This is a genomic window from Modicisalibacter xianhensis, from assembly GCF_900113605.1.
Classification (GTDB): Bacteria; Pseudomonadota; Gammaproteobacteria; order Pseudomonadales; family Halomonadaceae; genus Modicisalibacter; species Modicisalibacter xianhensis.
The window spans coordinates 1-55,889 of the sequence record NZ_FOPY01000015.1 but is presented as its reverse complement, the minus strand read 5'-3'; the positions used below and the strand labels follow the sequence as shown (position 1 = coordinate 55,889).

At 63.8% G+C, this 55,889-nt stretch carries 53 protein-coding genes and 1 riboswitch (1 of these 54 running past the window's edge); of the genes, 36 read left to right on the top strand and 17 right to left on the bottom strand.

Annotated elements, in window-relative coordinates; genetic code table 11:
- A protein-coding gene (tkt, locus tag BM194_RS16665; RefSeq protein ID WP_092849093.1) for a transketolase crosses the window boundary here: on the bottom strand, window positions 1–813 show its 5' portion. The gene continues 1,182 nt to the left of window position 1, outside the view; 813 of the gene's 1,995 nt are visible here — the first part of the coding sequence; it begins with the start codon at window positions 811–813; the stop codon falls past the left edge of the window.
- Window positions 814–1,235: 422 nt separating this feature from the next.
- Here tkt and metK point away from each other — a divergent pair, with 422 nt between their 5' ends.
- The 13 genes from metK (at window position 1,236) to BM194_RS16605 (ending at window position 14,656) form a co-directional block, all read left to right on the top strand.
- Entirely contained in the window at window positions 1,236–2,456 is a 1,221-nt protein-coding gene (gene metK / locus BM194_RS16660) for a methionine adenosyltransferase (RefSeq protein ID WP_092849091.1), read from the top strand.
- Window positions 2,457–2,626: 170 nt separating this feature from the next.
- On the top strand, window positions 2,627–2,764 hold the full coding sequence (locus tag BM194_RS20700) for a hypothetical protein (protein WP_177223448.1): 138 nt from the start codon (window positions 2,627–2,629) through the stop codon (window positions 2,762–2,764).
- Window positions 2,765–2,916: 152 nt separating this feature from the next.
- Window positions 2,917–3,246: a hypothetical protein gene (locus BM194_RS16655; RefSeq protein ID WP_092849088.1), complete on the top strand. Its 330-nt coding sequence runs from the start codon at window positions 2,917–2,919 to the stop codon at window positions 3,244–3,246.
- Between the two features lie 185 nt (window positions 3,247–3,431).
- Window positions 3,432–3,875 (top strand): hypothetical protein, encoded by a 444-nt coding sequence (locus tag BM194_RS16650; RefSeq protein ID WP_092849085.1) that lies wholly within the window; start codon window positions 3,432–3,434, stop codon window positions 3,873–3,875.
- Window positions 3,876–4,041: 166 nt separating this feature from the next.
- Window positions 4,042–4,124: riboswitch (S-adenosyl-L-homocysteine riboswitch) on the top strand.
- Between the two features lie 17 nt (window positions 4,125–4,141).
- On the top strand, window positions 4,142–5,554 hold the full coding sequence (gene ahcY / locus BM194_RS16645; RefSeq protein ID WP_092849082.1) for an adenosylhomocysteinase: 1,413 nt from the start codon (window positions 4,142–4,144) through the stop codon (window positions 5,552–5,554).
- A 148-nt stretch (window positions 5,555–5,702) separates the two neighbouring features.
- Window positions 5,703–6,125, top strand: coding sequence for a hypothetical protein (locus BM194_RS16640; RefSeq protein WP_143097615.1), 423 nt, complete (start codon window positions 5,703–5,705; stop codon window positions 6,123–6,125).
- 144 nt (window positions 6,126–6,269) lie between these two features.
- Window positions 6,270–7,526, top strand: a complete 1,257-nt coding sequence (locus BM194_RS16635; protein ID WP_092849078.1) for a cation:proton antiporter — start codon at window positions 6,270–6,272, stop codon at window positions 7,524–7,526.
- Window positions 7,527–7,611: 85 nt separating this feature from the next.
- Window positions 7,612–9,111, top strand: coding sequence for a phospholipase D family protein (locus tag BM194_RS16630; RefSeq protein WP_177223447.1), 1,500 nt, complete (start codon window positions 7,612–7,614; stop codon window positions 9,109–9,111).
- A 69-nt stretch (window positions 9,112–9,180) separates the two neighbouring features.
- Window positions 9,181–11,058, top strand: a complete 1,878-nt coding sequence (locus tag BM194_RS16625) for a copper resistance system multicopper oxidase (protein WP_092849073.1) — start codon at window positions 9,181–9,183, stop codon at window positions 11,056–11,058.
- Window positions 11,059–11,070: 12 nt separating this feature from the next.
- Window positions 11,071–11,832 (top strand): copper resistance protein B, encoded by a 762-nt coding sequence (locus BM194_RS16620; protein ID WP_092849070.1) that lies wholly within the window; start codon window positions 11,071–11,073, stop codon window positions 11,830–11,832.
- A gap of 54 nt (window positions 11,833–11,886) precedes the next feature.
- Window positions 11,887–12,645, top strand: coding sequence for a c-type cytochrome (locus BM194_RS16615; RefSeq protein ID WP_092849068.1), 759 nt, complete (start codon window positions 11,887–11,889; stop codon window positions 12,643–12,645).
- Window positions 12,646–12,663: 18 nt separating this feature from the next.
- Window positions 12,664–13,332: a response regulator transcription factor gene (locus BM194_RS16610; RefSeq protein WP_092849065.1), complete on the top strand. Its 669-nt coding sequence runs from the start codon at window positions 12,664–12,666 to the stop codon at window positions 13,330–13,332.
- The gene (locus BM194_RS16605) at window positions 13,319–14,656 is read left to right on the top strand and encodes an ATP-binding protein (RefSeq protein ID WP_244890994.1); all 1,338 of its coding nucleotides are present in this window, start codon (window positions 13,319–13,321) and stop codon (window positions 14,654–14,656) included. The genes BM194_RS16610 and BM194_RS16605 overlap by 14 nt, the downstream gene beginning before the upstream one ends.
- 21 nt (window positions 14,657–14,677) lie before the next feature.
- On the opposite strand, the gene adhP is transcribed toward BM194_RS16605, so the two are convergent.
- On the bottom strand, window positions 14,678–15,706 hold the full coding sequence (gene adhP / locus BM194_RS16600) for an alcohol dehydrogenase AdhP (RefSeq protein ID WP_092849060.1): 1,029 nt from the start codon (window positions 15,704–15,706) through the stop codon (window positions 14,678–14,680).
- Window positions 15,707–15,966: 260 nt separating this feature from the next.
- Between adhP and BM194_RS16595 the strand changes: the two genes are divergently transcribed.
- The 9 genes from BM194_RS16595 (at window position 15,967) to BM194_RS16555 (ending at window position 24,611) form a co-directional block, all read left to right on the top strand.
- Window positions 15,967–16,299, top strand: a complete 333-nt coding sequence (locus BM194_RS16595; protein ID WP_092849056.1) for a four-helix bundle copper-binding protein — start codon at window positions 15,967–15,969, stop codon at window positions 16,297–16,299.
- A 91-nt stretch (window positions 16,300–16,390) separates the two neighbouring features.
- Window positions 16,391–16,738 (top strand): NADH-quinone oxidoreductase subunit A, encoded by a 348-nt coding sequence (locus BM194_RS16590; protein ID WP_092849054.1) that lies wholly within the window; start codon window positions 16,391–16,393, stop codon window positions 16,736–16,738.
- Window positions 16,729–17,997, top strand: a complete 1,269-nt coding sequence (locus BM194_RS16585; RefSeq protein ID WP_092849051.1) for an NADH-quinone oxidoreductase subunit D-related protein — start codon at window positions 16,729–16,731, stop codon at window positions 17,995–17,997. Before BM194_RS16590 ends, BM194_RS16585 begins: the two co-directional genes overlap by 10 nt.
- Entirely contained in the window at window positions 17,994–18,914 is a 921-nt protein-coding gene (locus tag BM194_RS16580; RefSeq protein WP_092849049.1) for a complex I subunit 1 family protein, read from the top strand. The genes BM194_RS16585 and BM194_RS16580 overlap by 4 nt, the downstream gene beginning before the upstream one ends.
- Before the next feature lie 11 nt (window positions 18,915–18,925).
- Window positions 18,926–19,546, top strand: a complete 621-nt coding sequence (locus tag BM194_RS16575; protein ID WP_092849046.1) for an NADH-quinone oxidoreductase subunit J family protein — start codon at window positions 18,926–18,928, stop codon at window positions 19,544–19,546.
- Window positions 19,547–19,568: 22 nt separating this feature from the next.
- Window positions 19,569–19,874, top strand: coding sequence for an NADH-quinone oxidoreductase subunit NuoK (gene nuoK, locus BM194_RS16570; protein WP_092849044.1), 306 nt, complete (start codon window positions 19,569–19,571; stop codon window positions 19,872–19,874).
- Complete coding sequence (locus tag BM194_RS16565; protein WP_218155416.1) at window positions 19,871–21,715, top strand: NADH-quinone oxidoreductase subunit 5 family protein; 1,845 nt, start codon at window positions 19,871–19,873, stop codon at window positions 21,713–21,715. Before nuoK ends, BM194_RS16565 begins: the two co-directional genes overlap by 4 nt.
- Window positions 21,712–23,199 (top strand): complex I subunit 4 family protein, encoded by a 1,488-nt coding sequence (locus tag BM194_RS16560; RefSeq protein WP_092849041.1) that lies wholly within the window; start codon window positions 21,712–21,714, stop codon window positions 23,197–23,199. Before BM194_RS16565 ends, BM194_RS16560 begins: the two co-directional genes overlap by 4 nt.
- Entirely contained in the window at window positions 23,199–24,611 is a 1,413-nt protein-coding gene (locus BM194_RS16555) for an NADH-quinone oxidoreductase subunit N (protein WP_092849039.1), read from the top strand. Before BM194_RS16560 ends, BM194_RS16555 begins: the two co-directional genes overlap by 1 nt.
- Before the next feature lie 204 nt (window positions 24,612–24,815).
- On the opposite strand, the gene BM194_RS16550 is transcribed toward BM194_RS16555, so the two are convergent.
- From BM194_RS16550 to BM194_RS16535, 4 genes are read right to left on the bottom strand one after another with little or no spacing between them, the layout of a single operon-like run.
- A complete protein-coding gene (locus tag BM194_RS16550) occupies window positions 24,816–26,546 on the bottom strand; it encodes an ArnT family glycosyltransferase (RefSeq protein WP_092849037.1) in 1,731 nt (576 codons plus the stop codon).
- Window positions 26,539–26,835 (bottom strand): lipid-A-disaccharide synthase N-terminal domain-containing protein, encoded by a 297-nt coding sequence (locus BM194_RS16545; RefSeq protein WP_092849035.1) that lies wholly within the window; start codon window positions 26,833–26,835, stop codon window positions 26,539–26,541. Before BM194_RS16545 ends, BM194_RS16550 begins: the two co-directional genes overlap by 8 nt.
- Complete coding sequence (locus BM194_RS16540) at window positions 26,832–27,605, bottom strand: glycosyltransferase family 2 protein (RefSeq protein WP_092849032.1); 774 nt, start codon at window positions 27,603–27,605, stop codon at window positions 26,832–26,834. The genes BM194_RS16545 and BM194_RS16540 overlap by 4 nt, the downstream gene beginning before the upstream one ends.
- A 39-nt stretch (window positions 27,606–27,644) precedes the next feature.
- A complete protein-coding gene (locus BM194_RS16535) occupies window positions 27,645–28,667 on the bottom strand; it encodes an NAD-dependent epimerase/dehydratase family protein (RefSeq protein WP_092849030.1) in 1,023 nt (340 codons plus the stop codon).
- 170 nt (window positions 28,668–28,837) lie between these two features.
- Here BM194_RS16535 and BM194_RS16530 point away from each other — a divergent pair, with 170 nt between their 5' ends.
- Together BM194_RS16530 and BM194_RS16525 are read left to right on the top strand one after the other, a co-directional pair.
- On the top strand, window positions 28,838–29,503 hold the full coding sequence (locus tag BM194_RS16530; protein WP_092849028.1) for a response regulator: 666 nt from the start codon (window positions 28,838–28,840) through the stop codon (window positions 29,501–29,503).
- Entirely contained in the window at window positions 29,500–30,966 is a 1,467-nt protein-coding gene (locus tag BM194_RS16525; RefSeq protein ID WP_092849025.1) for an ATP-binding protein, read from the top strand. Before BM194_RS16530 ends, BM194_RS16525 begins: the two co-directional genes overlap by 4 nt.
- Here BM194_RS16525 and BM194_RS16520 read toward each other — a convergent pair.
- A complete protein-coding gene (locus tag BM194_RS16520; RefSeq protein WP_092849020.1) occupies window positions 30,926–31,648 on the bottom strand; it encodes a cytochrome c biogenesis CcdA family protein in 723 nt (240 codons plus the stop codon). The genes BM194_RS16525 and BM194_RS16520 overlap by 41 nt on opposite strands.
- A gap of 25 nt (window positions 31,649–31,673) precedes the next feature.
- Window positions 31,674–32,120, bottom strand: a complete 447-nt coding sequence (locus BM194_RS16515; RefSeq protein WP_092849017.1) for a DUF411 domain-containing protein — start codon at window positions 32,118–32,120, stop codon at window positions 31,674–31,676.
- A gap of 166 nt (window positions 32,121–32,286) precedes the next feature.
- Between BM194_RS16515 and BM194_RS16510 the strand changes: the two genes are divergently transcribed.
- Window positions 32,287–32,943, top strand: coding sequence for a glutathione S-transferase family protein (locus BM194_RS16510; RefSeq protein WP_092849015.1), 657 nt, complete (start codon window positions 32,287–32,289; stop codon window positions 32,941–32,943).
- Window positions 32,944–32,951: 8 nt separating this feature from the next.
- The gene (locus BM194_RS16505) at window positions 32,952–33,701 is read left to right on the top strand and encodes an AraC family transcriptional regulator (RefSeq protein ID WP_092849013.1); all 750 of its coding nucleotides are present in this window, start codon (window positions 32,952–32,954) and stop codon (window positions 33,699–33,701) included.
- On the opposite strand, the gene BM194_RS16500 is transcribed toward BM194_RS16505, so the two are convergent.
- Complete coding sequence (locus BM194_RS16500) at window positions 33,662–34,591, bottom strand: AEC family transporter (protein ID WP_092849011.1); 930 nt, start codon at window positions 34,589–34,591, stop codon at window positions 33,662–33,664. The two genes, BM194_RS16505 and BM194_RS16500, sit on opposite strands and share 40 nt — an antisense overlap.
- A gap of 166 nt (window positions 34,592–34,757) precedes the next feature.
- Between BM194_RS16500 and yddG the strand changes: the two genes are divergently transcribed.
- From yddG to sodC, 4 genes are all read left to right on the top strand, one after another.
- Window positions 34,758–35,627, top strand: a complete 870-nt coding sequence (gene yddG, locus BM194_RS16495) for an aromatic amino acid exporter YddG (RefSeq protein ID WP_092849008.1) — start codon at window positions 34,758–34,760, stop codon at window positions 35,625–35,627.
- A gap of 56 nt (window positions 35,628–35,683) precedes the next feature.
- Complete coding sequence (locus BM194_RS16490) at window positions 35,684–36,652, top strand: cation diffusion facilitator family transporter (protein WP_092849006.1); 969 nt, start codon at window positions 35,684–35,686, stop codon at window positions 36,650–36,652.
- A 104-nt stretch (window positions 36,653–36,756) separates the two neighbouring features.
- The gene (gene metF / locus BM194_RS16485; RefSeq protein WP_092849004.1) at window positions 36,757–37,596 is read left to right on the top strand and encodes a methylenetetrahydrofolate reductase [NAD(P)H]; all 840 of its coding nucleotides are present in this window, start codon (window positions 36,757–36,759) and stop codon (window positions 37,594–37,596) included.
- Window positions 37,597–37,692: 96 nt separating this feature from the next.
- Window positions 37,693–38,214: a superoxide dismutase family protein gene (gene sodC, locus BM194_RS16480; RefSeq protein ID WP_092849001.1), complete on the top strand. Its 522-nt coding sequence runs from the start codon at window positions 37,693–37,695 to the stop codon at window positions 38,212–38,214.
- 94 nt (window positions 38,215–38,308) lie between these two features.
- Here sodC and BM194_RS16475 read toward each other — a convergent pair whose 3' ends face one another.
- The 5 genes from BM194_RS16475 to prlC all read right to left on the bottom strand — a co-directional run bounded on the left by BM194_RS16475 (window position 38,309) and on the right by prlC (window position 44,955).
- A complete protein-coding gene (locus tag BM194_RS16475; RefSeq protein ID WP_092848999.1) occupies window positions 38,309–38,917 on the bottom strand; it encodes a superoxide dismutase in 609 nt (202 codons plus the stop codon).
- A gap of 201 nt (window positions 38,918–39,118) precedes the next feature.
- Entirely contained in the window at window positions 39,119–41,308 is a 2,190-nt protein-coding gene (locus BM194_RS16470; protein ID WP_092848997.1) for a TRAP transporter permease, read from the bottom strand.
- 83 nt (window positions 41,309–41,391) lie between these two features.
- Window positions 41,392–42,396 (bottom strand): TAXI family TRAP transporter solute-binding subunit, encoded by a 1,005-nt coding sequence (locus BM194_RS16465; RefSeq protein WP_092848995.1) that lies wholly within the window; start codon window positions 42,394–42,396, stop codon window positions 41,392–41,394.
- A gap of 253 nt (window positions 42,397–42,649) precedes the next feature.
- Window positions 42,650–42,892, bottom strand: a complete 243-nt coding sequence (locus BM194_RS16460; RefSeq protein ID WP_092848992.1) for a YheV family putative zinc ribbon protein — start codon at window positions 42,890–42,892, stop codon at window positions 42,650–42,652.
- 11 nt (window positions 42,893–42,903) lie between these two features.
- On the bottom strand, window positions 42,904–44,955 hold the full coding sequence (gene prlC / locus BM194_RS16455) for an oligopeptidase A (RefSeq protein WP_092848990.1): 2,052 nt from the start codon (window positions 44,953–44,955) through the stop codon (window positions 42,904–42,906).
- A gap of 213 nt (window positions 44,956–45,168) precedes the next feature.
- Between prlC and BM194_RS16450 the strand changes: the two genes are divergently transcribed.
- From BM194_RS16450 to BM194_RS16440, 3 genes are all read left to right on the top strand, one after another.
- The gene (locus BM194_RS16450; RefSeq protein WP_092848988.1) at window positions 45,169–46,509 is read left to right on the top strand and encodes a sodium-dependent transporter; all 1,341 of its coding nucleotides are present in this window, start codon (window positions 45,169–45,171) and stop codon (window positions 46,507–46,509) included.
- 41 nt (window positions 46,510–46,550) lie between these two features.
- On the top strand, window positions 46,551–47,093 hold the full coding sequence (locus BM194_RS16445; RefSeq protein ID WP_092848985.1) for a gamma carbonic anhydrase family protein: 543 nt from the start codon (window positions 46,551–46,553) through the stop codon (window positions 47,091–47,093).
- A gap of 93 nt (window positions 47,094–47,186) precedes the next feature.
- Window positions 47,187–47,858: a metal-dependent hydrolase gene (locus BM194_RS16440; RefSeq protein WP_092848982.1), complete on the top strand. Its 672-nt coding sequence runs from the start codon at window positions 47,187–47,189 to the stop codon at window positions 47,856–47,858.
- Here the strand turns inward: BM194_RS16440 and BM194_RS16435 are convergent.
- From BM194_RS16435 to BM194_RS16425, 3 genes are read right to left on the bottom strand one after another with little or no spacing between them, the layout of a single operon-like run.
- The gene (locus BM194_RS16435) at window positions 47,834–49,216 is read right to left on the bottom strand and encodes a sigma-54-dependent transcriptional regulator (protein ID WP_092848980.1); all 1,383 of its coding nucleotides are present in this window, start codon (window positions 49,214–49,216) and stop codon (window positions 47,834–47,836) included. The genes BM194_RS16440 and BM194_RS16435 overlap by 25 nt on opposite strands.
- The gene (locus BM194_RS16430) at window positions 49,209–51,503 is read right to left on the bottom strand and encodes an ATP-binding protein (protein WP_092848976.1); all 2,295 of its coding nucleotides are present in this window, start codon (window positions 51,501–51,503) and stop codon (window positions 49,209–49,211) included. Before BM194_RS16430 ends, BM194_RS16435 begins: the two co-directional genes overlap by 8 nt.
- Before the next feature lie 11 nt (window positions 51,504–51,514).
- The gene (locus BM194_RS16425) at window positions 51,515–52,300 is read right to left on the bottom strand and encodes a GntR family transcriptional regulator (protein WP_092848972.1); all 786 of its coding nucleotides are present in this window, start codon (window positions 52,298–52,300) and stop codon (window positions 51,515–51,517) included.
- Window positions 52,301–52,685: 385 nt separating this feature from the next.
- Between BM194_RS16425 and BM194_RS16420 the strand changes: the two genes are divergently transcribed.
- From BM194_RS16420 to BM194_RS16410, 3 genes are read left to right on the top strand one after another with little or no spacing between them, the layout of a single operon-like run.
- On the top strand, window positions 52,686–53,456 hold the full coding sequence (locus BM194_RS16420) for a (Fe-S)-binding protein (RefSeq protein WP_092848970.1): 771 nt from the start codon (window positions 52,686–52,688) through the stop codon (window positions 53,454–53,456).
- Window positions 53,453–54,904: a LutB/LldF family L-lactate oxidation iron-sulfur protein gene (locus BM194_RS16415; protein WP_092848968.1), complete on the top strand. Its 1,452-nt coding sequence runs from the start codon at window positions 53,453–53,455 to the stop codon at window positions 54,902–54,904. The genes BM194_RS16420 and BM194_RS16415 overlap by 4 nt, the downstream gene beginning before the upstream one ends.
- Entirely contained in the window at window positions 54,901–55,554 is a 654-nt protein-coding gene (locus BM194_RS16410; RefSeq protein WP_092848965.1) for a LutC/YkgG family protein, read from the top strand. Before BM194_RS16415 ends, BM194_RS16410 begins: the two co-directional genes overlap by 4 nt.
- Window positions 55,555–55,889 lie beyond the last annotated feature (335 nt).

The window sequence follows — 55,889 nt, the reverse complement described above, 5'->3', positions numbered from 1 at the left end:
AGCGACTTCCTCGTCGCCCAGCGGGGCGCCGTGGCTCTCCTCGCTGCCCTGCTTGTTGGGCGCGCCGAAGCCGATGATGGTCTTGCAGATGATCAGGCTGGGGCGGTCGTCGTGGTTGCGCGCCAGCTCGATGGCAGCCTTGATCTCGTCCGGGTTGTGGCCGTCGACGTTGGGCACCACATGCCAGCCGTAGGCCTCGAAACGCTTGGCGGTGTCGTCGGTGAACCAGCCTTCGACCTCGCCGTCGATGGAAATGCCGTTATCGTCGTAGAAAGCGGTCAGTTTGCCCAGGCCCTGCGTACCTGCCAGCGAGCAGGCCTCATGGGAGATACCTTCCATCATGCAGCCATCGCCCAGGAACACATAGGTGTTGTGGTCGATAATCTCGTGACCCGGCTGGTTGAACTGGGCTGCCAGGGTGCGCTCGGCGATGGCCATGCCCACGGCGTTGGCCAGGCCCTGACCCAGCGGGCCAGTGGTGGTTTCCACGCCCGGTGTGTAGCCCAGCTCCGGGTGGCCCGGCGTCTTGGAGTGCAACTGGCGGAAGTGCTGCAGGTCTTCCAGAGTCAGCTCGTAGCCGGTCAGGTGGAGCAGCGAGTAGAGCAGCATGGAACCGTGGCCGTTGGACAGCACGAAACGGTCGCGGTCGGCCCAGTGCGGGTTGGCCGGGTTGTGCTTGAGGTAGTCGTTCCATACCACCTCGGCGATATCGGCCATGCCCATGGGGGCACCGGGGTGACCGGATTTGGCCTTCTGCACGGCATCCATGGACAGCGCGCGGATGGCGTTCGCCAGCTCGAAACGGGACGGCATCGTATAGCTCCTCGCCTACGGCAATCAGCAATGGCAGCGCCATGGGTCTGGCACTGCCCGTTCGACTATAAATGCGCCCGAAGGGTGCGGGCGCCGGGTCAGGGCGCTTATTGTCGCCGAGTTACCGGCATCCATCAAATGACGAGGCGGGCGAAGCGTTGCGTTATCTTCTATCGTTGCGAGGAGGAAACGCCCGCGGCGGCATCGAATGGCGGTGACAGGGAGCGTGCCGCGTTGAGAACCTATCTCGCTTCGCTAGGCACTGATGGGGCTTGCGTGTAGACTTCTGCCCCCGGGCCAGCGTCTTTTCTACGCCGGTCGTGCCTCGCCCCTGCCTGCCACTGGCCTGCGGCGCCGGTTTTCCCCCTTTCGTTTCACTTATCCCGCCCAAGACGGGTAAACGCCAAGAGGGTCAAGGACGCATGAGCGAATACTCCCTGTTCACTTCCGAATCCGTCTCCGAAGGACATCCGGACAAGATCGCCGATCAGATTTCCGACGCGGTACTCGATGCCATCATCGCTCGCGACAAGCAGGCACGCGTGGCCTGCGAGACGATGGTCAAGACCGGTGTGGCGATCGTTGCCGGCGAGATCACCACCAGCGCCTGGGTCGATCTGGAGGAACTGGTGCGCAAGGTGATCCTGGATATCGGCTACGACTCCTCGGAAGTCGGCTTCGATGGCGAAACCTGCGGCGTGCTCAACCTGATTGGCAAGCAGAGCGTGGACATTGCCCAGGGTGTGGACCGCAGCAAGCCGGAAGATCAGGGGGCCGGGGACCAGGGGCTGATGTTCGGCTACGCGACCAATGAGACCGAGTCGTACATGCCGGCGCCGATCCACTATTCGCATCGCCTGGTCGAGCGCCAGGCCGAGCTGCGCAAGAAGGGCATGCTGCCGTGGTTGCGGCCCGACGCCAAGAGCCAGGTGACCTTCCGCTATGGCGAGGACGGCAAGCCCGTGGCGGTCGAGGCGGTGGTGCTGTCGACCCAGCACGATCCAGAGATCGATCAGGATGACCTGCGCAAGATGGTCAAGCGCGAGATCATCGAGCAGGTGCTGCCGGCCGAGTGGCTGACCGATCGCACCCGCTACCACATCAACCCGACCGGCAAGTTCGTGATCGGCGGGCCGGTAGGCGACTGCGGCCTGACCGGGCGCAAGATCATCGTCGACACCTATGGCGGCATGGCGCGCCACGGTGGCGGGGCGTTCTCCGGCAAGGACCCCTCCAAGGTCGATCGCAGCGCTGCCTATGCCGGGCGCTACGTGGCCAAGAATGTCGTTGCTGCAGGCCTGGCCGACCGGTGCGAGATCCAGGTGTCCTATGCCATCGGTGTCGCCGAGCCGACCTCGGTATCGGTCAATACCTTCGGCACCGGCCGGATCGATGACGACAAGATCGTCGAGCTGGTCCGCGAGCACTTCGACCTGCGCCCCTACGCGATCACCAACATGCTCGACCTGCAGCACCCCATGTATCAGTTGACGGCGGCCTACGGTCACTTCGGGCGTGAGCCGTTCGAGCATAGCTATACCTGGACCGATGTCAGCGGTGAGCAACATACCGAGACCTTCCTGGCCTTCCCATGGGAAAAGGTCGACAGGGCCGAGGCCCTGCGTGCCGCAGCCGGCCTGTAGACGCACCGCCGGGCTCAGTGCCAGCGATACCCCGCCTTGTGCGGGGTATCGTCGTTTTGGTGGGTTCTCGCGTAACCGGGCTGCGTCCATCACGTGGGCAAACTACGCTGGGTAGGCAGGCAATCAGGACTTGCCGAAGCGACTCAAGACGACGGCGGTGAGGAGGAAACATGCTGAAGCGCAAGACGATTCTGAGTGCAGTACTGCTGGTATTGGTGGGGCTGTTGGGCGGGTGTGGCGACGATGACGCCCCGCCCGGGGAAGAGACCATGGACAGGGAGCCCGGCACCAGCGTGGAAGAGGGGTAAGTCGGCCGAGCGGCAGCGGACCCTGCAATAGGCATAACACCGGACAAGGGGCTGCGTTCAGGCTGTCAGTAAACTACCCTGATTTGGGCCAAGGCACATGAAAAACAATGCGTAGGGGACTTGCTCACCCAATGGAAAGGAGGAAGTAAGTCATGGAAACACGCAAGACACTGCTGTTCGCTACGCTGACGTTGTCGGGGGCGCTTCTGGCCGGTTGTGGCGAGGATGAGCCGGCACCGGAAGAGTCCACCCAGGTTCAGCCGGAGACTGCCTCCGAGGCGGATGTACAGACGCTGGATGGCAACGACACGGCGATGCCCGAGAACCCCGCCGCCGACAACGAGCACAACAAGGATGCGCCTAACCCGCCGGATATCGAAAGCGGCACCAACATCAACACCGGAACGGGTAATGACAACATGCCCGAGCCGGCCAGCGATGACACGATGAACGCCACGCAGAATCAGCAGTCCAGCCAGTAAACGCCAGCACGATGATGACGCGCCTTTGATGAAGGCGCCATGACTAGTTAAGGGGACACAACTGTTCCGCTTTCGCAGGTGCGGCGTTTACGACCATCGGATACATGCTATTGTTACGAAAGTCACCATCCCGCTACGCTGGGTAAACTGGTAGACACACCAAGACATGGATAGGAGGAGTCCGCATGGAAAAGCGCAAACTTACATTGTTCGCCACATTGATTCTCTCTGGGGCCTTGCTGGCCGGCTGCGGGGATGACGAGGAAGCGATCGATACCGAACAAACGTCTGGCGATGTGAGTCAAGAGCTCGAGCAGGCAGGCGACGATCTGGAACAGGCCGGCGATGCCGCCGTTAACCAGACCGAGGAAGCCATGGGCGACGCTGCCGAGGCAACGGAGCAGGCGGGTGACGAGCTTGCCCAGGAAACCGAGCAGGCTGGCGATGCCATCGTCGAGAATACCGAGCAGGCGGGTGACGAGATTGCCCAGGAAACCGAGCAGGCTGGCGATGCCGTCGTCGAGGGAACCGAGGAAGCCGGTGACGAGATCGCTCAGGAAACCGAGCAGGCGGGTGACGAACTGGAGCAAGCCACGGACGAGATGACCGAAGAGAATAGTAGCTCGTAATCTCGACGTCGGCTTCATACCTGCCGAGACAAGGGGAGGTGGCCTTGGCCATTTCCCCTTTTGTGTTTGTGAGCGAGTCGCGGTGAACGAACCGCGTCGATTGAAAAACGCGATTCTCTGTAGTGAACTCTTTTTGTCGGCCATCACGGTCGACGCCCTGTTGCTGCTGCCCGAGGGGCGCTGCAGTGCATGGCTTGCCATGTACGAGGCTCGGGCAGACGGTCGCAATCGCAACGGCGCCCATTCCCCTGGAATGGAGTAAGACGATGACAGCAGTGGCCAATGCCCAATCCGCCACCCAGAACGATTACAAGGTCGCCGATATCGGTCTGGCCGACTGGGGGCGTCGCGAGATTCGCATTGCCGAGACCGAAATGCCGGCGCTGATGAAGATCCGCGCAAAGTATCGTGATCAGCAGCCGCTTGCCGGTGCCCGTATTGCCGGTTGCATCCACATGACCATCCAGACTGCGGTACTGATCGAGACCCTGATCGAGCTGGGCGCCTCGGTGCGCTGGTCCTCGTGCAATATCTTCTCGACCCAGGACCATGCCGCCGCCGCCATCGCTGCCGCCGATATCCCGGTATTCGCCTGGAAGGGCGAGACTGAGGAAGAGTTCTGGTGGTGCATCGAGCAGACGGTTGAGGGCCCCGACGGCTGGACGCCGAACATGGTGCTCGATGATGGCGGCGACCTGACCGCGCTGCTGCATGACAAGCGCCCCGAACTGCTGGCCAGCATCCATGGCATCTCCGAGGAGACCACCACCGGCGTGCATCGCCTGCAGGAGATGCTGCGCGACAGCACGCTCAAGGTCCCGGCGATCAACGTCAACGATGCGGTTACCAAGTCCAAGAACGACAACAAGTACGGCTGCCGTCACAGCCTCAACGACGCCATCAAGCGCGGCCTCGATCATCTGATGGCCGGCAAGCAGGCGCTGGTGGTCGGCTATGGCGACGTGGGCAAGGGCTCAGCTGCCTCGCTGCGCCAGGAAGGCATGATCGTCAAGGTCAGCGAGATCGACCCGATCTGTGCCATGCAGGCCTGCATGGACGGCTACGAAGTCGTCTCCCCCTACGTCGACGGCATCAACCGGGGCGTCGACAGCATCGACCACGACCTGCTCGGCAGGATCGACCTGGTGGTGACCTGTACCGGCAACATCAACGCGTGCGACGCGCCGATGCTCAAGGCACTCAAGAAGGGGGCCGTGGTGTGCAACATTGGCCATTTCGACAGCGAGATCGACACGGCCTACATGCGCCGCCAGTGGCACTGGGAAGAGGTCAAGCCGCAGGTCCACAAGATCTATCGCGACAGCGATCCCGATGACTTCGATCCCACCAGCGACGATTACCTGATCCTGCTTTCCGAGGGCCGCCTGGTGAATCTGGGCAATGCCACTGGTCACCCATCGCGGATCATGGATGGCTCGTTCGCCAACCAGGTGCTTGCCCAGATCCACCTTTTCGAGCGCAAGTTTGCTGATCTCACCGACGACGAGAAGTCCACCGGCCTGAGTGTCACCGTGTTGCCCAAGCAACTTGACGAGGAGGTGGCCCGCTACATGGTGGAGGGCTTCGGTGGCGTAGTCACGCGCTTGACCGAGGACCAGGCCAGGTATACCGGCACGCCGGTGGATGGCCCCTTCAAGCCGGACGAGTACCGCTACTGAACGTGTCAGGTTAGACTTTCACTGCACGCCGCCTTCGGGCGGCGTTCTTGTTTGTATATATTGATGATGAGTCCATGGCTAAATTAGCGTAAGCGAGCGTTGGACGGTGTGATGTTCGCGTGCCGGGAAGCTACGCTGGGAATGTGGCATGCCAATTCAAGGAGACAAGGAGCGCATCATGGAGCGAGGCAAGACACTGCTGTTGGCGACGCTGGCATTGAGCGGAGTGCTATTGGTTGGGTGCGGCGACGATGAAACAACCGGCACGGACACGTCGGTGGAAAGTACCGTGGATGCGCAGGAAGTCGGCAATGATGCTGCTGTATCTACGGGTACCACCGGGACAACCAGCGGCATCACCGGGTCGGACATGGTCGAGCCCGACGAGAGTACTGGCGAAGGCCTGTCTCCCAACGATCAGATGCCGGTCAGCGATCCTTCTGCACAACCCTCGCAGCCCAGCCAGCAGACCCCGGAGCGGCAGTCGACAGGCACTCCCGCCGGGGGCGGCCAGAGCGGCGTTTCCCAGGCCAGCTCGACGAGCAACTCGCAGTCAGCCAGCGAACAGTAACCCCCGTCGCAGTAAGCGGGTACAGCGTTACGACGCGCGTCTGTCGTATCAACGCAACGAAACACCGGGGCTGTCATGAGACAGCCGCCAGGTTCCGTCTGGCTATAGGGATAGGGCAAAGTAAGCCATGGCAAAGGAAGGCTCATGCTGGAATTGATCGCGATTATCGTATCGCTGACGGCGATTTTCGCCTGGTTCAATCATCAATACATCCATCTGCCGACCACCATTGGCGTGATGGCCATTGCCCTGGCACTGTCCGGTGGGCTACACGGTCTGGCATGGCTGGGCTTCACGGCCATTGAGGATCAGGCCGAGGCCCTGTTGTCGCGCATCGACTTCAATCAATTGCTGATGGACGGCATGCTCTCGCTGCTGCTGTTCGCGGGTGCCCTGCACATTGACCTTGACCGGTTGCGGCGCTATCGCTGGTCGATCGGTTTTCTGGCCACGCTAGGGGTAGTGATATCCACCTTGGCCATCGGCAGCGCCGCCTACTACTTGTTCGGTGCGCTCGGCCTGTCCGTGCCCTGGATGTATTGCCTGGTCTTCGGTGCCCTGATCTCGCCCACCGACCCCATCGCGGTATTGGGCATCCTGCGCAAGGCCAATGCGCCGGCCGATCTCGAGCTGCGTATCGTCGGTGAATCGCTGTTCAACGACGGGGTGGCCGTCGTGGTGTTCACGCTGTTGCTGGGTGCGGCCATGGGTGACGAGGCCCTGACCTTCACGCATGCCGGCAAGCTGTTCCTGCAGGAAGCCGGGGGCGGCATCCTGCTCGGCCTGGCGATAGGTACGCTGGCCTATTGGCTGATGCGCAGCATCGACGAGTACCGTATCGAGGTGCTGATCTCGCTGGCGGTGGTGCTGGGCGGCTACTCGCTGGCGCTGCACCTGCATATTTCCGGCCCCATCGCGATGGTCGTCGCCGGGCTGCTGATAGGCAACAAGGCCCGCCAGAGCGCCATGTCCGACACGACGCGTGAGCACCTCGATGCCTTCTGGGAACTCATCGACGAGATTCTCAACACACTGCTGTTCGTGCTCATCGGCCTGGAAGTGCTGCTGATCCCCTTCGAACTTGCCCATCTATGGGCCTGCGCGGGCCTGATCGTGGTTATTCTGGCGGTGCGTTTCACCACCATCGGTGTACCGGTCATGCTGTTGCGCGATCAGTTGGGCTTTCGCCACGGCTCGGCACGCATCCTGACCTGGGGCGGCCTGCGGGGCGGAATCTCTGTAGCGCTGGCCCTGGCGCTGCCGGATGGGGAAACGCGTGACACCTTGCTTACGGTGACCTATCTGATCGTACTGTTTTCGATTCTGGTGCAGGGCCTGTCCATCGGGCGGGTCGTTGTCTGGTTACTGGGTCAGTCTCCGCAGTCGGCGGCGCAGCGATGACACAACGACAATGACTTGCCCTTTTCCCATGCCGGATCATCGCCCTCTGATACGTGGGCGTCGATGGTGCTGGAGTCTGGCCTGCATGGTGCTGCTGGGCGGCTGTACCTCGATGGACGTCGTCAGCTCCCCTTCGCAGGCCCTGACACGTGACGCGGCCCAGCATACCTATCTGGGGGCCTGGGCCCATCAGGCGGAGCAGCGTCATGACGCAGTCAGTGGCATGACGCTGGTATCTGACGGGCCGACGGCCTTCGCCCTGCGTGCCTCGCTGGCCGCGCATGCGCAGAAGACGCTGGACGTACAGACCTACATCCTCGAGGGCGACCGTACCGGACGCGCCCTGCTGCGACAGATGCTGCAGGCCGCCCAGCGGGGCGTGCGCGTACGCCTGTTGCTGGATGACCTGACCAGTCGCAACAAGCAGGCCATGCTGGCCGCGTTCGACAGCCATCCCAATATCGAAGTGCGTGTCTTCAACCCGGTCACGGCGGGGCGTGGCTTTCGTTTGACCTATTACCTGGCACTGGTGGCCAATTTCGACCGCAAGCATCGGCGCATGCACAATAAGCTGTGGGTGACGGATAACGCGGTGGCCATCACCGGCGGACGCAACCTGGGCGACGAATATTTCGAGGTCGACGATGAGCTCAACTTCAACGATCTCGATGTGATGGCAGTCGGGCCGGTCGTCGCCACCCTATCGGGCAGCTTCGACAGTTATTGGAACCATCCGTTGGCGGTGCCGCTGCGTCAATTCGCTTCTGCACGGAATGACGCCTGGCACGACCTGCTGGTAGCGCTCGGCGAGGATGCCGCGCAGGGCAATGCGTTGTCGACTCAGCCCGCCTTTCGGCGCATGGTGGGTGAATCGGGGCGTCGGCTGCTCGATTCGCTGGTCTGGGCGCCGGCCATCGCCTTGTGGGATTCACCGCACAAGTTGGCCGTGACCGGCTATCCGCCGTTCGGGCTCACTGTGATGGATCAGCTCGAAGGCGCCTTTCGTCGTCTCGACGACGAGATGCTGATCATCTCCCCCTACGTGATTCCGACTCAGGCGGGCATCGACTACCTGAAGCATCTGGCGCAGCGAGGCGTGAGATTGACCGTGCTGACCAATTCGCTGGAAGCCACCGATGTGCCGTCGCTGCATGGTGCCTACGCCCCGTGGCGGCCAGCCATGCTCAAGCAGGGTGCCCGGCTCCACGAACTGCGAGGCAATCCTGCCGCTGCCCCCGAGCGGGCAGTGGGCGAGATCTCGAGTCTGCACACCAAGGCCGTGGCCTTCGACCAGGACCGTGTGTTCATCGGCTCGCTCAATGCCGACCCGCGCTCGCTGTGGTGGAACAGTGAGCTGGGTCTGCTTATCGATAGTCGTGAGCTTGGGCAGCAGCTCTGGGACCTGGCCCGGCAGGGCATGAGCCCGACCCGCAGCTACCAGGTCACCTTGGAGGAGGACAGCAGCCTGCGCTGGGAAACCCGCCGCGACGGAGAGTGGATCACCACGAACCAGGAGCCTGGCGGGCTGTGGCGACACCTGAAGGCCAAGGCCCTTCGCCTGCTGCCGATCGAGCACTTGCTTTAGTCATTTTCAGCATGCTTTCAGGTTATTGACGCAGAATCCGGCATGTCTTTGACTGCGCAGGATGTTGCCATGCCCTCTGCTCCCCTGCTGTCCCGGCGACAGCTTCTTCAAGCCGCCTCCCTGCTGGGGCTGTCCACCGCTGCCTTGGGTGTGCGTCCGACCTGGGCGGCCCCTGCCGGCCTGGCCAACGTTTATCCCCAGGGGCTCGAGGACGGCCCGCAGGTATCCTTGGCGGTGCGTCGCGAGGCCCGGCAGATCGCCGGCAAGACGGCCTATCCGATCACACTCAACGGCACCAGCCCGGGGCCGCTGATTCGCTTGCGAGAAGGCCAGGACGCCTCGTTAAAGATCACCAACCTGCTTGATGAAAAAACGTCCGTTCACTGGCATGGGATCATTTTGCCATCGAACATGGATGGCGTGCCCGGGCTGAGCTATGCAGGCATTGCGCCTGGCGAGGTTTTCACGGCCCGCTTTCCCGTCAACCAGAATGGGACCTACTGGTATCACAGCCACTCGGGGTTGCAGGAGCAACTGGGCCATGCCGGGCCGATGCTCATCGAGCCGGCCGAACCCGAGCCGTTCCATTACGATCGCGAGCATGTCCTGCTGCTGACCGACTGGACTTTCGAGGATCCGCGCGACGTGTTCCGCCACCTCAAGGTCGCCGAAGGCTACTACAACCGCCAGGAGCGCACCCTCGTCGACTTCTTCGACGATGTCGCCAAGCACGGCCTGGCGGAGACCTGGAAGCAGCGCAGCATGTGGCAGCAGATGCGCATGAGTTCCCGCGATATCGCCGACGTCACTGGCAGCACCTACACCTATCTCGTCAACGGCCATACTGCGCAGGACAACTGGACGGCACTGTTCCGGCCGGGTGAGAAGCTCCGACTGCGGGTCATCAACGGCTCGGCGATGAGCTACTTCGACGTACGCATTCCCGGTGTGAAGATGACAGTCGTTGCTGCCGACGGGCAGCCGGTACAGCTGGTACCCGTTGATGAATTCCGGATCGCCGTGGCCGAGACCTATGACGTCGTCGTCGAGCCCGAGGCGGACCGGGCCTACACCATCTTTGCCGAAGCCATGGATCGTAGCGGGTATGTGCGTGCCACGCTGGCGCCGCGCCTGGGCATGGTGGCACCGATTCCCGAGCGCCGCCGAATCGCTGACAGAGGCATGGAAGCCATGGCAGCCCATGGCGGCGGTATGGATCACGCGTCGATGAGTACCGGCAGCAGCGATCATTCAGCGAAAGCAGCGATGGACCATTCGTCGATGGCCGGGATGGACCATTCGTCGATGGCTGGGACGGATCATTCGTCGATGGCTGGGACGGATCATTCGTCAATGGCTGGCATGGATCATGGCGCGCATGGCACGGCCCATGCGCCGATGGCAGAGATGAACCATACGCCTGCGGACCAGACTGCCTCGGCTGCGCATGGCAGTGGGCTGTTGGCCGCTGGGGTCGCGCAGCCGGAGTCCCGCTATGATCAGGCGGGTATCGGCATCGACCCGGCAGAGCGCCGCGTTCTGGTCTACGGCGACCTCAAGGCACGCACACCCTGGCCGGACCGACGCCCGCCGGGGCGAGAGCTAGAACTGCACCTGACCGGCAACATGGAACGCTACATGTGGTCGTTCGACGGCAAGAAGTTTAGCGAGGTCGATGGCCCCATCCATTTCGCGCATGGCGAGCGCCTGCGCCTGATTTTCGTCAACACGACCATGATGGAGCATCCCATTCACCTGCATGGCATGTGGATGGAACTGGAGAACGGCGCCGGCGAGCTGATTCCACGCAAGCATACCTTGAACGTCAAGCCGGGCGAACGGGTCTCCGCGCTCGTCACCGCCGATGCTCCGGGGCATTGGGCGTTCCACTGCCATCTGCTTTATCACATGGATGCCGGCATGTTCCGGGTCGTCAAGGTCGCTTGAGGGAATACTACGATGAATGTTTGTGCACGCGCAGTCGCCGGCATCGGCGCACTTTCCCTGGCCTCGGCGGCCCTGGCCCAGGTCGAGGACATTCCGCCGGGGTGGGGAGTGGCCATGCAGGAGCATCACTTCGGGACATTGCTCGTCGATCGCTTCGAGTACGCCTGGAGCGATGACAATGAAGAGGCCCTGGTGTGGGATTTCCAGGGCTGGTACGGCGGGGATCGCCAGCGGGTCTACCTCAAGGGCGAGGGCGAGAATACCCAGGGCGACGGCGAAGATGCCGAGTTCGAGTCGCTGGACCTGCTCTACAGTCATTTGATCGCGGACTTCTGGGAGTTGCAGGGCGGCCTGGGTTATCAAGGAGGCCTGGGTAGCGGTGATCATCCCGAGCGTGGCTTCGCGGTCGTCGGGCTGATGGGCACGCTGCCCTACGGCATCGAGGTCGATACTTCCTTGCGGGTCAGTGAGGATGGTGATGTCTCCGCCTCGCTGGAAGGCGAATACGACCTGCGGGTCACTCAGCGTGTCATCCTGCAGCCTCGTGCCGAAATCGAGCTGGCAGGCAGCGATGTCGAGGAGTTCGGGGTCGGCGAGGGGCTGAACTCCACCCGCCTGGGGCTGCGCTTGCGCTACCAGATTACGCCCAAGATCGCTCCTTATGTCGGTGGGTACTGGGAGAAGCAGTACGGCCAGACCGCAGATTTTACCCGCGACGAGTTTGGTGAGGTCGAAGGGAGTGGTGTCGTCGCCGGGATTCGCCTGTGGTTCTAGGTTTAGCGACATGGCAGCCTGAGCCTGACAAAGGACACAATGACGGAGGCTTGAATGAGGATTCTATTGGGAGCGGTACTGGCGCTGCTGCTGTTGGCGCTGGGTGGCATCGCTTATATCTATAGCGGAGCCTATAACGTGGCAGCCAGTGATGCCCACACGGCTTGGGTGGAATGGACCTTCCACAAGACCATGCACAACTCCGTCGAGGAACATGCCGAGGGTATCGATGTGCCCGACCTCGATGACGAGCGGATGGTGACCCAGGGAGCCCGCGCCTATCAGCAGATGTGCGTGAGCTGTCATTTGCGTCCTGGGCTGGAAAGTACGGTGCTTCGCCAAGGGCTCAACCCCCAGCCGCCGGTTCTGGCCGAGGGTGGGCACTGGGCGCCCGCCGAGCAGTTCTGGATCGTCAAGCACGGCATCAAGATGTCGGGCATGCCCGCCTGGGGGGAAACACACGCCGATCAGGAACTCTGGGAAATGGTAGCCTTCTTGCAGCGGCTGCCCGAGCTCTCCGAGTCGCAGTATTTTGCGCTCATGGAGACCCAGGATGGCAATGCGCCCCAGGACGATGGGCACGATCACAACCACGGTGACATGAGTGCCATGATGCAGGACTCCTCCCAGGGGCATCATGCCCAAGGCGAGGAAGCGCATGGCGATACTGCCCAGCCGGGCCATCATGACGACAATGGCGAGGCAAAGGCGGCCTCGGCATCGTCTGCCCCGGAGTCGTCATCGCCGAGCGCGCAGTCAACGGTGGCGTCAGCGCAGGAAGACGATCATTATGCCGATGGGCATACGCACTGAGCATGACGTGGGGTGCCTATGCGCCTGTTACTCGTGGAAGACGATGACCTGCTGGCGGAAAGCCTCGCCGAAGCGCTGGAAGACGAGGGCTACCGGGTCGATGTGGCGGGCCGGGCCATTGACGCCGATGCCCTGATCGGCAGCGAAGCCTATGCGCTGGCGGTACTCGATCTGGGGCTGCCCGATGGCTCGGGGCTCGATCTGCTGCAACACTGGCGCCAGGCGGGGTATCGCCTGCCGATTCTTGTCCTCACGGCGCGGGACAGTTGGGAAGACAAGGTCGTCGGTCTGCGCCGGGGCGCGGACGATTACCTGACCAAGCCCTACCATGAGGCCGAGCTGCTGGCTCGGCTGCATGCCCTGCTTCGGCGTGGCACCGGTAGCCCGACAGCCATGCTGAGCGTTGCCGATGTCGTACTCGACGAGCAGACCCATCAGGTCAGGCGTGGTAGCGAGGGCGACTGGCAAGTGCTGACGGCGACGGAATTCTGCCTGCTGCGCTATCTGATGCATCATCCCGACCGGGTATTGTCCAAGGCCCAGTTGCTCGAGCAGCTCTACACCCTCGACCAGGATGCGGCGGCGCCCAACCTGGTCGAGGTATACGTCGGCAGGTTGCGCCGTTTGGTCGGCAAGGCGCGTATCCAGACACGTCGAGGACAAGGATACCTCTTTGCTTCGCATTGATTCGCGCAGCCTGCGGGTACGGTTGCTGACACGCCTGGGCCTGGTAGCGCTGGTCGGTGTCGGCGTGACCTGGCTGCTGCACGGTGTCCTGCTGGGCAGCCTGGCCCGTGACTTCCTGGGTGACCGGCTGCGCCAGGAGGCGCATTACACCATCGACAGGCTACAGCAATCCGGTGGCCCATCCGGGCAATGGCTCGAGCCGGGCGAACTGACTGCCAATGTCTTTCACCACCTGTATGTCCTACGGATCGGCGATGAAGTGTTCGCTTCCAGCCCCAACTGGCTGACAACCCTCGAGCCTTTTCTCGAGACATCGGAGCCCGGCGTCTTCGAGGTGCATTCGCAGGGGCGGCATTTGCTGGTTTATCGGCAAGCGCTGATGTTAGAGGGACGCCCCGGTGTGTTGCTGATCGGTGAGGACTTTGCCCAGGTCGAGGCCGGGCTGCATGCCCTGCACTGGTGGGTAGGAGGGATAGCCGGCCTCGTGCTGCTGTTGCTGATTCTAATGAACCTGCTAGCGGTCAATCGTAGCCTGCGGCCACTGGCGCGCCTGCGTCGGCAACTGGCGGAGCTTCAGGCAGGGCAACGCGAGCGGCTCGACCTCGATGCCCCCTCCGAACTGGATGGCCTGCTGACCCAGCTCAACCACTTTCTCGAGGAGATGCAGCGGCGCCTGCAGCGCTCCCGCGAAGGCGCAGCCAACCTGTCGCATACCCTGCAGACACCATTGGCGGCTGTCACGCAGGTCCTGCGCGGTCGCCGACCGATCGACGACCAGCGTCGTCAACGCATGCTGGAACGCCTGGAAACCATGCAGGGACAGCTTGCCTCGGAGCTGAGGCGGGCGCGTTTCGCTGGGCCACTGGGAGGCCAGTGTTCGGAGGTCCTGCCTGCTGCGAAGACCCTCTGCGATCTGGTCCAGACGCTGTATCCCGAGAAACGGTTCACCCTGGCATCGGCGCTGGCCGAGGATACCCAGGTAGCGGTGGAGCGTCAGGACCTGAACGAGATGCTGGGGATTGTGCTCGACAATGCCGGCAAATGGGCCGGCAGTCAGGTGACCTGCCGGCTCTCGGATGAGGAGGGGTTACTGGTCGAGGTCAGCGACGATGGGCCAGGCGTGGACGAACACGCCCTGGTTCTGCTTGGCCAGCGCGGGCGCCGCCTGGATGAAAGCACGCCTGGTCATGGCCTGGGTCTGGCCATTCTTCTGCAGCTCGTCGAGCAGTATCACGGCAATGTGACGTTCTCGCGAGCCCCAGAGGGTGGGCTGAAGGTACGCATTCATCTGCCCCGGCTAATCGGAAATGCAGCGAGCGCCTGACCGGCAGGCCAGGCGCCCCGGCTAGCCTGCCATGTCGAGTACGACACGCCCCTCGATCTGGCCCTGATGCAGGCGTTCGAAAATACTGTTGATGTTTTCCAGCGGCTCGCTCGATACGGTGGCCTTGACCTTGCCTTCACCGGCGAAGTCCAGGGCCTCCTGCAGGTCCAGCCGGGTGCCGACGATGGAGCCGCGTACCGTGATGCCGTTGAGTACCATGTCGAAGATCGGTAACGGGAAATCGCCGGGCGGCAGGCCGTTGAGCGACACGGTGCCGCCACGACGCACCATGCCCAGTGACTGCTCGAACGCCTTGGGCGAGACGGCGGTCACCAGTACGCCGTGCGCCCCGCCGATGGCTTCCTTGATATAGGCTGCCGGATCGGTCTGCCGTGCGTTGACGGTCAGGCTCGCACCGAGTTGCCTGGCCAGGGCCAGCTTGCTGTCGTCAATGTCCACTGCCGCCACGTTCAGGCCCATGGCCTTGGCATACTGCACGGCCATGTGGCCCAGCCCGCCGATGCCGGAAATTACCACCCATTGGCCGGGGCGGGTGTCCGTCACCTTCAGGCCCTTGTAGACGGTGACGCCGGCGCACAGCACCGGCGCGATGTCGATGAAACCGACATTGTCCGGCAGGCGGCCGACATAATCGGCCTTGGCCAGGGTGTATTCGGCGAAGCCGCCATTGACCGAGTAGCCGGTATTCTGCTGCGATTCGCACAGGGTTTCCCAGCCGCCCAGACAGTGTTCGCAATGGCCACATGCGGAGTACAGCCAGGGAATGCCGACCCGGTCGCCTTCCTTGACGTGCGTGACACCGGCGCCCAGCGCCACCACATGGCCGACACCTTCATGACCGGGGATGAAGGGCGGTTGCGGCTTCACCGGCCAGTCGCCATGCGCCGCGTGCAGGTCGGTATGACAGACCCCGGAGGCGGCAATCTTGACCAGCACCTCGCCCGGGCCGGGCCGTGGTACCGTCACCTCCTCGATGGCCAATGGCTCCTTGAAGGCACGCACCACAGCCGCTTTCATCGTCTTGTCCATTGCTTGACTCCCGAGCTGCCAGCTCACACTACCGATTGCCGATATCCTGCGTTGGCTCCTGAGCTTATCGGTTACGCAAAAGCGGGCATTGATCCGCATCAAGGATATTGGCAACTCGGCAGGCACCCAACCTGGGTCCCGGACATAGCTTGCCTCGCCCAACTATCGTGACTACACCTTGATAGGGCGGCCTGCCGCGCTCCGGTGGCTGGTGGCTCGCAATTACCGATGACCCAGGACGAAGGAAGGAGGAAGGCGAGATGGATCTCGAGAAGTTCAAGTCTTGTATCGATGCCTGCAACGAATGCGCGACCTACTGCGATTACTGTGCGGTGTCCTGCCTTCAGGAAGACGACGTCAAGATGATGGCCGAGTGCGTGCGGCTTGATATGCAATGCGCCCAGATCTGCCGCCTTGCCGCGTCGTTCATGGCTCAGAACAGCGACTATGTGAAGGAAGTCTGCCGGCTGTGTGCCGAACTCTGCCGCAAGTGCGAGGCCGAGTGCCGCCAGCACGAGATGGCGCATTGTCAGCAGTGCGCCGAGGCCTGCAAGCGCAGCGCCGAGGAATGCGAGGCGATTGCCAACGCATGAATGGTGAACAGGACTGGCAGCAATACGTCGCTGCCGGTCCGTGTCGTGACGTGAAACGCGAATTCGACGGACCTGGCCAACGAGAGGCGCAATGGAGCTGCTGACCCTCGTCATCATCCTGTCACTGGCCCTGGGCGCTGGATTGCTGATCCAGTGGCTGCCCCAGCGCCATCAGCCTATTCCACCCTATTCCCAGCGTGCCCCGTTTCTGGGCGGCGGCACGCCCGATACGCATGCCTGGAACCGCTACCACATTCGCTACTACCCCATGACGCTGCTGCTCATCGCTTTCGAGATGGAGATGATGTTCATGTATCCGTGGGCGGTGGTTTTCGTCGAGAAGGGCATGATGGCGGTGATGGAGATGGGCATGTTCCTAGCCATCCTGTCGGTGGGCATCGTCTACGCCTGGCGTGAAGGGGTGTTCCGATGGCAGTGAGCTGGCTACGGCAGTTGGCGGCGCGCTCGCGTGTGCCGGTGTTTCCCGTCTGGGGATGGCACGACGATGCCCTGTTGGCGAGGCTTGCGCTGTCGTCGCAGGTCGAACTGGTCGACTCGCCACGCCATGCCAGCGTGCTGCTGGTGATCGGCGAGATTCCGGCTGCGCTACGTGACGGCCTGCGACGGCTGCATGACCAGTTGCCTGCCCCGTTTGCCGCCGTGTGGTTGCGTGGCGCGCCCATCGTGGCACTGGGCGCGCCGGTCCAGATCGCGCGAGATGACCAACTGATCGAGACATTGGTGCGCACCCACCGTGAACTGATGCTGGGTCAGCGCGAGAGCGCCCCGCGCCTGCTGCCGGACGAGCCGCCCAATCCCTGGAAGGGATTAGGTGACGATGGTCATGGTGGCGAGGGCATGATGGGCGGCAATCCCTATGGCCGGCCCATGGCCATGAACATGCAGAACGATCTGCGCGACGGCCTGACGCTGGACTCGCTGACCTTTCGGCTTGGCCCGTTTTTTCCGCTGCTGCCCGCCGGGCTATGCGCAGAAGTCACCCTGCAGGGCGATGTCATCCAATCGTGGGAGACCCGGCACGCGGCGTTGCCACAGCGGCTCGATCCGATCTTCCATGCCGCGCGGCAGCATCCGGTGTCGATTGCCGACCTCGAGTTGGCCCGCGCACGGCACCATCTGGTGCAGCTCTATCGGGCGCTGCACCTGGCCGGACTCGAGCATGTCGCCCATCAGGCAGTGAGCCTGTCCCAGCGACTCACGTCATCTTCACGGCTGGACGGGCTGCGTCGCCAGCTGATGCGCAGCGGCATCTTTCGCTTGGCTGCGATGGACGGTGTTCAGCTCGATGGCGAGCTGGCATCGCATCTCGGCGGGCCGGCGGCGCGGGCTGCGGGGCTGGAGGTGGACTTGCGAACCAACGACGCCAGCTATCAGTCGCTGGGCTTCCGGCCGCAATATCGCACTGCCGGTACGACACGCGCCCGCTGGGAGCAGTGGCTGGGGGAGATCAAACAGTCCTTGCAACTGGCCCGCCAGGCCGAGCGCGACAACCTGCACACTGCCAACACCGGCGCAGTCGAGACGCCACGTGGCCCGTGGGCCGATGAACGGCCCGCGGATGGCAGCGCCCTGCTCGACGAGGTACTGCCCGGCCTGGAGTGGGATGAAGCGATGACGCTGATTGCCAGCCTGGATCTCCGCGCAGTCGCTGATGCGCCAAGGGAGGCAAGCGCATGATCGAATCCCTTGCCTCACTGCTCATGGTGACAGTCGTGCTGGTGCTGGGGCCGTACGTGGTCGCCGTGCTGGATCGGCTCGTTGCCACGCCCACTGGCGCAATGGCCGGAGACGTCTGGCTGGGGCCCCTGTCACGGGCCGCCTGGTTGTTGACACAGCAGGCCAATGCCACCGAAGCGCCCGACTGGCAGGCTTGGCGACTGTCTCCGGCGCTTTACCTGGCGCTGGCGGCGGTCGGCCTGGCAGTGGTGCCTTGGTCGCCGACACTGATTGCCACTGACTTGGTCACCAGCGTGGTGCTGTGGGGCAGCGTCGAGGCGCTGGCCACGGTGGTCATCTTCCTGCAGGGCTGGTCGGCCAATGCCGTGCTGCCGTTGATCGGCGCCTACCGCTACGTGGCACTGGGCCTATCCTACATCCTGATCAGCATGTTCGTGCTGATCGGCGTGGCCCTGCCGGCCGAGTCGCTGCAGTGGACCCAGGTCGTGACGGCGCAGGAGTCGCTGTGGAACGTGATCCGCCAGCCGCTGGGCCTGCCGCTGTTTCTGGTCGTCGGCCTGGGCCTGACCTTCTGGGGGCCACTCAACCTGGCCGATTCGACGGACCTGGCCGGGGGCACGTCCGCCGAGGTGTCGGGCCCGTCGCGGCTGGCCTGGGAGCTTGCCCGCGCGGTCATGCTGGTGGCGTTCAGCGCGATTGCCGCCACCGCCTTTCTCGGCGGCTGGCTGGGCCCTTGGTTGCCCGGGCCGGTCTGGGTGCTGCTCAAGACCTTGGCCGTGCTGGCGCTGCTGCTGTGGCTGGGGCACCGGCTGCCCCGAGTGGCGCCGGAGCGCTGCGTCACGCTGATGTGGGTGGTGCTGCTGCCGCTGTCGTTCGTCGATCTGATATGGGCTGGCGTGCTGGCCCTGTGGGCATGAAGGAGACGGGCATGGAGCATTCAATCGCTGTGGATATCGCTTTCCTGCTGCTCGCCGTGCTGGCGGTCGTGGCAGGGTGGCGGGTATTTCGTACCGATTCGATGGTGCGGGCCTCGTTTTTCCTGCTGGTGTCGTTCATTGCCGTCGGCGCGATCATGATCCTGCTGGCCGCCGAATACCTGGGCGTGGCGATGTTCTTCATGATGGCGGTGGAAATGATGGTCATGGCGCTGTTCATGGTCATGTTCATGATGAACCCGGCTGGGCTCAACCCGATGATGATGGTGCACCAGCATCGCCTGTCGATCGTCGCTGGCGGCGTGGCCTTCGTGATCCTGGCGGCCATGGCGCTATTTTCGAGCTTTCCGGCCGACCCGCTGCCAGCCGGGCTCGATCCGGTGCACTCATTGGGTGAGGAGATGCTCGGCGATTCGATGCTGATCTTCGAGTCGGCGGGGATCGTGCTGCTCGCCACCATGATCGGTGTGGTCGTGCTTTCCAGCCACCGAGGACGCTACGGCGCCGCCGAGGAGGGCTCGATGCCGCCGGGGCTGGAGCCGGGCGGTGACCCCGCGGGCCAGCCCGAGGACGACGAGTCCGGTGGCGGTCACGCGCATCACCACCATCACTAACCATGTCAGCAGGGAGGCTGAAATGACACTGGTCACGCTATTGTTGCTTGCCGCCGCGCTGATCGGCATCGGCCTTTACGGGGCGCTGTCGCAGCAATCCTTCGTCATGCTGATGATGGGACTCGAGCTGATACTCAACGGTGTCATGCTCGCCGCCGTGGCGTTCTGGGCCTATAGCGGTGCCGGCGCACCCGAGGGGCAACTGCTGACGATCATCGTCATGGCAGTCATGGCCATCGAGATGGCCATGGGCTTTGCCCTGGTGGTGGCGGTGTTCCGCGGCAAGCAGGCCGATACCACCGAAGCACTGAGCGAGCTCAAGCAATGATGCTTTGGCTGGTTCCCCTCGTTCCGCTGCTGCTGGCGCCTGCGCTATATCTGTCTGGCCGACGCCTGGGCCAGGCAGGCCTGGTGGCCCTGGCAGCCTCGGGGCTGCTGGTGACGCTGGCCATGGCCGGGCTGGCCGAGGCGGCCGGCGGGGCGAGTCGTTATGCCTGGAGCGAGACGTTGACCCTGGGCTTGGCAATGTCGCCGGCCGGGCGTGTCGCGGCGCTGCTGGTGCCCCTGATTGCGCTGCCTGTGGTCATCTACGCCGGTGCCGGCAGCGGGGCCCGCTTGCTGGCGCTGCTGGTGGCCTTCGTCGGCGCCATGCAACTGCTGATTCTCGCCGACGATCTGTTGACCCTGTTGATCGCCTGGGAGCTGATCGGGGCCTGTTCTTGGGCATTGATCTCGCATCGCTGGGAAAAACCGCATGTGCCGCGCGATGCGGCGACGGCGTTTCTGGTCACGCGCTTCGGCGATCTGGGCCTGTATATTGCCGCCGGTGCAGTCTTCGCCGGCAGTGGCGGCTTCGGCTACGACGATCTGGCCCAACTGCAGGGCGGCCTCAAGCACGTCGCCGTGGCTGGCCTGTTACTCGCCGCCGCGGCCAAGTCCGCCCAGGTGCCGTTCTCGGCCTGGCTGTTTGCGGCGATGTCCGGGCCGGTGCCGGTATCGGCCCTGCTGCACGCCGCGACCCTGGTGAGCGCCGGGCTCTACCTGATCGCGCGTCTGGAACCGGCGCTCTCGGATGTGGCCTGGTTTGCGCCCGTCACGGTTGTCATCGGCCTGGCCACGGCATTGGCCGGCGGCATCGTGGCTACGTGCCAGGACCACGCGAAGAAGTTGCTGGCCGCCTCGACCTCGGCCCAGTACGGGCTGATGTGGGTGGCGGTAGGGGCCGGGTTCCCGGGCGTGGCCCTGCTGTACTTCGTGGCCCACGCCTTCATGAAGGCCGGACTGTTCCTGTCGGCCGGCGAGGCCGAGCGCCAGGCCGGCACCTTCGACCTGACTCACATGCGTCTGGGCCGGCGGCTGCCGGGCGTGGCGGTCATGGCACTGATACTCAGTTTGGCCTTGGCAGGTGTCGCACCGCTGGGTGCGGCCTGGGCCAAGGAACAGGTCGTGGCGGCGGCCTACCACCAGGCGGTAGTCCTGGCCCTGTTGGTGTCGCTGGCCGGTGGCCTGAGCGCCCTGTACGCGACCCGCTTTCAGCGCCTGGCCTTTGGGCGGCCGCCACATTCGTTAACGCCGGGCTTGCCCGAGGCGCCGGGGCCTTCCGTGCCTGCAACCTTGTCATTGGGCGCGCTGGTGGTGGGCACCTTGATATTGTCAGTCCTGTGGTGGCCCGAACTGCACCGATCGATTGTCGAGTCGCTGACATTTAGCCTGCCACCCGGTCACCTCTGGCTGCTGATCGTGTCGCTGCTTCTGGTCGCGGCAGGCATTGCCATCGGTATCTGGATGACGCGCCCCGGGCAGACACTCCCAGCGCAGCTGGAAGCAAAACGGCCCATGGCGGCGCAGTGGTTCGGGCTGTCGGCGGCGACTGCCGCGCTGGCTGGTTGGACAAGCGTGCTCGGTCACAGACTGGCACGTTTCGACGATGAGGTGGTCGATGCCGGCCTGCGGGCCACGGCGCGCGCCGGGGAGTGGCTCGCGCGGCTTGGCGCCGGGCGCGGAGAGTGGCTCGGTGAGTCGCTGCCCGGCTCGCTGACCCGCTTGAGCGAGTGGGGTGGGCGTTGGGCCCGTCAGGCCCAGAGCGGCCAGACTCATCATTACTACACCGGCATCGCGGTCGGCTGTGGCGTCATTCTCGTGTTGCTGTGGATAGGAGCCTTGCTGTGATTCTAACCTTCGCGCTGTTCATTCCCTGGCTTGGTGCGCTGGCGCTGGCCGTATTGAACGGATGGACGCAGGGGCAGGCTCGTCGGGTCGCTGCGGCCAGTGCCGGCCTGTCGCTGCTGGCGCTGGTCTTCGCCTGGCTCGGCTTCAATCCGGACGGGCCGCTGTTCCAGCATATCGACGAAGTCAGTTGGGTGCCGTCGCTGGGCGTGGCCTACCGTGTGGGAGCCGATGGCATCGCCTTGGCGGTGGCGACCATGAGTGCTGTGCTGTTCGTCGCGGCCATCTTCTATCCGGTAGAGACGCGTGGCCAGCCCCGCCAGTATTACGCCTGGCTGCTGTTCCTGCAGGGTGCCGCGCTGGGCGTGTTCCTGACCTTGGATCTGCTGCTGTTCTACGTGTTCTTCGACCTGACCCTGGTCGGCATGTTCTTCCTGATCGGACGCTGGGGCCATGGCGAGGCACAGACCGCCGCGCTCAAGTTCTTCCTGTATACCTTTGCCGGCTCATTGCTGCTGCTGCTGGGGATCATCGGCCTCTATCTGTCGCTGGAGACGCCGACCTTCGACATGCGGGTGCTGATTGCCGAGCAGCCTCTGGCCGGGACGGGCACTTATGCCGGACTGGTGTTCCTGGCGCTGATGCTGGGACTGGCGATCAAGACGCCCCTGGTGCCGCTGCATACCTGGCTGCCCCAGGCCCACGTCGATGCCCCGGGACCGGCCTCGGCGATCCTCGCCGGGGTGCTGCTCAAGCTGGGCACCTTCGGCATGATCCGCCTGCCGCTGGCGATGATGGCGGAAACCTTCGCGACCTATGCGCTCCCGGTGGCCATCCTCGCGCTGGTGGCGATCCTGTATGGTGCCCTGGTGGCACTGGGCCAGGCCAACCTCAAGCGACGTATCGCCTATACCTCGATCAATCACATGGGCTACACGGTACTGGGCATCGCCGTGGCTGCCTCGCTGCTCACCGACAACCCGGCGGCACGCCAACTGGCCCTGACCGGGGCAACGGTGGAAATGGTGGCGCACGGCCTGATCACTGGGGCGCTGTTTTTGATCTCCGGTTCGTTCTGGCAGCGCACCGGCGATTATGCGTTGGATCACTACGGCGGCCTGGCCTATCAGGCACCGCTGTTGACCGGCTTCACGGTACTGGCGGCCTTTGCCAGCCTGGGCATGCCGGGGCTGGCCGGGTTTGTCGCCGAGTTTCAGGTGTTCACCGGCACGTTCGCCATCTATCCGTGGCTGGCCGTGCTCGGGGTGCTCGGCATCCTAGTCACCGCCGCGCTGTTTCTCGACATGCTTCGTCGGCTGTTCTTTGGCCGCCTGCCCACGAATCTGGGGCATTTTCCCGAGTTGTCCCGGCGTGAGTGGAGCGTGCTTGGCGTACTGTCGCTGGGCATCGTGGTCATCGGTGTCTATCCACGCTTTCTGCTCACGCTGATCGATGCGTCGTCGGCGATTCTGGTGGGAGGTCGCTGATGCCCATCGGTGACCTGCTGCCCGAGATCGCCCTGCTGCTGGGTGCCGTGGCCATCGTGTTGCTGGCGGCTTTCCTGCCTCACGGGCGCCAGCATTGGTGTGCCTGGCTGGCGTTAGCGGTGCTGACGATTGCCTTCGGTCTGACGTGGGGACAGTGGTCGTCCGTACCCCGCACCACGTTTTCCGGTGTCTGGGCGCTGGATGGCCCGGCACTGGCCGCCAAAGGGCTGATACTGATCGGTGGCGCGATTGGCGTGCTGCTGTCACCGGCATGGATGCGTACGGATCGTCGGCATGGTGAATATTACGCACTGGTGCTGTTCGCCTTGCTCGGCGCCATCATGATGGCCTCGGCCAACGATGCCATGGAACTGATCGTCGGCGTGCTGCTGTCGTCGGTGGCGAGTTACCCGTTGGTGGCCTATCACCGGGGCTGGTCGCCGGGACTGGAAGCGGCGATGAAGTATTTCCTGATCGGGGCGCTCACCAATACGCTCCTGGCCACGGGTGTCGTGATCCTGTTCGGCCTGGCGGGGGATACCGACTATGCACGGCTGGCCGAGCGCTTTGCGACGCAGGACAGCGGTACGCTGGCGCTAGGTATCGCCACGGCGGGCATCGTGATCGGGCTGAGCTTCAAGCTGGCGGCGTTTCCCGGCCATGCCTGGATGCCGGACGTCGCCCAGGGCGCGCCGGCCCCGGCGGCGGCCCTACTGAGTGTGGTGCCCAAGGTGGGCGCTGCCGTGGCGCTGGCTCGCTTCGTGTCGATCCTGCCCGACAGCATGGCCTGGTCATCCATCGTCGCGCTGCTTGCCGTGATCACCATGACCCTGGGCAACCTGGCGGCGCTGCGACAGACCGACGTGCGCCGCCTGCTGGGCTGGTCCTCGGTCTCGCAGTCGGGGTATGCGCTGATGGCCGTCGTGGTCATCGATGCTGCGGACGGCGCAATGACGGCGCTGCTGGGCTTTCTGCTGGCTTACCTGCTTGCCACCCTGGCAGCGTTTGCGGTGGTTACCCACCTGCGTGGGCGCACCGACCTGGCCGATTACCATGGCCTGGCAAGAACCCGGCCGATCATTGCAGCGGTGTTGATCCTGGCGTTGCTGTCGCTGGTGGGGATTCCGCCGCTGGTCGGCTTTTTCGGCAAGTTCCTGCTGTTCGAGGCGACCATGGCCGCCGGATACACCTGGCTGGCCGTGGTCGCCGTCGCCAACACCGTGCTGTCGCTGTTCTACTACCTGCGCGTCATTGCCGTGACGATGTTCCAGCCCGGGCGGGGTGACTTTCCCACCCTGGGCCGGTCGTCAGAGGTGGCGCTGCTGGCCAGTGCGGTGCTGCTGCTGGCGGCGAGCCTGGGGATACAGGGCGGGCTGGCCCTGTCGCCAATGCTGGAACTTGTCACTCCGTGACAGGGTGACGAGATAGCGAACGGCGCTGCGCGGGAGTTCGCTACCGATCACTACCAGGGCCTCGTAACAAAGCAGAAGCGTTCTTCTCATGACGTTGCGGTCCTGTTCGACATGTCCATTGCATGGGAATGCTGTATCGGTGCCGACAGTGTGACCGCACAATCTTAAGATTTGCTTACTGTTCGCTGTAACGAAGCGTAGTCATTATTCCACGGTGGTCGGTGCCACGAACAGCGGTGCCGCTCCGGTGTCGCCCTGGCAGCCGCTGACTGCGCTGCCCGTTACCAGCCACCACTCGTCGCTGTTCTGCTGACCCATGTCATGCGCCTGGGCCATATCGACACAGCCGTAGTCCTCCAGGTGGCTCTCCTCGGCGAGCATCCAGCGTGTTGCCGGGGCCTGCTGCATCCAGCCAAAGGCGCGGCTGAACTGAGCGGGCAACGGCGTGTTGTCGCCGAAGTGCACGGTGGGCTGGCGCGACTGCAGCAGGAACTCCTCATCGAAGCTGGGCAGGGCCAGCCAGGCCTGGTCCCCGGTCAACTGGGCAACGCGGGTCATCATGTCGCGTGGCGAACGCACCGGGTCCTGCAGCAGATAGCCCCACGTCGACCACGAGGCCCAGAACGCGACCAGCCACAGGGCCAGGGCCGCTATACCCCGCCGCGGGCGCAGCCAGGCGAGCAGGCCGGCGGCAACCAGGCCGAGCAGCACCCACCAGGTCCATGGTTCGATACCGTAGCGTAGCGACAGTTCGGTGAGCGCCGGCAGGCCCAGCCAGCCGCTGAGTCCGGCCACCAAGAATACCCCGCCGAGGAAGACCAGAACGACTGTGGCCAGCCAGTTGGGCCCGCGCCGGGGCAAAAGGCCCGGCAGCAGCGGCGCCAGGGCCAGCACCAGCAGGGGGATCGTCGGCAGCATGTAGACGCCACGCTTGCCGGCGGACAGCGAGAAGAACAGCACGATCAATATCACGCCGCTCAATGGCAGCAGAATGCGGGCATCGCCCCGCTTGATGCGGCGCCACCAGGCGGGCACCGCCCAGGGCAGGCCCAGTACCAGCGGTAGCCACGCCCAGGGCAGCACTTCGAGGATGTAGTAGTACCACGGCTCGTGGTGGTGCCAGGCATTGGCGTAGCGCTCGCCGGTCTGCTTGAAGAGGATGTTGTCGCGGTAGGCTGCCAATGACGCGTCGTCACTGAACGTCGCGATTAGAATCATCGGTACGCCCCACAGGGCGATCACGCCGATCAATGCCGCAACCCCCTGGGCGAGATCCTTCCAGCCCAGGGGAGTCGCCTCGCCGCGCCGGGCCAGCCACAGCCAGGCGGGCAGCAGCAGCAATGGCAGAAAGCCGACACCCTTGGTGATGATGCCCAGCCCCATCGCCGCCCAGCCGATCAGCCACCAGCGACGTGCCGGCCCCAGCAAGGCATGGCGCAACAGGCCGTAGGCACCCAGCGTGGTGAAGAAGGTCAGTACCATGTCGATCTGGGCCGTCTTGGCCTGGAGCACGAACTGCAGCGTCGAGATCAGTGCCACGCCGCCGAGCAGGGCGATGCGCGGGCCATGCAGGCGCCGCGTCAGGTCGACGATCAGGGCCAGCACGCCCAGTGCCGCCAACACGGTGGGCAGTAAAAAACCCATGCGCACTGAGCCGGTCAAGGCGATGGCCAGCGCGGACAGCCACATGAACACGGGGGGTTTGTCGGGATAGAGCTCGCCGCCGCGATGCGGAAACCAGAACTGGCCGGTATCCAGCATTTCCAGGGCGTTCAGTGCAAAGCGAGGCTCGTCCGCCGGCCAGGGATCGCGCAGGCCGATGCCCAGCCCCAGCAATACCAGGGCAAACAGCATGAGCATCGTCCACAGCAGGCGGTAGTCGTGCTCTGGCGACGGCAGAAACGTGGGGCGCGTCGGGATTTTTCGGTCAGGCATCGCTTTCCTCGTCGTCGTTTGGCTGCTGGCGGCGCTCCTTGCGGATCAGGGTCAGGTTACGCATGTAGATGAGCAGCCCTGTCGCCTGCCCGACGATGAACACCGGGTCCTGGCGGTACAGGGCATAGGCGAGCAGCGTCGCCCCGCCACCCAGGCTGAAGAACCAGAAGGCGACTGGCATGACACTGCGCTTGGCGCGCTCGCTGGCCAGCCACTGCACGATGAACCGCGCCGAGAACAGTGCCTGGCCGAGAAAGCCGATGCCCACCCACAGCCACTCTGCACTCATCCTTTCTCCTTGGCATGCCCGGCAGTCGTCAGGTTGGGCGACGAATCCGTCGTTTGCTGGCTGACGAGTTCGGCGGGCAAACGGGAGCGGCGCCGTAGCCACATGACGCCGACCATGTCGATGAGTCCTGCCCACAGGCGATTGTTCAGCCCGTAGTGGGACTGGCCAGCCTGGCGTGCCCGATGATTGATAGGCACCGAGACGCAGCGCCCTCCCTGTGACTGGATCAGGGCAGGCAGGAAACGGTGCATGTGATCGAAATAGGGCAGGGTGACGAAGGCATCGCGCCGTATCACCTTGAGGCCGCAGCCGGTATCGGGCGTATCGTCCTTGAGCAGGGCCGAGCGGACCCCATTGGCGACGCGCGACGAGAGGCGCTTGAGCCAGTCGTCGCGGCGCGAGACGCGATGCCCGGCAACCAGGGCGACATCTTCGCGCAGCGCCTTGTCGAGCAGGCGGGGCAGGTCGGCGGGATCGTTCTGGCCGTCGCCATCCAGGGTTGCCAGCCATGTGCCTCGGGCCTGGTGCGCCGCCTGCCAGATGGACGTGCTCTGGCCGACCCCCCGGGTATGGTGAAACGGGCGCAGGCGGGCATCCTGCGCCGCGCGCTGGGTCAGCAGCGACCATGACGCATCGCTCGACCCGTCATCGACGACCAGGACCTCATGCTCGACATCAGCCAGGGCGGCGGCGATCTCGTCCAGTAGGTGGGGCAGGTTGTCTGCTTCGTCCTTGGCCGGAATGATCACCGACACGAGTGGCTGCTGCATGGAGTTCCGATTCCTTGTGCTCGTTATGATAAGGCCCGTCTAGGCAAGGCCTGCCCGCCTGGCGTCCGTAGTCGTGGCTGGCGAGACCGTATGATAATAGGTGCGGTACCAGGAAACGAAGCGCTCTACGCCTGTGGCGACATCGATGCGGGGCTGGAAGCCGGTAGCGGCGTACAAGGGCGCGGTATCCGCCCAGGTATGCTGGATGTCGCCGGGCTGCATGGGCTGGTAGTCGCGAATCGCCATCTTGCCGGTGGCCCGCTCGATGGCCTCGACGAACTCCATAAGGTTGACCGGCCGACCATAGCCGATGTTATAGAGGCGGTAGGGTGGGGCCGAGGGCGCCTCGCGGCTCGGCACGAGGGGCAGCAGGCGCACGATGCCCTCGACGATGTCGTCGATGTAGGTAAAGTCGCGCGACATGTCGCCCCGGTTGTAGAGTTCGACGGGGCGTCCCTCGAGAATGTTGCGCGTGAAGCGAAACAAGGCCATGTCGGGGCGTCCCCAGGGGCCGTAGACGGTAAAGAAGCGCAGACCGGTGGTGGGCAGGCCGTACAGGTGCGAATAGGAATGCGCCATCAGTTCGTTCGATTTCTTGGTGGCAGCGTACAGGCTGGCCGGCTGGTCGACATTGTCCTTGGTGGAAAAGGGAATCTTGTTGTTCAACCCGTAGACGGAGCTGGACGAGGCATAGATCAGGTGGCCGATCGCGTGGCGTCGACACGCTTCCAGCACGTTCATGTGCCCGATCAGGTTGGCTTGCCCGTAGACCTCCGGGTGGCTCAGCGAGTGGCGGACGCCGGCCTGGGCGGCCAGGTGAATGACGCAATCGAAATGCGATTCGTCGAGCAGGCGCTGCAGGCCCTCGGCATCGGTCAGGTCCAGCAGGCGAAACTGCACGTTGGCCAGATCATCCAGCTCGTTCAGCCGGGCCTGCTTGAGGGTGACGTCATAGTAGCTGTTGAGGTTGTCGATCCCGACGATGCTGTGATCGTCAGCCGCCAGGCGGCGTGCCAGGGCGTGGCCGATGAACCCGGCCATGCCCGTGATGAGGATGTGCATTCGCGACTCCAGATCCTGAGACGGCAAGCCTGCCTTGGCTTGCTTAACAGCAGCTTAAGAAGAGCGGCGGGTAAAATAAAGGGTACCAAGGGGGAGTATCTGCTGCCGGAGTGTTAAGCGAGGCGTAAGCCGATTCGACCAAACTGACGGTTCGATCATGAGGGCGAGGCATGCGAATACTGCTGGTGGAAGACGATCCGCTGCTGGGCGACGGCATCCGGACAGCACTGGAGCGTGAGAGTTACGCCGTGGAGTGGTTCGCGCATGGACGCGAGGCACTGGCAGCCATTGACAGTGACGAGGCTTTCTCGGCCATGATCCTCGACTTGGGCCTGCCGGACATGGATGGCATGCAGGTACTGGCTTGCATCCGCCAGCGCAGCTCGCTGCCGGTCCTGATCCTGACCGCCCGCGATGCCGTGGAGGAACGCATTCGCGGCCTGGATGCCGGGGCCGACGACTATGTGCTCAAGCCGTTCGACCTTCAGGAACTGCTGGCACGCCTGCGCGTCATCACCCGGCGCGCCGAGGGGCGGGCGACGCAGAGGCTGACACTGGGGGCGTTGAGCATCGACGAGGCTCAGCATTGCGTGACTTGGCAGGGACAGGAGGTCAGCCTGGCGCGACGGGAATACGCCTTGCTGCTGGAACTGGCGCGCCATCCCGACAAGGTGCTTTCGCGTCCGCGTCTGGAGAGCCTGTTGTATGGCTGGGGCGAGGAGGTGGAGTCCAACGCTCTGGAAGTGCACGTGCATCATCTGCGCAAGAAGCTGGCCAAGCCGCTGATCGTCACCGTGCGCGGCATCGGTTATCGCCTGGATAGCCAGGCGACATGACCTCGATCCGCCGCTACCTGGCGCGCACCCTGATGTGGGTGCTGGCGACCGCCACGCTGGTAGCGGTCACCGCCGCCTACCTGATCACCGATCATGAACTCGAGGAGATCCTCGATACCCAGTTGAGCCTGCATACCCGAATCGTCGCCGGGCAGATCGAGGCCGGCATGCCGCGCGAGGCCTACGCACGCCTCGCCCAGCGTCTGGACATTCCCGATCACCAGGCACAGTGGTACGAGGATGGCGACATCCAGCCCGAGTCCGGCGATCTGCCCGCCAGGCTGTATCACGAGGAAGAGCGCAAGCTGACGCTGGGTTTCTGGAATACCGACGGCACGCCGCGCCTGCTCGGGGCCGAATGGAACGACAGTGGTCCGTTTCCCGCCCCGCAAGAGGAGGGCTTTCGCTGGGAGGTCTATGACGAGCAGGAATGGCGGGTGTTCAGTCTGTACGATACGGCCAGCCGGACCTGGATCAGCATGGGACTGCGGCACGAGTTCCAGAGCGAGATTGCGGAGCGGGTCGCCCTGAACAACCTGATTCCGCTGCTGGTGCTGTTACCGCTGCTGTTGTGGCTGATGGGGCGTATTATCCGGCGCGGGCTGGCGCCGATCTCGGCGCTCTCCGGTCAGGTTCAGGGACGTGGCGCCCGGGACCTGCGACGTATCGAGACCAGGGTGCCCCGCGAGCTTAAGGGCTTGCGCGATTCGCTGAACGATTTCATTGCCCGGCTGGGCGAGACGCTGGAGCGTGAGCGGCGGTTCACCGCCGATGCCGCCCATGAGCTACGCACGCCGCTGGCCGCACTGCGCATTCACCTGGACAATGCCCGGGCGGGCGACGATGCGTCTCTCGCCAAGGCGCATGTCGGGGTGGAGCGCTTGCAGCGCGTCGTGGAGCAGTTGCTGGTCCTGGCCCGACTCGATCGCCCGGGCGAGCCCACGGCGCATACCGGGCCCATCGACATCTACCCCATCGTGGCCGAACTGCTGGCGGACTTCTGGCCGCTGGCGCATGCCCGAGGCCAGCATCTCGAAGTGCTCGGGCTGACCCGGCTCACGATACATGCCGATAGTGTGGAAATGAGCATTCTGCTGCGCAACCTGCTCGACAATGCGCTGCGCTATACCCCCGACGGTGGCTGCGTGGACGTCGAACTGAGCCGTCACCAGGGGCGACCGCAACTTATCATTCGCGATACCGGGCCGGGGATTCCCGACGCCTTGCTCGACAAGGTAACCGAGCGTTTCCGGCGTGCCTCGGACCAGCGCACCACCGGCAGTGGCCTGGGGTTGTCCATCGCCCTGGAACTGGCGCGGCGCCAGCACGCCTGGCTTTCCCTGACCAACCGTCAGCCGCATGGCCTGGAGGTTCGCCTGGTATGGGAGACGCCAGGCGTGCCGGGTAAGTGGCTAACAGTCGCTATCCCAGCGTTGCCAGCGACGGGAACAGGTCGACCATGATGCTGGACAGTCGGGTCATCGTTCCCGAAGCGATGGCGATGCCCATCAGTATCAAAATCGTACCGGCTACCGGGCGCGTATAGGCGCTCCAGCGGCCCAGTAAGCGCCGATGGCGCTGAAACAGGTTGAGGCACAGCGTGCTGCCCAGAAAGGGCAGTGCCAGCCCGGCGGAATACATGCCTAGGTAGACCATGCCGTCCTGGGCTCTGGCAACGTTCGACGTGGCCATCAGGATGGCGCCGAGTATCGGGCCGATGCATGGCGTCCAGCCGACGGCGAAGGAGACGCCAAAGACCGTGGCCGACCAGGGCGAACCGCCCTGCAGGCGAGGCGTGAATTGCAGGGTGCGCTGGAACACGGGAAGATTGAGCAGGCCGGTCATGAAGACGCCCAGCACAATCACGGCCGAACCGGTGATCCAGTTGAGCTCCTGTCGGTAACCCCGCAACAACTGGCTCAGGGAACTGGCGCCTAGCCCGAGGATCAGGAACACCAGCGTAAAGCCGACGACGAAACACAGGCTCAACAGCAGTGCCTCGAGCTTCCTGTCCGCCTTGCCGGCACTGCGGCCGGTCACCACGGACAGGTAACCGGGCAGCAGGGGTAGCGTGCAGGGAGAAAAGAAGGACACCAGCCCGCCCAGAAACGCACCAAGCAGGCCAATGGAAGACAGTGTATCCATCCGGTACCTTCCTGTTCCTTCCCGCCTACAGAGTCATGAAGCGTGACAACTCATTGTCGTCGAAGCCCATGATCTCGAATTCGCCTTGCTTGGGACCCGGCATGCCCGGAGAGCCAGCCGGCATGCCGGCCAAGGCGATACCGTCGATATCCGGTGTCTCTTCCAGCAGGCGTTCTATGGCGGCGAGCGGCACATGGCCTTCAACCACGTAATCGCCGATCAGCATGGTATGGCAGGCATACAGGCCATGGGGCACGTTGCCGGAAGCCTTGACCTGACCCAGGTCCTCGGCCTCGATAATCTTGATATCCATGCCCTTGGCTTTCATGTGGTCGGCATATTGCGAACAGCAGACGCAGGAAGGGTTCTTGTAGAGCGTGGCGCTGGTCTCGAGTGTGGCATCGGCATGGGCCGTTGTCATGGCCAGGCTCAGCAGGCCGGCGCCCATAATCGGAGTCAGACGGTGCATCATTGGCGTGTCCTCGTGCAGTGATAGCGACAGAATGACTGTCGTGGTCCGCTTCGATCTTAAAAGCTGTATGCTGCCCATAGGTCAACGCTGCGGGGTGGGGCATGTTGCCTCAGTGGCTGACGCCACGCCGTGGAGCGGCACTACGAGCAAAGCCAGGGAGTGAGACATGAATAACGAGCCGGTACACATCTTCGGCCCCCAGTTCAGTACCTTCGTGCGCAGCGTGCAGTTGTGCTGCGAGGAGAAGGGTATTCCCTACACGGTGGGGACGCGCATCGACGGTGAGCGCGTCGAGTTTCACGGGCCGGAGCACCAGGCGCTGCATCCTTTCGGCAAGGTGCCGGTGCTGTTGCATGGTGGGCGCAGGCTGATCGAGACACCGACGATCTGCCGATATCTGGACGACAACTTCCCCGGTGTCTCTCTGCAGGGCGACGACGCCTGGCAACGTGCCCAGGTCGATCAGTGGATGGCGGTACTCGCGCTTTACGTGGACGACGCCCTGATCCGCCGCTATCTGCTCGAGTTCGTGTTTCCCAAGGGCGAGGGCGGCAGCATCCGCCAGGACAAGGTCGAGGCAGCACAGCCCCAGGTCGAGAAGATGCTCGGCCTGCTCGAAGCGCAGCTTGGCGACCGGGAGTACCTGGTGCTGGACCGCTTCACCCTGGCCGATGCCATTGCCGCGCCTATGCTCGACTACCTGTTCAAGCATCCGCCGGCATCGGCCCTGGTTGCCGGTGCGCCCCGCCTGGCAGCCTATATCGAGCGGCTGCGTCAGCTACCGGCGTCAGCCACGGTGCTGGTCGACATTCAGGGCGCCTGACCCGCGTGATGACCGAACTCGACCGTCCCCTCGGCGAAGCGCGTTCCTACCCTGCGCAAGTGCTCACGGACCGGCATGCCTACCATCAGGTACTGGTGGGGCTTGAGGGCATCGTCGAACTGGAAACCGGGCGTGGTGGAGTGCATGTGGCGCCAGGCGTGCTGGCGCCCATCGCCGAAGGTGAGGTGCATCATTACCTGGCGGCCGGCGACAACCGCTGCCTGGTGCTCAACCTGCCGGTGGCCTGGTGTGAAACGCTGGGACTGGACGCGTTGGCTGAATGCCGGGCCTACCGCCTGTCGCCCACGCTGCAAGAGCGTGCTCATGACCTGGCGACGGGCGAAGCCCCGTTGCTGGCGCAATGGCTGACGGCGGCCATTGCGAGTGGCGGGCGTCAGGTCTCCATGCCGCGGTTACGCCTGATGCGCCTGCTGCCGGAGGTGCTGGCGACCCTGGAGCGGCCCTGGCGGGTCGGCGAGATGGCGGCGCGCTGCCATCTCGCCGAGGCCGCCTTCGCGCGCCAGTTTCATGCCCTGGTCGGGCAGCCTCCGCATGCGTGGCTCACCGAACAGCGCCTGAGCCTGGCCTGCCGCCTGATGCACGAGCCGCAGGCCTCACTGACCGAGATTGCCGTGGCCTGTGGCTTCGCCGATGCCGCGCATTTCTCGCGGACCTTTCGCGCCCGGCGCGGCCTGTCACCCCGGCAATGGCGACAGGATCACGCCAGCCCGACCAAGATCAACAATCCGTGCAAGTAGGGTGGTATCAGTAGCGGGGCTGCCAGGGTGGTCAACAGCACGGCGATGGCGCCCTTCTCGGGGCGGATATTGAGTTCCATGGCCACCACCACCACGTTGGCGGCCATCGGCACCACGCCGAGCAGCAGCACCACCAGGGCAAGCTGCTCATCGATACCCACGCTGGCCTGCAGTGCCAGTACCGCGACCAGGCTCACCAGCGGCCACAGCACGAAGCGCGCCGCGATGCAGGCGGCGATGAAGCGCCCGTCCACTTCGCTCATGCTCACCCGGCCGAGCGTCATGCCGATGATCATCATGCCCAGTACCGTGTAGCAGTACTTGAAGTAATCGAGCCCCTCCATCACCGCGCCCGGCACCGGCAGGTCGATGGCGCTCACCAGCAGTGCCGCGGCAAAGGCGTAGATCAACGGCAGGCGAACGATCCGCTGCAGGCTTTCACGCACCGAGAATTGGCCACGCGCACTGATATAGAAGCCAATGGTGAATTCGAACAGCGTGATACCCAGCAGGCAGAACAGGTACTGGGTCACGCCTTCGGGGGGCAGCAACACCATGGCGATGGGCAGGCCGAAATAACCGGTATTGCCGGTGCCCGACGAGAAGGCCAGCAGGGCGGTTTCCTGCGGGGCGAAGAACCGGCGCGCCAGGCGGCTGACCACCAGGCAAAGGCTGCTGGCCAGCACGAACATCGCCGCGGTGAGCCCCAGGTCGGCCAGTGTGGGGCCGCCCAGCGTCAGGCCGCGAAAGAAGGTCAGCGGGGCGATGATATAGATCAGCAGGGTGGCGATGGGCCGGGGATCGACGGCCAGGCGTCGGGCACAAAGCCAGCCCAGCCCGACGAAGGCCAGCAGCATCCATAACGGTTGAGTCAGGTCGACGTCAGGCATATTCGCGATGGCTCATGAGGATAACGTCGTCATCATGCCGTCTCGACCACCGGAATGACAGCGGGGACGCCGCGAGAGCGGAGCCAGAGTGTCAAGCGGTCAGGATTCGACAAGTTACGCCCCGTGAGGTGCGGCATACTCGCCGCATTTGTGCAGGGAGCCTGTCATGGCGAACACATCCGTTCAGCGCGCCACGGCGGTTGGTGCGACGACCATCCTCAACTGGGCGCTGTTGGCGGCACTGACCCAACTCGCCGGGCCGGTACCCCCGTTCTTGCTCACGGCGTTGGCCTTTGCCATCGCCTTTGCCTGCTTCGCCGTGTGGCTGGGCATACGCGGCGAGTCGCTGCTCGCCCCGCTCCATCAGCCGCCGCGCGTCTGGCTGATGGGCGTGGCGGGCCTGTTCGGCTATCACGCGCTCTACTTCGTCGCCCAGCAGAACGCGCCACCCGCCAATGCGGGACTGATCAGTTACCTGTGGCCGCTGCTGATCGTGATTTTCGTCGCCCTGCTGCCGGGCGAGCGGCTGCGTGCCATCCATGTCATCGGGGGGCTGCTCGGTTTTGCCGGGGCGGCACTGCTGGTGGGTGGCGATGCCAGCCGCGGCGGCAGCGCGCTGGGGTATGGGGCCGCCTTTGCCTGTGCCTTCGTGTGGAGTGGCTACTCGGTGCTCTCGCGCGCGGCCAAGGGCGTGCCTACCGCCGCGGTCGGCGGCTTCTGCCTGGCCACGGCCGTACTGGCGCTGATCTGCCATCTTCTGTTCGAGCCGACCCGGCTACCCCAGGGCATCGGCTGGCTGGGCGTGATCGGTCTGGGGCTGGGCCCGGTGGGTAGCGCCTTCTTCACCTGGGATGTGGGTGTCAAGCATGGCGACCTGCGCCTGCTCGGGCTGCTCGCCTACTTCACGCCGCTGCTCTCGACCCTGGTGCTGATTGCCACCGGCTATGCCGAACCCACCCCGCTGCTGGCGCTGGCTGCACTGCTCATCACGGCCGGCATGCTGGTGGGTAGCGGCCGGCTGTCGCGCAGCGCTTGACCCTGAAGTGGCTATAGGCAATACAAGAAGAGGCAGATTGTCCATAGGAGACCGGTATGCCTCGACCGGAGACGCACGCTCACGCGCATGACCACCCGCACGGCCATGACCACGATCATGACCATGCGCACGTTCCCCAGGTGAACGCCGACAGCGAAAAGCGGGTGCGCTGGGCCATGCTGTTGACCGGCGGGTTTATGCTGGCCGAGGTGGTTGGTGGCTGGCTATCGGGGTCGCTGGCGCTGCTCGCCGATGCTGGACACATGCTCAGCGACAGCGCCTCGCTGGCCCTGGCCTGGTTCGCCTTTCGTCTCGGCACCAAGGCCCCCGACAAGCACCGCACCTACGGCTATCAGCGTTTCCAGGTACTGGCGGCCTTCGTCAATGGTCTGACCCTGCTGGCCATAGGCGTGGGCATCGTGATTGCCGCTGTCCAGCGGCTGTATTCACCGGTCGATGTCATGGCCACTCCGATGCTGGTCATTGCCGTGCTGGGGCTAATGGTCAACCTGGTAGTGTTCGCCATTCTTCACCGCGGCGACCAGGGCAATCTCAACCTGCATGGCGCCTTGCTGCATGTGCTGGGCGACCTGCTCGGCTCAGTCGCGGCCATTGTTGCCTCGCTGATCATCATGACGACCGGCTGGAACGCTGCCGACCCGATCCTGTCGGTTCTTGCTGCCGTGCTGATCCTGCGTGGCGCCTGGAAGATCCTGCGGCGTTCGGGACATACCCTGCTCGAGGGCACGCCCGAAGGCATCGAGGCCCACGAGATTCGTAGTGAACTGGAGGCCCTGGAGGGCGTCGAGAGCCTGCACGACCTGCATATCTGGGGGCTGACGCCCCAGGACCCGCTACTCAGCTTGCATCTGGTGGTACATGACGATGTCGATCACGAGCATGTGCTGCGCCGTGCCTCGGCACTGTTGCGCGAGCGTTTCGGTATCAGCCACGCGACGCTGCAGGTGGAAAGCGAGTCCTGCCTGACCGGCGGCTGCTGTGAAACGTCGGCGTCGCGTTCATGAGTAAAATCGAAGATCAGGCGCGAAACTTTCATTGGTCCGGGGGTGTGACGGCGGGGCACAATGGCAGCCTGTAGACAACCAAGCCACCAAGAGGGCCGACACCGATGAGCGCACAAGAGCATCCGCTGGGCATCAGCTTCGAATTCTTTCCGCCGAATACCGACGCCGGCCGGGAAAAGCTGCTGCATACCCGGGATGCCTTGGCCGAGCGCAACCCGCGCTTTTTCTCGGTGACCTACGGGGCCGGTGGCTCGACCCAGGCACGGACCATCCATACCGTGAATTCGGTGCGTGAATGCGGCATCAACACCGCGCCGCACCTGTCGTGCATCGGTAGCGAAAAGACGCAGTTGCGCGACCTGCTGAACCAGTACCGTGACAATGGCATCAACAGCCTGGTGGCGCTGCGTGGTGACCTGCCGTCCGGCATGGGCGGTATCGGTGAGCTGCGTTACGCCAACGAGCTGGTCGAGTTCATTCGCGCCGAGACCGGAGATCATTTCGAGATTGCCGTGGCGGCCTATCCCGAGGCGCACCCCCAGGCGCCGAGCTTCGAGCATGACCTGCAGAACTTCGTGCGCAAGGTGCAGGCAGGCGCCAATCTGGCCATCACCCAGTACTTCTTCAGCGCCGACGCGTATTTCCATTTCGTCGAGCGTGCGCAGGCCCTGGGTGTCGAGGCGCCCATCGTCCCGGGCATCATGCCGATCACCAACTACACCAAGCTGGCGCGTTTCTCGGATGCCTGCGGTGCCGATATCCCGCGCTGGATTCGCAAGCAGCTCGAGGCCTATGGTGATGACAGCGAGAGCATCCAGGCCTTCGGCGAAGAGGTCGTGTCCAACCTGTGCCAGCGTCTGCTCGAGGGCGGGGCGCCGGGCCTGCATTTCTATACCCTGAACCAAGCAGCGCCGACGCTGAAGGTGCTCGATAACCTCAAGTAACCGAGTGGCAACGAAACAGCCCGGCCAAGGCTTGGCGGCCTGTGGGGCGGTTGGCTAGCCTGAAGGTGTACGTCTCACCACGGACAGGAGAACGACATGGCACGTTTTGGCAGGCTTGCGCTGGGGCTGGGTATTTCCTTGTTGGCAGGTGCCGCCCACGCTGCGCAGGACATCGAGATCCACCAAGTCAGCGCCGACGGGGTCGGTGACAGCATCGGCACGGTAACCGTCGAGGATAGCGAACATGGCCTGCTGCTGACGCCGGATCTCTCCGGCTTGTCACCCGGCATGCATGGCTTTCACGTTCACCAGAACCCGAGCTGCGAACCGGCCGAGAAGGATGGCGAAATGACGGCGGCCTTGTCGGCTGGCGGCCATTTCAATCCAAACGACGGCGAACACCACGGGCCCTATCAGGAAGGACACCTTGGCGATTTGCCGGTTCTCATGGTCGATCAGGACGGCAACGCCACGACGCCGGTATTGGCACCACGCCTGGAAATGGCTGACTTGCAAGGCCATGCATTGATGGTTCACCAAGGCGGTGATACCTACGCGCCCGAGCCTGAACTGGGCGGTGGCGGTGCGCGTGTCGCCTGCGGTGTGATCGAACAGTAGTCTCGTTACTTGCCATCACGGCCACAACGCAAAGTCCCACGCCAAGGCGTGGGACTTTTTTGCGCTGCAGATTGTCTGCGAGGCCGAGCGGGGCTTACTTGGTCGCCGCTTCGTACAGCTCGTTGACGTAATCCCAGTTCACGACCTTCCACCAGTTGTCCAGGTACTCGGGACGACGGTTCTGGTAGCTGATGTAGTAGGCGTGTTCCCACACGTCGCAGCCCAGGATTGGCGTGCCCTGGACGCTTGCGACGTCCATCAGCGGGTTGTCCTGGTTGGCGGTGGAGGTGATTTCCAACTCGCCACCCGGCTTGACCACCAGCCAGGCCCAGCCTGAACCGAACTGGCCGATACCTGCCTTGGTGAAGGCATCCTTGAACTCGTCGACGGAACCGAACTTCGCCTTGATGGCATCCACGGCAGGGCCGGAAGGCTCCTTGGCGTTCGGCGTCATGCAGTTCCAGTAGAGGGTGTGGTTCCACAGGCCGCCGCCGTTGTTGCGCACCACCGCCGGCTGCTGGGAGATGCTGGCGAAGATCTCTTCCAGCGACTTGTTCTCCATGTCGGTACCGGAGATGGCATCGACGAACTTGTCATAGTAGGTCTTGTGATGCTTGGTGTGGTGAAGGCGCATGGTGGTTTCGTCGATGACCGGCTCCAGCGCATCGTAAGCGTACGGCAGGTCGGGAAACTCGTGTTTCATGGTGACTCCTCCTGTGTCATTTCGGTTGGTCGCAATGCGCCGATCCTGATCGACGTTTGCCTTCTTGCAGGAATGATTGTTGGGGTTAGCGCGCACTTTTTCAAACCCGAATGTAACTTGTTGGCGCTAATGGATGACCGGGCGTCGGAATACAAACGCCGGCCTGGGGCCGGCGTTGCGGTTTGTCGAGAACGAGGCTGTCTAGGCGGCGCTTTTCTCGTGCCTGTCGGCCGGCTGGCGGCGCTGCATCAGGTAGAGCAGGACGCCGATCACCAACCCGAGCACGTCGGTGTAAATGCCCCCGTAGATCATGCACACGGCCCCGACGAGCAGGACCAGGCGCACCCAGGCCTTCACCGGACCGAAGTACCAGGCCTGTACGGCGGCGGCCAGCATCACGATGCCGATGGTCGCCGTGATGCCCACGCGAGCGATCTGCAGTGCACTGCCTTCCATCAGCATGGCGGGACTGTAGAAGAACATGAAAGGCACGATGAAGGCGGCCAGGCCGATCTTGAACGAGGTCACCGATGTCTGCATGGCGTTGGCACCGGAAATCCCGGCCGCCGCGTACGAGGCCAGGGCCACCGGGGGCGTGATCGCCGACACCACCGCGAAGTAGAACACGAAGAAGTGGGCCACCAGCGGCTCGATGCCGATACCGATCAGCCCCGGTGCGACGACCGAAGCGGCCACGGCATAAGCGGCCGTGGTGGGCATGCCCATCCCCAGCAGGATGCTGATACACATGGCGAAGAACAGAGCCAGCAATTGGCTGAAGCCGGCCAGGCCCAGCAACAGCGAGGAGAAGCGGGCCCCGACGCCGGTCAGCGAGATAACGCCGACGATGATGCCGGCACAGGCGCAGACCGCAATGATCTGGATCGACATGGTGCCGGCCAGTTCGAGCGCCTTGAGTATCGAGCGCAGCCCCATCTTGTGCGGGGAAATCCAGCTGACCACGGCCGCCGAGGCGGTCGCCAGGGTGCCGGCGCGTATCACCGAGTAGCCCATGAACAGTGCAGCAACCAGAATGATGATCGGCGCGAACAGGTAGACCTGCTTGACCAGGCGCGAGAAGCGCGGGATCTCGTCGCTGCGCATGCCGCGCATGCCCTTGTAGGCCGCCTCGAAGTCGACCATGAAGTAGACCGAGGCAAAGTAGAGGATGGCCGGTATCAGGGCAGCGATGGCGATTTCGGTATAGGGGATGCCGGTGATCTCGGCCATGATGAAGGCACCGGCGCCCATGATGGGAGGCATGATCTGCCCGCCGGTGGAAGCCGCCGCTTCGATGGCGCCGGCGCTACGACTCGGGTAGCCGACCTTCTTCATCAGCGGAATGGTCAGCGAGCCGGTGGAGACGACGTTGCCGGCACTGGTGCCGTTGATCATGCCCATCAGGCCCGACGCAAAGATGGCCACCTTGGCAGGGCCGCCACGTGCACGACCGGCAGCGGCAAAGGCGAAATTGACGAAATAGTCGCCGACCTTGGACGCCTGTAGGAAAGCGGCAAAGATGATGAAAAGGATGATGTAGGTCGACGAGACGGCTGTGGTCGGCCCGAGAATGCCGGCATCGGTATAGACTTGGCTGAAGAAGCGCCCCACCGAAAGCCCAGGGTAACCGAGAAAGCCGGGCAGGTACGGGCCGGCAAAGACATAGGCCAGGAACACCAGAGAAATGACGACCAGCGCCAGGCCCGCCACGCGGCGCGTCAGTTCCAGAATCAGCAGGCTACCGGCAATGGCGGCGTAGGAGATGCCCATCGGGGCGAAGGAGGTGCCGGTCGACATGCGCAGCGGGCTGTTATAGACAACCAGAAAATAGCCGGCGCTGGCCAGGGCGCAGACCATCAGCACCAGGTCAGCGATGTTCATGCGTCCGCGAGTCTGTCGATAGATCCATGACAGCATGATGCCCGCGGCAGACGCCGCAATCAGCGGCAGGCCGAAGTGCCAGGCTTCGGTGGCGGGATCAATGCGCATGGCGCCGTTCTGGAACGCCTGCCAGAACATGCCCACCTGAAACAGGGCGTAGAACGCTGGAAGCAGCAGTACATAGCCCAGCCACGTCATCCAGCGCCGGGGCTGTGCGCCATCGTGTGACTCGAGGAACTGGGCGCCGGTATAGAACCCATAGCCGAGAATCAAGGCACCGCAGATGTGCACGATGCGAAACGACCAGGTCTCCAGTGGGTAGACATTGAGCGAGAACAGGTGAAAGCCGGAGTAGATGACCGCCAGCGCGGCGAACAGCCACCATTGCCAACCCGTGAACAAGCGGCGGTTGGCCTCGATGACTTCATCATCGACCCCTTGCGCCAAGGGGGGCGCCTCGGCCACGGCAGGGGGACGATCCGTGGAGTGATGATCGGGTGTGTGACTCATGGAGCGTTACCTGGAGAGAGTGGTGAACCCACAGGGGCCGGTACGCGAGTACCCGGTACCGGCCCGCTCAGGACTGCCGGTAATTACTTGATCAGGGATTCGTCGATCTCGTAGCCATTCTCCTCGTACCAGCGAGCGGCACCCGGATGGAAGGGAATCACCTGGTTCTTGTCGACGTTTTCGGGCACGGTGGTGGCGGCGCTGCGGTGGACTTCACGCATCTTGTCGTTGTTTTCCAGCGTCAGACGAGTGACTTCATAGACGAAGTCTTCCGGCAGGTCGCAACTGGCGATGGCGAAGTTCCACATGGAGACCGCACGTGCGTCGTCCTCGAGTGTCTGGTAGGTATCGGCGGGGATGCTGAAGGCCGAGACGGGGAAGGCGTCGATGGTCTGCTGCTGCTCTTCCTCGGTGAACTCGATGATGTTGACGTCGGTCTGCACCTCGAGCTGGCTGACTGCCGGGATCGGGATGCCTGCCGCAAAGGCGATGACATCGATCAGGCCGTCCTGAAGCTGCCCGCCGAGATCGCTCCAGCCGCCGTTGCGACGCTCGAAATCGACGCCCAGCTCCTCGAGGATGGCCGGGAAGTAGGTGTCCGAGGTCGAGCCGGCCGGGCCGAAGCCGATGCTGGCGCCGTCGGGGATATCGGAAATCGAGGTGATGCCCGAATCGCTCAGTGCAGTGATCGAGAACGGTGTCTCGTACATCGGGAACAGGGCGCACACGTTATCCATGACCATGCCGGGCGCCAGCGGGCTTTCGCCGTTCAGGGCGTCGCGTGCCGGACCCATGGTGGTCAGGCCGAAGGCGATGTCGCCACTGTGCACGAGCGCCAGGTTCTGGGTCGGCCCACCGGTCACCTCACCGCCCCCGGAGATACCCAGCTCGTCGGCGATCATGTTGGCCCACCCGGAGCCATAGACGAAATAGGTGCCGCCCTGACTGGCGGTGCCTACGGTGAAGCTTTCGGGCCACTCGGAGCGGTCGGCACTGGCGGCGGTGGACAGCACCAGGCCGCCGAGACAGGCACCGGTCGCCAGCAGGGTGGCAGTACGTGACTTGGGAAAGCGAATGTTGGCTGACATGCGATTACCTCTTGGGTCGTTATCGTTGGTGAGTGGAGGTTGGTCATGACACCATCGCAATCGGCATTCCCGTTTAATAAAAAATTTTTAATATCAAGCATTTGCTGTCTTGTGGTTGCGACTTAAGTCGAATCCGTTCGGTGGGATAGTGGCTGGATACCCGCACAATGCACGGCGGCGGGCGTGCGGAAATCCACACAAAAATGCCCCGCTGAGCGGGGCATGGCAGGTAGCCTTGTCGATGGACGCAAAGCTATTTCTTGGGGTCGAGGATGCGCACGGTCTGTACCTCGTTTTCGCGCTGCGACTCGCGAGGCTGGTTGACTCGGGTGGACAACTCGGACGCTGCCTGCTCCTCGATCGGTAACTGCTCGAAGAAATCACAGGCCACGCAATCACGGTAGCGAACCCCGTTCTGTTCCCAGGTACGCAGTCTGTCCATGGCGGCGCAGCGTGGGCATACGGCGCCGGCAATGAAGCGTTTAGGTGTCGACATCGATTCTCCTGTCAGGCGGCGCGGATGCCGCTGTGGCGAAGCAGTGGCTCGACGCTGGGGTCGCGGCCGCGGAATGCGCGGAATAGTTCTGCCGCGTCGCGCGCGCCGCCCTGCTCGAGAATTTCACGGCGGAAGCGGATGCCGGTGTCGGCGTCGAACACGCCGGCTTCCTCGAAGGCGCTGTAGGCATCCGCAGACAGCACTTCCGCCCACTTGTAGCTGTAGTAACCGGCTGCGTAACCGCCGGCGAAGATGTGGCCGAAGCTGTTCTGGAAACGATTGAAGTCGACCCGCGGCACCACGGACCATTGATCACGCACGTCGTCGAGCAGGACCTGGACATCATTGGTCTTGGGCGCAACAAGTTCATGATGCAGGCGGAAGTCGAACAGCGAGAACTCGAGCTGACGCAGCATGCCCATGGCTGACTGGAAGTTCTTGGCGGCCTGCAGTTTCTCGAGCATTTCGTCGGGCAGGCGCTCGCCGGTTTCGACATGGGCGGCGATCAGGTCGAGCCCCTCGCGCTCCCAGCAGAAGTTCTCCATGAACTGGCTGGGCAGTTCCACGGCGTCCCAGGCGACGCCATTGATGCCGGATATGTCCGCCACACTCTGCTGGGTCAGCATGTGGTGCAGGCCATGCCCGAACTCGTGGAACAACGTGGTGACCTCGTCGTGGGTTAGCAGGGCCGGCTTGCCGCCCACCGGGCGGGTGAAGTTGCAGGTCAGGTAAGCTACCGGCAACTGCAGGCTGCCATCCTCGCGATGCCGGCGTACGCGGCACTCATCCATCCAGGCGCCGCCGCGTTTGCCTTCGCGGGCGTACAGGTCGAGATAGAAGCCGGCAATGGGCACATCGCTCTCGCGGATCTCGTAGTAGCGCACGTCGGGGTGGTAGCGCGGCGCCTCCTCATCCTCGACGAATTTCACGCCGTAGAGGCGCTGAGTGACGCTGAACAGCCCATCGATCACGCGGGGCGCCGGGAAATAGGGGCGTAACTGCTCTTGAGAGATGGCATAGCGCGACTCGCGCAGTTTCTCGCTGGCGTAGCCCACATCCCAGGGCTTGAGGTCCTCGAGTCCCAGGGTTTCCCGGGCGAAGGCCTCAAGTTCGTTGAATTCCTCTTGCGCCTGCGGGTGGGCGCGCTTGGCCAGGTCGGCAAGAAAATCGAGCACCTGATTCGGCGACTCGGCCATCTTGGTGGCCAGCGAGAAATCCGCGTAGGTCTCGAAGCCCAGCAACTGAGCCAGCTCGTGGCGCAGGGCAAGGATTTCCTCGATATTGGCGGCGTTGTCGAACTCGCCGGCGTTGGGGCCTTGGTCCGAGGCGCGGGTGACGAAGGCGGTATAGACCTCCTGGCGCAGCTCACGGTCATGGGCGAAGGTCACCACCGGATAGAAGCTTGGGAAGTCCAGCGTGATGCGGTAGCCCTCGACGTCCTTGGCCTCGGCATTGGCTTTCAGCGTCTCCAGGGCGCTGTCGGGCAGGCCATTGAGGGTGGCAACATCGGTGATGTCCTTGTGCCAGGCCTGGGTGGCATCGAGCACGTTGTTGGAAAAGCTGTTGGACAGCGCTGACAGACGAGCCTGGATCTCGCCATAGCGACGCTTCTTGTCGTCGGGCAGGTCGACCCCGGCCAGGCGGAAGTCGCGCAGGGTATTGTCCACGCTGCGGCGCTGGGCCTGGTCAAGGGCGTTGTAGGCCGGTGATTCCTTGAGGGCCTGGTAGGCCCGGAACAACCCTTCGTGCTGGCCCAGCCAGGTCCCGTATTCGGACAGCTTGGCCAGGCAGGTCTGATAAGCCTCGCGCAGGGCCGGCGTGTTCATCGTGCCATTGAGGTGCGAGACCGGCGACCAGGCCTGAGACAAGCGATCATTAAGCTCTTCCAGCGGCGCCGCCAGGCTGGCCCAGGTGGGGGGCTCCTGATCGGCCTTCTCTGCCAGATTGTCGATGGCCGTGCGGTTCTCGTCGAGAATCTGCTCGATGGCCGGTACCACGTGATCGGGCTGAATGGCACCGAACGGTGGCAGCGTGTGACGCTCAAGCAGCGGGTTGTTGGACATGACAGTGGATTCCTTGTCGTGTGCGTGAGGACTGCTGCATTAGATGCGGGCGCGGCAGATGGGTTTCAACGTGGCTGGTGCCGTCAGTATGGTGGCTGCGTGGTCATGACCGCCAGCGTTGGCATCGCGGCTATTGTGTCGAGCGGTGCGCCTGATAGGCTTGCGCCTTCGGCACGCGGCGGCGTGCCGCCGATAATCGAAAAAGGCAGGACAATGAGCGAGACATTGGAGCGCTGGAGTACCCGGCGCGCATTCATTCTGGCGGTGACCGGCGCCGCGGTGGGGTTGGGCAATATCTGGCGCTTTCCCTACATGACCGGGGAAAATGGCGGTTCGGCGTTCCTGCTGCTGTATGTCGCTTTCGTTCTGCTGCTGGGGCTGCCGGTGATGATGGCCGAGATTCTGATTGGCCGGGCCGGTCGGCGCAGCCCGATGCAGGCACTGGCCCACCTGGCCGGCCAGGCCGGGGCGACGCCGCACTGGCGCTGGCTGGGGCTGTTCGGTGTCACGACGGTCTTTCTGATCCTGTCGTTCTATTCTGTGGTGTCGGGCTGGTCGATCGAGTATTTCATCGAGTCGGTCAATGGCAATTTCGTGGGCCAGACGCCCGAAGAGATTGGAGCCAGCTTCAATGCCTTCCTGGCCGATCCTTTGCGCATGACCTTCAACCATACCCTGTTTCTGCTGCTGACCTTGTCGGTGGTGGCGGCAGGCGTTTCCGGCGGTCTCGAGAAACTCAACAACCTGCTGATGCCGCTCCTTTACCTGCTGCTGCTGGTGCTGGCCGGCTATGCGGTCACGACCGATGGCTTCGGGGCTGCCGTGGCCTGGCTGTTCACGCCCAATCCCGCCGCCATCACGGTGTCGGTGGTGCTCAATGCCATGGGGCACGCCTTCTTCACGCTGGCGGTCGGTGCCTGTGCCCTGATGGCCTACGGTGCCTACATGCCGGACCATCAGAGTCTACCCAAGGCCGTCGCTGCAGTGGCGGTACTCGACGTCACCGTGGCACTGCTGGCCGGGATCGCGATCTTTTCAGTGGTCTTCTCCCAAGGCATGGACCCTGGCGAAGGGCCGGGGCTGATGTTCGTCACGCTGCCTATCGCCTTTGCCGAGCTGCCGGGCGGAGCATGGTGGCTGGCGATCTTCTTTTTGTTATTACTGCTGGCAACCTGGACATCGTCGATCAACCTCGCTGAGCCGATCGTGGCGACACTGCAGGGGGCCGGGCTGCGCCGCGGCCGGGCCACGGCGCTGGTTGGCGTCGCCGTGTGGGCGGTAGGCATGCTATCGGTGCTGTCATTCTCGGCCATGGCCGATGTGCACTGGTTCGGCGAGATGACGTTCTTCGATCTGGTGACGACCGTGCCCACGGATATCTTCCTGCCGGTGGGGGGGCTGCTGATTGCCATCTTTGCCGCTTGGGTCATGCCCCGAGACACCGTGGTTCGCGCCTTGGATGCCGGTCCGCGTGGCTTCCGCGCCTGGCAGGCTACCGTGCGCTTCGTCTCGATTCCGCTGGTGGTGATCGTACTGGTATCGGGGCTACTGTAACCGAGGGCTGTCGTTGGACGGCGAAGAACGAGGAGGGCGACATGACGATACGAACCTTTCAGGGATTGACGCCACGGCTGGGCGAGCGTGTGTTCATCGATCCGGCCAGTGTGGTGCTCGGCGACGTGGTGATGGGCGACGATTGCTCGGTGTGGCCGATGGCTGTCATCCGCGGCGATATGCACCGCATTCGCATCGGGGCGCGGGTCAGCGTCCAGGATGGCAGTGTGCTGCACATCACGCACGCCAGCGACTTCAATCCCGGCGGGCATCCACTGACCATTGGCGATGACGTGACCATCGGCCACAAGGCCCTGCTGCATGGCTGCAGTATCGGCAATCGGGTGCTGGTCGGCATGGGGGCGACCGTGATGGATGGCGTGGTGGTCGAGGACGAAGTGATCATCGCCGCCGGGGCGGTGGTCACGCCGGGCAAGACCCTGGAGAGCGGGCATGTCTATGCCGGCAATCCGGCCAAGCCGCTACGCGCTCTCAAGGACAGCGAGCGTGCCTTCTTCACTTATACGGCCGGCAATTACGTCAAGCTCAAGGACCAGTACCTGGCCGACGGCCAGGCCATATGATCCAGGCTATGTGATTCCTCACTTCAAGCGTTTGTTTTTCGGGGCGATGCTGCGCGATAATCTGGATTTGCATACAGTGATCGTGAGCGCAGCATGGCCAATTTTCGTACTCATCTCAGCGTCGCCGTGGCGGGCGGCGCGTTGCTTGCCGTCAGTGGCTGGCATGCTGCCCTTTGGTCGGCGACCGATGCGGGGCCATTGGCCGCACTGACCGCGTTCGGCGGCATCCTGCCCGACATCGACTCCGACCATTCCCGCTCCATTCGCCTGATCTTCACGCTGTTCGCGGTACTGGCCGTGGTCGGCGGGGCGCTGCTGCTGCAGAATCGCCTGAGTCCCGGGGCGCTGGTCGTTGCCTGCGGTGGGCTTTACGTCGGTGTGCGTTATGCCTTCGGGTCGGTCTTCAAGCGCTTTACCGTGCATCGCGGCATCTGGCACTCGCTGCTGGCCGCGATGTTGTGTGGGCTGGCGACCACGGCGGTGAGCTACCAGCTGTTGCAGCAAAGCTCCTGGATGGCCTGGGCGCATGGCATCGCACTGGTCATCGGGACGCTGATCCACCTGTTGCTCGACGAGATGTACAGCGTCGACCTGGTCGGCTCGCGCTTGAAGCGCTCGTTCGGGACGGCCTTCAAGCTGTTCGATTACCGCGAGCCGGGCAACTCGGTCATCATGCTGATGCTGGCAGCCGGCCTGGCCCCCTGGCTGCCGCCGTGGCAAGTGCTGGTCGACCTGCTATCTCAGGGCTCGCGGTTGTGGCGATAGTCCTCGGCCCTGAGGCCGTATTTGCGCAGCTTGTCGTAGAGGGTCTTGCGCGGCAGGCCGAGATGCTCGCAGACATGGGTGATACGCCCGTGATGATTGGCCAGCGACTGGCTGATCAGGCTCTTTTCGAACAGCTCCACCTGCTGGGGCAGGGCCATGTCGTTGGTGCCGGTGTCGGCGCCTTCGAGCAACTGGTCGAGGCGGTAGTCGTAGGCTGCACCAAGCAGTACGAAGCGTTCGGCGAGGTTGCGTAGCTCTCGAACGTTGCCGGGCCAGTCGTGGCTCATCAGCACCGAGACGTCGGCGGCGTTGAGCGGCGGTGCCTCGAGCCCGCTGCGGTTGGCGGCGACCACGGCGAAGTGCTGGAAAAGCAGAGGAATGTCCTCGCGGCGCTCACGCAGTGGCGGGATCGGCAAGGTCACCACGTTGAGCCGGTAGTAGAGGTCCTCGCGGAAGGCGCCTTGTTCGGCGGCTGCCTTGAGGTCGGTCTTGGTGGCGGCGATGACGCGAATATCGAGGGGGATCGGCTCGTTGGCGCCCAGCCGCTCGACAGTGCGCTCCTGCAGCACACGCAGCAGCTTGACCTGCAGCGCTAGCGGCATCGATTCGATCTCGTCGAGAAACACGCTGCCGCCATTGGCGTGCTCGAACTTGCCGATGCGGCGCTCCACGGCCCCGGTGAAGGCGCCCTTTTCGTGGCCGAACAGCTCCGACTCGATGATGCTTTCGGGCACGGCGCCGCAATTGATGGCCACGAAGGGCTGACCGCTACGCGAACTGCGCTCGTGCAACGAGCGCGCCACCAGATCCTTGCCGACCCCGGTCTCGCCGAACAGCAGCACATCGGCCTCGACCTGGCTGATGCGTTGGAGCATGGCGCTGAGGTGCTGCATGGCCGGGGTGCGCCCGACGATGCGTGGCCCAGGCGCCGCGCGCTGGGCATCAAGTTCTGCCTTGAGATGTCGGTTTTCCAGGCTCAACTGGCGCTTTTCGGTGGCACGCCGCACCACATCGGTCAGCTGCTCGCCGGCAAATGGCTTCTCCAGAAAATCCCAGGCGCCCTCGCGCATCGCCTCGACGGCCGTGGAAATGTCGCCATGGCCGGTGATCAGGATTACCGGCAGATCAGGGTCGCGTCGGCGCACTTCGCGTAGCAATGTCATGCCGTCCATGCCCGGCATGCGGATATCGGTGATCAGTACGCCTGGATAATCGGGGCTCAGAGCGTCGAGAGCGGCCTCGGCGCTACTCAGTGCTTCCGGGCGGTAGCCGGCCAGCTCGAGTGTCTGGCTGGCAGTGATGCGCAAGTGTTCCTCGTCATCGACGATCAGGACCGGAGTGTCGGCCGGTTCATGCATGGCGATTCTCCTTGGGCGGTGAGGGTGGCCCGGCTGGCGTCAGGCCGGTTTCGCTGGCGGCGAGAACTGGCGTGCTGGCGCGTAGCGTCACGCTGAACAAGGCGCCGCCGTCGCTGGCGTTCGTCGCCTCGAGACTGCCACCGAGGTCATCGATGATGCGTGCCGAGATGGACAGGCCGAGTCCCAGCCCCTTGCCGGTACTCTTGGTAGTAAAGAAGGGCTCGAAGACCCGACCGAGGTGGGCCTCGGCGATGCCGGGCCCATTGTCGCGCACGCCGAGACGTACCCAGCCATCTGCCTGGACAATCGTGAGCTCCAGGCGGGGCGAGGGCGTTTCGGCCATGGCCTGCAATGCGTTGCCGATCAGGTTGACGAGCACCTGTTCCAGGCGCACCAGGTCGGCATGGACCCAGACGTCTTCGCCAGGCCAGTCCTGGATTACCTCGACATGGGCATCGACCAGGCGCGAGCGGTACAGGCGCAGGGCATAGCCGAAGCTGGCCTGCGCCGACACGGCGGTCAGACTGTCGCCGCTCTTGCGCGAGAACTGCTTGAGCTGGGCACTGATCTCCGCCATGCGCGAGGTGAGCTCGACGATCTGGCCGAGGTTGCCGCTGGCGGCCTCGCTGCGGCCCCGCTCGAGAAAGATGCGCGCATTTTCGGCATAGGCACGTATGGCTGCCAGCGGCTGGTTGAGTTCGTGGTTGATGCCGGCGGCCATCTGGCCGAGCACCGCCAGCTTGGCAGCCTGGATCAGTTCGTCCTGGGCTTGGCGCAGTTCGGCCTCGGCGCGTCGTCGCTCGTCGATTTCGGCCGATAGCCGGCGGTTGGAGTCGAGCAGGTCGCGGGTGCGTTCTTCCACGCGGTGTTCCAGTTGGTCACGCGCACGTGCCAGGGCCAGCTCCTGAGCCTTGCGCTCGCGGATGTCGAATACCGTGGCCAGCCAACGCTCGCCGTGCGGGCTGACCAGCGGGCTGAGGGTCAGCTCGAGAGGCACGAGGGTGCCGCCGGGGCGAAGCGCCAAGACTTCGGTGGCGGGTGAGGGCGTCGCCTGGCGCAGGGCCAGGACACGCCGGGCATCGGCCGGAGACAGCAACTCGGTCAGGTGGCGTCCCTCCACGTTGGCAGGCGTGTGGCCGAAGATCGCCTGGGCGGTCGGGTTGAGGTAGGCCAGCGATGCCGACTCATCGAGGACCAGCAGGCCGGCCCGCGTGCGGTCGATGATGCCGCGGACCCGGGCCTGGCCTTCCGCAAGGGCCTGACGCTCGCGTTCCGCAAACAGTTCGCGCTCGCGGCGCAGGCGCCAGCGTTGCCAGCCGATACCGCCGGCCAGCACCACCACACCATACAAGCCGGCAGCGAGCATGCCGGCCTGCCACTGGGCGCTTTCCACCGAGGTCAATGGCTTGAGCATATGCACCGTCCAGCCGAGAGTGGGTAGCGCACGAGTCAGGGCAAGATATGCCGTCGTGTTCAGCGGCCCCTGTTCGAAGCGGACCAGGCGGGAGCCGTCGGGACGCTGCTCGAAGGGGGCGAGTGCGACCGTGTCCAGGGGGACACCGTCGTAGCGGCGTGTTTCCTGGAGCCGACGTTGCACCGTGCTGTCCAGTGGCGTCAGGCTGGCCAGGCGCAGGCCAGGTTGGCTGGCCATGAAGATCACGCTGTTCTCGTCGCTGACCAGCAGTTCGCCATTCTGGCTGCTCCAGTTGTCCTCCAATGGCGCGACCCGCACCTTGATCACGACGACACCGTCGACGCGCTGGCGGCTCGTGTCGCTGTATACCGGAGCGGAGAAATAGTAGCCACGTTCACCGGATTGCGTGCCCAGACCGTAGAAGCTGGCCATTTCTCCTTGCATGGCAAGCTTGAAGTAGGGGCGAAAGCTGTAGTTCTGCCCCACGAAACTATGCGGTAGCTGCCAGTTGCTGGCTGCCAGTGTCGTGCCGCTACGGTCGAGCAGGTAGATATCGGAAACGTCGGCAATGGCACGAAAGTCATCGAACATACGGTTGAGAATCAGCACCGCCAGCGGGTCATCAGGGGTGGCAAGTGCGCGCTTGACGGTCTCGCGGCTGGCCAGTAGACGCGGCAGGTAGTCGTGACGTGAGAGGTAGGCGGAGATGCCGGCCGCGGCCAGGCGCAGTTCATTGGTGGCTTCGGCGTGCAGCGATTCCAGCGCTTCCTCGCGCGCCAGCATGGCTGCCTGCCAGGCACTTAGCAGCAGGCCCAGTGGAACCAGCAGAAGCAGCAGGCGGCGCCAGGGCCGGGGCAGTCGGGTGGCGTGCATGCCGTCTCCGCTTACTCGGGGCGCTCGGGCAATGCCTGGGCGCGGCGCAAGGCGCGCTGGGCACGCGTCTCGGCGCGCTCCAGCTCGAGCAGGCCCTCTTCGACGAAGACCAGATGCTCATGAGCGCGCGACCGGGCATCCTCGGCGCGGCCTTCGAGAATGGCATCGAGCAGGGCGCGGTGCTGCACCATCAACTGTTCACGTGCCCCGGGGCGCTCGAAGAGATGTGCCAGACTGGAAACGATGCTCTTCTCGAGTAGGTGAAAGATACCGCGAATGGTGTGCAGCAGCAGGACGTTGTGCCCCGCTTCGGCAATCGCCAGGTGGAAGGCGGCGTCGGCCTTGGCTTCGCGGTGTGGGTCGTCCTGCAGGGAAGGCTCGGCGTAGGAGGCTGCCAGTTCCTCGTAGCGACGAATCAGCAACTCCTTGTCCGCCGGTGTCGAGCGGAGTGCGGCATAGTAGGCGGAGATACCCTCGAGCGCGTCGCGGAATTCGAGCAGATCGAGATGGAACTCGCCATGCCGCGAGAGGAGCTCCAGCAGCGGGTCGCTGTAACCGCTCTTGAGCTCCTCGTTGACGAACGTGCCGCCGCCCTGACGACTGCTCAGCAGACCGCGGGCCGACAGCTTCTGGATCGCCTCGCGCAGGGACGGCCGCGATACGCCGAAGCGCTCGGCCAGTTCCCGCTCCGGCGGCAGGCGCTGCCCGGGGGCCAGGCTGCCTTCGAGGATCATGGCCTCGAGGCGCTCGGTAATGACATCGGCAATGCGCGGCTGGCGAACCGGCTGATAGACCATGCGTTGTTCTCGTGATGCTGGAGAGTGAAGCGGTGGGAGCCTGTAGCTCACCGATTGTGACAAAGTCGCGTCAGCGCGGCTAATGCCAAATTGGTATTACCAATAGTAACGGCTTTTTCAGCGTCTGCCGAATTCTGGCTATCAACGGTTTTTCCTGGCCCAATCAGTGCCTGGAGGTATATCTGGGCGCTGGTTAGACCAAAGTTCATGGTGTGTTTTTCAAGAAGCGCACCGTTTGAGTTTGACGCGCAAGCACCGCAGCCTCTAATGTGCTTCAAGACTTTCGGTAAATTGGTAAAACCAATTTACCGCGGCAAACACAACCACTAAAATGCCGCGTGCCCGGCCGGCAGGGTCGCTGTCGACCGGCTTGAGGAGATCCGACATGACGCCACTCAAGCTGTACCCACCGAAACCGGACAAGGTGTATTTCTTCGGCACCTGTCTGATCGATATGTTCTACCCCCAGGCGGGGCTCGACGGGATTCGCCTACTCGAACGTGAAGGTATCGAGGTGGTATTCCCCGACGATCAGACCTGCTGCGGCCAGCCTGCCTATACTTCGGGCTATCATGACGAGGCACGCGCCGTGGCCGAGGCCCAGCTCGACCTGTTTCCCGAACCTTGGCCGATCATCGTGCCTTCCGGGTCGTGCGGCGGCATGATGCGTACTCATTACCCGCAGCTCTTCGCCGGCTCCGGTCGGGAGCGCCAGGCCGAAGATGTGGCGGGGCGGATATTTGAGCTAACCGAATTCCTGGTGCATGTCTGCCATGTCCGGCTCGAAGACAAGGGCGAGCCCCAGCGTGTAGCAATGCACACGTCCTGCAGCGCGCGGCGCGAGATGGGACTGGCAGAGACCGGGCCGGCGCTGCTGAAGCAGCTCGGCAACATCACCTTGGTCGAGCAGGCGCGGGCCAGCGAGTGCTGCGGTTTCGGCGGTACATTTGCGGTGCGTCATCCGGAAGTCTCTGCCGCCATGGTCGAGGACAAGACGCAGGCCATCGAGGCTGCGGGAGCGGACCATTTCGTGACATCCGACTGTGGGTGCTTGATGAATATCGGTGGCCGTTTCGATCGCAAGCGACTGGACGGCAATGAAGGGCAGGTGGGCGGCGAGCATATTGCCAGCTACCTCTGGAGGCGCACCTCATGAGCGTACAGAGCGGTTCTCCCCAGACCTATACGCCGCAAGCTTTCCATCGCCAGGCTCACGATGCCCTGGGCAACCCCCAAATCCGCAGCAATTTCCGGCGGGCGATGGACGGCCTGATGGGCAAGCGTCGCGATGCCTTCGGCGACTGGGATGTCGAGACCCTGCGTGAGCTGGGGGCCAATATTCGCCTGCGTGCACTGGCCAAGCTGCCGGACCTGCTCGAGCAGCTCGAGGCCAATTGCCAGGCCAATGGCATCAAGGTGCACTGGGCAGAAGATGGCGAACATGCCTGCCGTATCATCCGTGAGCTGTGCGAGGCGCGCGATGCCCGGCATGTCATCAAGGGCAAGTCGATGGTCTCCGAAGAGATGCACCTCAATGCCCATCTGGAAGATGCTGGCATCGAGGCGTTGGAGTCGGATCTCGGTGAATACCTGGTGCAGCTCAACGAGCAGACGCCGTCGCACATCATCATGCCGGCAATCCATCTCAATACCGAGGAGATTTCCGACGTCATGCACGTGCGTACGGGAATCGAGCGGACCAAGGACGTCGATGCCTTGACGGCAGCAGCGCGTGCGCAACTGCGCGAGCGTTTCATGGCCGCCGATGTTGGGATATCCGGGGTCAACTTCGCCGTCGCCGAGACCGGCACGCTGTGTCTGGTCGAGAACGAGGGTAACGGGCGCATGACCACCACGGTGCCGCCGGTACATATCGCCGTGACCGGCATCGAGAAGGTGGTCGAGCATCTGCGCGACGTGCCGCCGCTTTATGCCCTGCTGACTCGCTCGGCCACTGGGCAGCACGTGACCACCTACTTCAACATGATCTCCGGTCCCCGCAAGCCCGGCGAGCATGACGGCCCTGAAGAGGTTCACCTGGTTCTGGTCGACAACGGCCGTTCCAACATTTACCAGGACAACGAACTGCTCGACACGCTGCGCTGCATTCGCTGTGGTGCGTGCATGAATCACTGCCCGGTCTACACCCGGGTCGGTGGTCACACGTATGGCACCACCTATCCTGGCCCGATCGGCAGTATCCTCATGCCGCACCTGATGGGGCTCGAGGCGACCAAGGACCTGCCCAGCGCCTCCAGTCTGTGCGGTGCCTGTGGTGAGGTTTGTCCGGTGAAGATTCCGATCCCTGACCTACTGGTGCGCCTGCGCAAGGAGGCCGTCGGTGAAGGCCGCGGCAATGTAGCTGGTGCCGGCGTCAAGCGCGACCGCAAGGAAGTGCTGGCCTGGAAAAGCTGGCAGTGGCTGGCTACACACCCCGGTGCCTGGCGGGCCGGAACCGGGGTGGCTACCAAGTTTCGCACGTTGTCGCCGTCACGCCTGGGGCCGTGGACAGACTACCGCACGGCGCCAAAACCGGCCTCGACATCGCTACATGCCTTGGTCAAGCAACACCGACGCGAGGATGGTCGGGAGGATAAGCAATGAGTGTACGCGACACCATACTGCGCCGGTTACGCGAGCGGACCGATGGAACCTTGCCGGTGCCCGAGACCGATTTTGCCATCATGTCCGGCCGGGGCTGGTCGCAGGAAGAGCGGTTGCAGCGCTTCGAGGACAAGATCGCTTCCGTACATGGCGAAGTCGTGCATACCACGAAGCAGGCGTGGACTTCGGCATTGCGTGAGGTGCTAATGCGCAAAGGGGTGAAACGGCTGGGGGTGGGGCGGCAGCATCCCGTTGCCAGCGATGCGCGGACCGCGCTACAGGAGACGGACATCGAGCTCATCGATGCCGATCGAGACATCGAGGCGTGGTCACGTGAACAGTTCGAGACTCTGGATGCCGGCTTGACCTCCACGCGGGGCGCTATCGCCGAAACCGGAAGCCTATGGTTATGGCCCACGCCGGACGAGCCGCGCCGGCTGAGCCTGGTGCCGCCACTGCACATTGCCGTGCTTGATGCGGAGATGATCGATGATACGTTCTTCGACGTGATCGAGAGGCATGGTTGGGCGGGGCAGATGCCGACCAATGCCCTGCTGATCTCGGGGCCGAGCAAGACGGCCGATATCGAGCAGACCCTGGCATATGGAGTACATGGGCCCCGGGAACTGGTCATCCTGGTACGCCACTAAGAAAAAACTTCAAAGAAGGCTTGTCAGGTCCGATCGGGACGCGTAGAGTACGCATCCGCTGCTGACGACGGGCACACGTCGCTGGCGGTAAAGGTAGCGCAAGGCGCTGTTTTCGTTGGGGTTTTTCTCGCATCGGTGACGATCGCGGGTTGACGGAAACGCCCGGTCTGATAGACTGCGCCGCCACGACACGGGGTTCGCCTGGCAGGCCGGTTGAGGCTGGCAAATGACGGCGAACACGGCGCTTGACAGCGCGGCCCGGATCGGTAGAATACGCCTCTCTCGCAGCGAGGCCGCCCTGACAGGGCGAGAAGCGAAAGTCAAGTGACTCGCTT

Excerpts from the sequence above, each read along its gene's own strand:
- metK (WP_092849091.1), top strand. The coding sequence starts at position 1,236 with ATGAGCGAATACTCCCTGTTCACTTCCGAATCCGTCTCCGAAGGACAT.
- BM194_RS20700 (WP_177223448.1), top strand. The coding sequence starts at position 2,627 with ATGCTGAAGCGCAAGACGATTCTGAGTGCAGTACTGCTGGTATTGGTG.
- BM194_RS16655 (WP_092849088.1), top strand. The coding sequence starts at position 2,917 with ATGGAAACACGCAAGACACTGCTGTTCGCTACGCTGACGTTGTCGGGG.
- BM194_RS16650 (WP_092849085.1), top strand. The coding sequence starts at position 3,432 with ATGGAAAAGCGCAAACTTACATTGTTCGCCACATTGATTCTCTCTGGG.
- ahcY (WP_092849082.1), top strand. The coding sequence starts at position 4,142 with ATGACAGCAGTGGCCAATGCCCAATCCGCCACCCAGAACGATTACAAG.
- BM194_RS16640 (WP_143097615.1), top strand. The coding sequence starts at position 5,703 with ATGCCAATTCAAGGAGACAAGGAGCGCATCATGGAGCGAGGCAAGACA.
- BM194_RS16635 (WP_092849078.1), top strand. The coding sequence starts at position 6,270 with ATGCTGGAATTGATCGCGATTATCGTATCGCTGACGGCGATTTTCGCC.
- BM194_RS16630 (WP_177223447.1), top strand. The coding sequence starts at position 7,612 with ATGGTGCTGCTGGGCGGCTGTACCTCGATGGACGTCGTCAGCTCCCCT.
- BM194_RS16625 (WP_092849073.1), top strand. The coding sequence starts at position 9,181 with ATGCCCTCTGCTCCCCTGCTGTCCCGGCGACAGCTTCTTCAAGCCGCC.
- BM194_RS16620 (WP_092849070.1), top strand. The coding sequence starts at position 11,071 with ATGAATGTTTGTGCACGCGCAGTCGCCGGCATCGGCGCACTTTCCCTG.
- BM194_RS16615 (WP_092849068.1), top strand. The coding sequence starts at position 11,887 with ATGAGGATTCTATTGGGAGCGGTACTGGCGCTGCTGCTGTTGGCGCTG.
- BM194_RS16610 (WP_092849065.1), top strand. The coding sequence starts at position 12,664 with ATGCGCCTGTTACTCGTGGAAGACGATGACCTGCTGGCGGAAAGCCTC.
- adhP (WP_092849060.1), bottom strand. The coding sequence starts at position 15,706 with ATGGACAAGACGATGAAAGCGGCTGTGGTGCGTGCCTTCAAGGAGCCA.
- BM194_RS16595 (WP_092849056.1), top strand. The coding sequence starts at position 15,967 with ATGGATCTCGAGAAGTTCAAGTCTTGTATCGATGCCTGCAACGAATGC.
- BM194_RS16590 (WP_092849054.1), top strand. The coding sequence starts at position 16,391 with ATGGAGCTGCTGACCCTCGTCATCATCCTGTCACTGGCCCTGGGCGCT.
- BM194_RS16585 (WP_092849051.1), top strand. The coding sequence starts at position 16,729 with ATGGCAGTGAGCTGGCTACGGCAGTTGGCGGCGCGCTCGCGTGTGCCG.
- BM194_RS16580 (WP_092849049.1), top strand. The coding sequence starts at position 17,994 with ATGATCGAATCCCTTGCCTCACTGCTCATGGTGACAGTCGTGCTGGTG.
- BM194_RS16575 (WP_092849046.1), top strand. The coding sequence starts at position 18,926 with ATGGAGCATTCAATCGCTGTGGATATCGCTTTCCTGCTGCTCGCCGTG.
- nuoK (WP_092849044.1), top strand. The coding sequence starts at position 19,569 with ATGACACTGGTCACGCTATTGTTGCTTGCCGCCGCGCTGATCGGCATC.
- BM194_RS16565 (WP_218155416.1), top strand. The coding sequence starts at position 19,871 with ATGATGCTTTGGCTGGTTCCCCTCGTTCCGCTGCTGCTGGCGCCTGCG.
- BM194_RS16555 (WP_092849039.1), top strand. The coding sequence starts at position 23,199 with ATGCCCATCGGTGACCTGCTGCCCGAGATCGCCCTGCTGCTGGGTGCC.
- BM194_RS16550 (WP_092849037.1), bottom strand. The coding sequence starts at position 26,546 with ATGCCTGACCGAAAAATCCCGACGCGCCCCACGTTTCTGCCGTCGCCA.
- BM194_RS16545 (WP_092849035.1), bottom strand. The coding sequence starts at position 26,835 with ATGAGTGCAGAGTGGCTGTGGGTGGGCATCGGCTTTCTCGGCCAGGCA.
- BM194_RS16540 (WP_092849032.1), bottom strand. The coding sequence starts at position 27,605 with ATGCAGCAGCCACTCGTGTCGGTGATCATTCCGGCCAAGGACGAAGCA.
- BM194_RS16535 (WP_092849030.1), bottom strand. The coding sequence starts at position 28,667 with ATGCACATCCTCATCACGGGCATGGCCGGGTTCATCGGCCACGCCCTG.
- BM194_RS16530 (WP_092849028.1), top strand. The coding sequence starts at position 28,838 with ATGCGAATACTGCTGGTGGAAGACGATCCGCTGCTGGGCGACGGCATC.
- BM194_RS16525 (WP_092849025.1), top strand. The coding sequence starts at position 29,500 with ATGACCTCGATCCGCCGCTACCTGGCGCGCACCCTGATGTGGGTGCTG.
- BM194_RS16520 (WP_092849020.1), bottom strand. The coding sequence starts at position 31,648 with ATGGATACACTGTCTTCCATTGGCCTGCTTGGTGCGTTTCTGGGCGGG.
- BM194_RS16515 (WP_092849017.1), bottom strand. The coding sequence starts at position 32,120 with ATGATGCACCGTCTGACTCCGATTATGGGCGCCGGCCTGCTGAGCCTG.
- BM194_RS16510 (WP_092849015.1), top strand. The coding sequence starts at position 32,287 with ATGAATAACGAGCCGGTACACATCTTCGGCCCCCAGTTCAGTACCTTC.
- BM194_RS16505 (WP_092849013.1), top strand. The coding sequence starts at position 32,952 with ATGACCGAACTCGACCGTCCCCTCGGCGAAGCGCGTTCCTACCCTGCG.
- BM194_RS16500 (WP_092849011.1), bottom strand. The coding sequence starts at position 34,591 with ATGCCTGACGTCGACCTGACTCAACCGTTATGGATGCTGCTGGCCTTC.
- yddG (WP_092849008.1), top strand. The coding sequence starts at position 34,758 with ATGGCGAACACATCCGTTCAGCGCGCCACGGCGGTTGGTGCGACGACC.
- BM194_RS16490 (WP_092849006.1), top strand. The coding sequence starts at position 35,684 with ATGCCTCGACCGGAGACGCACGCTCACGCGCATGACCACCCGCACGGC.
- metF (WP_092849004.1), top strand. The coding sequence starts at position 36,757 with ATGAGCGCACAAGAGCATCCGCTGGGCATCAGCTTCGAATTCTTTCCG.
- sodC (WP_092849001.1), top strand. The coding sequence starts at position 37,693 with ATGGCACGTTTTGGCAGGCTTGCGCTGGGGCTGGGTATTTCCTTGTTG.
- BM194_RS16475 (WP_092848999.1), bottom strand. The coding sequence starts at position 38,917 with ATGAAACACGAGTTTCCCGACCTGCCGTACGCTTACGATGCGCTGGAG.
- BM194_RS16470 (WP_092848997.1), bottom strand. The coding sequence starts at position 41,308 with ATGAGTCACACACCCGATCATCACTCCACGGATCGTCCCCCTGCCGTG.
- BM194_RS16465 (WP_092848995.1), bottom strand. The coding sequence starts at position 42,396 with ATGTCAGCCAACATTCGCTTTCCCAAGTCACGTACTGCCACCCTGCTG.
- BM194_RS16460 (WP_092848992.1), bottom strand. The coding sequence starts at position 42,892 with ATGTCGACACCTAAACGCTTCATTGCCGGCGCCGTATGCCCACGCTGC.
- prlC (WP_092848990.1), bottom strand. The coding sequence starts at position 44,955 with ATGTCCAACAACCCGCTGCTTGAGCGTCACACGCTGCCACCGTTCGGT.
- BM194_RS16450 (WP_092848988.1), top strand. The coding sequence starts at position 45,169 with ATGAGCGAGACATTGGAGCGCTGGAGTACCCGGCGCGCATTCATTCTG.
- BM194_RS16445 (WP_092848985.1), top strand. The coding sequence starts at position 46,551 with ATGACGATACGAACCTTTCAGGGATTGACGCCACGGCTGGGCGAGCGT.
- BM194_RS16440 (WP_092848982.1), top strand. The coding sequence starts at position 47,187 with ATGGCCAATTTTCGTACTCATCTCAGCGTCGCCGTGGCGGGCGGCGCG.
- BM194_RS16435 (WP_092848980.1), bottom strand. The coding sequence starts at position 49,216 with ATGCATGAACCGGCCGACACTCCGGTCCTGATCGTCGATGACGAGGAA.
- BM194_RS16430 (WP_092848976.1), bottom strand. The coding sequence starts at position 51,503 with ATGCACGCCACCCGACTGCCCCGGCCCTGGCGCCGCCTGCTGCTTCTG.
- BM194_RS16425 (WP_092848972.1), bottom strand. The coding sequence starts at position 52,300 with ATGGTCTATCAGCCGGTTCGCCAGCCGCGCATTGCCGATGTCATTACC.
- BM194_RS16420 (WP_092848970.1), top strand. The coding sequence starts at position 52,686 with ATGACGCCACTCAAGCTGTACCCACCGAAACCGGACAAGGTGTATTTC.
- BM194_RS16415 (WP_092848968.1), top strand. The coding sequence starts at position 53,453 with ATGAGCGTACAGAGCGGTTCTCCCCAGACCTATACGCCGCAAGCTTTC.
- BM194_RS16410 (WP_092848965.1), top strand. The coding sequence starts at position 54,901 with ATGAGTGTACGCGACACCATACTGCGCCGGTTACGCGAGCGGACCGAT.